The organism is Microbacterium sp. LCT-H2 (assembly GCF_001866135.1).
Taxonomy (GTDB): domain Bacteria; phylum Actinomycetota; class Actinomycetes; order Actinomycetales; family Microbacteriaceae; genus Microbacterium.
Genome location: NZ_MODW01000006.1, coordinates 57261 through 112955 on the forward strand (window position 1 = coordinate 57261; position 55695 = coordinate 112955).

Here is a 55695-nt window from a genome sequence, read left to right on the forward strand (position 1 = left end):
TGCCAGAACGGCGTGGCGAACTTGCCGGCGATGAAGGCGAAGTCGAGGGCGTGGATGCCTTCGCCGAGCATGAGGTTGACGAAGAGGTGGCCGAAGATCAGCACGACGAGCACGACGCCCGAGACGCGCATGAAGACCCAGCCCCACTTCTCGAGGTTGATCCCGCGCTGGCGACGGGCGGGGGCGGCGACGGTCTGGGCGGTCATCAGTGTCCTCCTCCGAAGCCGGCGAACGCGAGCATCAGGTGGCGCGGCACGAAGCCGGCCATGATGATGCCCCACACGAGCAGCACGCCCCAGAAGAGCTGGCGCTGGTACTTGGCGCCCTTCGACCAGAAGTCGACGGCGATGATGCGCAGGCCGTTCATGGCGTGGAACACGATGCCCGCCACGAGCACGACCTCGCCGATCGCCATGACCGGGTTCTTGTATGTGCCGATGACCGCGTCGTACGCCTCCGGCGACACCCTGATCAGCGCCGTGTCGAGCACGTGCACCAACAGGAAGAAGAAGATGGCGACTCCGGTGATGCGGTGAAGCACCCACGACCACATGCCTTCGCGACCCCGGTAGAGGGTGCCGCGGGGGGTCTTGGACGTGGTTTCCGAAATCGACGGTGTCAAGCGAGCGCTTGTGGACACGGTCGTCCTCCCTGGATCGATGTGTTTCGGTCGCGTGCGCTGCTTCGTCCACATCTGGCCTGGAGGAGGGTCAGGCACGCCCGATCGGTGTCCATCCTATTCCCGCGCGGACGCCCCGGGCGACGAAGGCAACCCTAAGTCCGGCGCGTGGTCAGCCGAGCTGCGCGATGCCGTTCCATCCGCTCCCCACCGACCGCGCCGGGAGGAATCCGCCCCGCCCGGTGCCTCCGTACAGCAGGAGCGCGCCCGAGGCGTTCCTGGCGAGGACGTCCTGGGTGCCGTTGCCGTCGAAGTCGCCGGCTCCGGCCAGGGCCGTGAACGATCCCCATCCCTTCCCGATCTGTCGCCCGGCGGCCCAGGTGCCCTTGCCCGTGGTGGCGTAGAGCCAGAGCGTGCCGTCTGCGCGGCGGCCGATGAGGTCGCTGCGGGAGTCGCCGGTGAAGTCGCCGGGGCTGAAGACCGCCGTGAAGTTCTGCCATCCGGAGCCGATGCGCGCGCCGCCGGAGAGCCACCCGCCGCGGCCGTTCCCCCGGTAGAGGAGGAGCTCTCCCGACGTCGTGCGGGCGATCACGTCCGCGAGGCGGTCGCCGTCGAAGTCCATGCCGCCGATGAGCTGGCTGAACCGCGACCACCCGGTGCCGATCGCGACCGGAGCGGCGAAGCCACCGCGCCCGTTGCCGGAGAAGAGCGACAGTCGGCCGTCCGCCTCAACGCGGGCGATGTCGGGGATGCGATCCCCCGTGAAGTCGCCGAGGGGGGTGAAGGCGCGATCGCCCCAGGCGGGGAGGACGGTGGTCGCCGTTCCGAATCGTCCGGTCCCGGTGCCGGGATACAGGCGGAGGTCTCCGGAGGTGGTCCGAGCCAGCACATCGGCCGACCGATCGCCGTTGAGATCGCCGGCGCCCCCGGGCAGGGTCTTCACCGGCGAGCCGACGCCGAAGATCTGCACCCAGTAGGTGCGGTAGCAGGAGCCGGTGGCGTAGCCGACTCCCAGTCCGGTGTAGCGGCGGTCGAGGATGTTGGCCTTGTGACCGGGCGACGCCATCCAGCTCGAGACGACCGCGGCGGCGTCCGGCTGTCCGGCCGCGATGTTCTCCCCGCTCGCCGTCCAGCCGAAGGCGGCGACGCGGGCGCTGCGCCAGGCGGAGGAGCTGTGCTCGAAGGTGCACGACGACGCCAGCTGACGCGCCCACTCCGCGGCGGCAGCATCGAGGCCGGGATCGGACACCAGTGCGGGCAGCCCGGCAGCGGTCCGCTGGGCGTTCGTCCGCGCGAACACGTCACCTGCGGGTCCGCCGGCCGCGGAGGCGACGGCGGGAGTGAGGACGAGGACGGCCAGGACGCCGGCGACGACGGCGGCGGCGAGGCGGCGGACGTGGGCGATCGGGGGTCTGCGGGACCGGCTCATGGGTCGACGATAGCGCCGCCGGTACGCTGGCCTGCATGAGCGAGCCGATCGAAGACTTCTACGCGGTCATCCCTGCCGGCGGCATCGGCAGTCGGCTGTGGCCGCTGTCCCGGGCGGACGCCCCGAAATTCCTGCACGACCTCACCGGCTCCGGCCATTCGCTGCTGCGCGACACATGGGACCGCCTGGAGCCGCTCGCCGGGCCGGACCGGATCGCGGTGGTGACCGGGCGCGCCCATCGTGCGGCTGTGGAGGCGGAGCTGCCCGGTATCGCCGACCTCAACGTCTTCCTGGAGTCGGAGCCCCGCGAATCCGCGGCGGCGATCGGGCTGGCGGCGGCCGTGCTGCACCGGCGCAACCCGGACGTGATCATCGGCTCGTTCAGTGCCGATCACGTCATCCGGGGTACGCGGGTCTTCGAGTTCGCCGTCCGCGACGCGGTCGAGGTCGCGAGGGAGGGTTACATCTGCACGATCGGCATCGCGCCCACGGAGCCGGCGGTCGGCTTCGGCTACATCAAGAAGGGTCCGGAGCTGGTCGTGGAGCGCGCCCGTGAGGCGGCCCTCGTCGAGAGCTTCGTGGAGAAGCCGGATCTGGAGACGGCCAGGGCCTACCTCGCCGAGCGCACGTACCTGTGGAACGCGGGCATGTTCATCGCGAAGGCGAGCGTCCTGCTGGACGAGCTCGCCGCCAATGAGCCCGCGCTGCACGCCGGCCTGCTCGAGCTCGCCGAGGCCTGGGACGACCGGGAGCTCCGCGGGCCCGCCGTCGACCGCATCTGGCCGCGGCTGAAGAAGATCGCGATCGACTACGCCGTCGCGGAGCCGGCGGCACGGCGCGGACGCCTCGCGGTCGTCCCCGGGCACTTCGACTGGGACGACGTGGGGGACTTCGCGTCGCTGACGAAGCTCATCACGAACGGCCGTAAGAACGACCTCGCCGTCCTCGGACCCCGCGCCCGGGTGCTCACCGACGCGGCCAGCGGCATCCTCGTGAGCCAGACCACCCGCGTGATCAGCCTCGTCGGGGTGCAGGACATCGTCGTGGTCGACACCCCCGACGCGCTCCTGGTCACGACGGTCGAGAACGCGCAGCGAGTCAAGGGCGTGGTGGAGTCGCTGAAACTCAACGGACAGGGTGACGTGCTCTGATGAGCACCGCCCCGTGCTCATCGGCAGGGTTGATTTCAGCTTTGTAACCATTGGCCCGGCCGCCCGGCGGCGACGTGCACGAACGTCGAAACACTAGGTAACTTTGATCGATCCGCGATGGCCGCGGGTTCGTTGAGGGAGGCATCCGTGACCATCTCCACCACCAAGAAGCTGCTCGGCGCGACGGTCGCCGCCGGTGTCGTCTTCGCTCTTGCCGGCTGCGGTCAGGCGCCGACCGACGAGTCCGAGGGCGGATCCGCTCCCGTCGACTCCGACTTCAAGCCCTGCCTCATCTCCGACGCGGGCGGCTGGAACGACAAGTCGTTCAACCAGTCGGCCAAGGAGGGCATGGACAGCGCCGCCGACGAGCTCGGCATCAAGCCGCTGGAGTTCGAGTCCGCCAACGACAACGACTACGCGCCGAACCTCGAGACCGCCGTCTCCGAGGGCTGCTCGCTCATCGTCTCGGTCGGCTTCAAGCTGTCCGCCGCCACGGTCGAGTCCGCGCTCGCGAACCCCGAGATCGACTACGCGATCATCGACGACTGGGCCGACAACGACTTCGACGGCACCACCGACGCGCCGAACATCAAGCCCCTCGTCTTCGACACCGCCCAGGCCGCCTACCTCGGCGGCTACGCGGCGGCCGCCTGGTCCGCAGAGGCTGGCGTGAACAAGGTCGGCACCTTCGGCGGCATGCAGATCCCGTCGGTCGCCGTCTTCATGGACGGCTACCAGCTCGGTGTCGAGAAGTACAACGAGGACAAGTCGGCCGACGTCCAGGTCTTCGGTTGGGACGCCGCGACCCAGAAGGGCTCCTTCACGGGCGGCTTCGACGCCAACGACACGGCCAAGCAGACCGCCCAGGGCGTGCTCGACCAGGGTGTCGACGTCATCCTCCCCGTCGGCGGCCCGGTGTACCAGAGCGCCGCGGCGGCGATCAACGACAGCGGCAAGGACACGCTGATGCTCGGTGTCGACAGCGACCTCGCCGTCGCCGACCCCAGCGTCGCCGACATCACGCTCGTCTCGATCATGAAGGCCATCGACGTGGCCGTCCGCGACGCGACGCTCGCGGCCGCCGCCGGCGAGTTCGACCCGGAGCCCTACATCGGCACGCTCGAGAACGAGGGCGTGAAGCTCTCCGGCTTCGGCGACTTCGAGGCGGACCTGCCCGAGGGCCTCATGGACGAGCTGTCCGCCCTGCAGGAGCAGATCATCTCCGGTGACATCACGGTGGAGTCCGAGAACTCTCCCACCCGCTGAGTCGGAGCCGTACCCAGCACGGGGCGAGTGGCGCAGGCTGCCACTCGCCCCGCACTGTGGGCGGCGACGATTCTCCTCGGTGACTCTTCTGGATAAGGTGCAGATATGAAGCTCGAACTTCGCGGCATCACCAAGCGATTCGGCAGCCTCGTGGCGAACGACCACATCGATCTCGTGGTCGAACCCGGTCAGATCCACGCTCTCCTCGGCGAGAACGGCGCAGGCAAGTCGACGCTGATGAACGTGCTCTACGGCCTGTATCAGGCCGACGAGGGCGAGATCCTCCTCGACGACGCCGTGCAGCACTTCCGCGGCCCCGGCGACGCGATGGCCGCCGGTATCGGCATGGTGCACCAGCACTTCATGCTCGTGCCGGTGTTCACGGTGGCCGAGAACGTCATGCTCGGTCACGAGCAGACCAAGGGCCTCGGCACGCTGGACATCGCGAAGGCACGCGAGCACGTGCGCACGGTCGCCGCGCGGTTCGGGTTCGACATCGATCCGGACGCCGTCGTCGGCGACCTGCCGGTGGGCGTGCAGCAGCGCGTCGAGATCATCAAGGCGCTGTCCCGCGACGCCCGGGTCCTCGTCTTCGACGAGCCCACCGCGGTGCTGACGCCGCAGGAGACCGACGAGCTCATGGCCATCATGCGGCAGCTCCGGGACGAGGGCACCGCGATCGTCTTCATCACGCACAAGCTGCGCGAGGTGCGCGAGGTCGCCGACCGCATCACGATCGTCCGGCTCGGACGAGTGGTGGGGGAGGCCTCGCCGACCGCCACCAACGCCGAGCTGGCATCGCTCATGGTCGGCCGCGCGGTCGAGCTGACCGTGCACAAGGAGGCGCCGCGCCTCGGCGAAGGTGGTCTGGAGGTCCGCAACCTCCGGGTGCTCACCTCCACCGGAGCCATCGTCGTCGACGACGTCGACTTCACCGTGCGACCGGGCGAGGTCCTGGCCGTCGCCGGTGTGCAGGGCAACGGCCAGACCGAGCTCGTCGAGGCCATCGTCGGCCTCGCCGCGCGCGTCGAGGGGAACATCATCCTCGACGGCATCGAGCTCGTGGGCAAGAGCGTCCGCGGCATCCTCGACGCGGGTGTCGGGTTCGTGCCGGAGGACCGTACCGAGGACGGCCTCGTCGCCGGATTCTCGGTCGCCGAGAACCTCATCCTCGACCGCTCAGACGATCCCGCCTTCAGCCGGGCCGGGACGCTGCGCCGCGGCGCCCTGGAGGACTTCGCCAAGGAGCGCATCGCGGAGTACGACATCCGCACGCAGGGCCCGTACACCCCCGCGGGCACCCTCTCCGGAGGCAACCAGCAGAAGGTCGTGATCGCGCGCGAGATGAGCCGGGAGCTGCGGCTCTTCGTGGCGGCGCAGCCGACCCGCGGTGTCGACGTGGGCTCGATCGAGTTCATCCACAAGCGCATCATCGAGACGCGCGACGCGGGCGTCCCCGTGATCGTCGTCTCGACCGAGCTCGACGAGGTCGCCGCCCTCGCCGACCGGATCGCGGTCATGTACCGCGGCACCATCGTCGGCATCGTCCCCGGTGACACGCCTCGGGAGACACTCGGACTCATGATGGCCGGAGCGGCCGATGCGGAGGTGACCGCGTGAGCGGCGCGACACCCGGTGCAGGAGACGTCACGAAGGGCCTGCCCCCCGAGCAGCTCCCGCCCAGCACGGGCCTCGCGGACGAGGTGCCCCCGGCCCCGCGCGGGAACGTCGTGCTCAAGGAGATCCTCCGCGGCAGCGCGGTCACGACGATCCTGGCGATCGTCCTCGCGCTCATCGTCGGCGGCATCCTCATCGCCTTCACCAACGAAGACGTGCAGAAGGCCTCCGGCTACTTCTTCGCCAAGCCGAGCGACACGTTCGTCGCGGCCTGGAACGCGGTCTACAACGGCTACGAGGCGCTGTTCCGCGGAGCGATCTTCAACGCCCGTGGCGCAGACTTCGCCGCGCAGATCCGCCCGCTGACGAACACGCTGGGCTTCGCGGCTCCGCTGATCGCCGCCGGCCTGGGCGTCGCCCTCGCCTTCCGCGTCGGCCTGTTCAACATCGGTGCCCGCGGTCAGATGCTCGTCGGCGTCGCGGTCGCGGCCCTGCTGACGTTCAACCTCGACCTGCCGATCTGGTTCCACCTGCCCGTCACCCTGCTGGCCGGTATCGCCGGCGGGGCGCTCTGGGGCGGTATCGCCGGTCTCATCAAGGCACGCACGGGCGCGCACGAGGTGATCCTCACGATCATGCTCAACTACATCGCGTACTACCTGCTGCTGTGGATGATCCGCACGCCCGGGCTCCTGCAGAAGCCGGGGACCAACCAGGCGCTGGGCTCGGCAACGCCGGAGAGCGCGCAGTTCCCGACCCTGCTCGGCCCGCAGTTCCCGCTCCTCGACCTCGGTTTCGTCATCGTGGTCATCGCGACGGTGTTCGTGTGGTGGCTCATCGAGCGCTCCTCGCTGGGCATGCGCATGCGCGCGGTGGGGGAGAACCCGCACGCCGCGCGCGCCGCGGGCATCAGCGTCACGCGCGTCTACGTCTACGCGATGCTCTTCGCGGGTGCCCTCGCCGGCCTCGCCGGGATGAACCAGCTCCAGGGCGCCGTCACCACCGGAGTCACCGAGACCATCGACGCCGGCATCGGCTTCGACGCCATCACGGTCGCCCTCCTCGGACGCAGCCGCGCGTGGGGGACGTTCGCGGCCGGAATCCTGTTCGGTGCCCTCAAGGCGGGCTCGTTCTCGATGCAGGCGCAGGACATCCCCGTCGACATCGTTCTCGTCGTGCAGTCGCTCGTCGTGCTGTTCATCGCCGCGCCGCCGCTGCTGCGCACGGTGTTCTTCCTCCCCAAGTCCGACGCAGAGAAGGCGGCCAAGGCGAGAGCCAAGGCCGCGAAGAAGGCGGTGACGGCATGATGTCGCTCGTGCAGACCGAAGCCGCCGACGGCACGGTGCAGCTCGCCACCGTCCGGGAGCGCCACCTCAAGGCGCCGATCAGCCTCGCGGTCGTCACCGCGCTGCTGGCAGTGCTCTTCCTCGCCGTGCCGCGCAGCGGTATCAGCACGTTCCGCCTCGGCGACCGCACGTCGGCCTTCGAGCTCCCCGACGTGGAGCTGCCCACCGCGCCGACGTTCTGGGTGGTCTTCGCCGTGCTCGTCGTCCTCACGGTCGGGGCCTTCCTCCGGGCCTGGACGTACCGTGCGCCATCGATCTGGCTCATCGTCGCCTATGGCGTGCTCGCGGTCTTCGCGTTCCTCGTCTGGGCCGCGGCCGGGGGCCTCGTCCCCGTCACGAGTCTCCTGTTCGGCGCCGTGTCGCTCTCGGTGCCGCTGGTGTTCGGCGCGCTCGGCGGTGTCATCGGCGAGCGGGCCGGTGTCGTCAACGTGGCCATCGAGGGGCAGCTGCTCCTCGGCGCGTTCTCGGCGGCGCTGCTGTCCAGCATCACGGGCAACGCCTTCGTGGGCCTCATCGGCGCCATGATCGGTGGCGTGCTCGTCGCGAGCGTGCTGGCGGCGTTCGCGATCAAGTACCTCGTCGAGCAGGTCATCGTCGGTGTCGTCCTCAACGTCCTCGTCACCGGCCTCACCGGATTCCTCTACGGCGCGCTCCTCGCCCCGAACGAGGCCGAGCTGAACACCCCGGTCCGCTTCTCGCGCATCGAGATCCCGGTGCTGAGCGACATCCCGATCATCGGTCCGGTGCTCTTCAACCAGACCTTCATCGTGTACCTCATGTTCATCACCGTGGCCGTCGTCGCGTGGGGCCTGTACCGCACCAAGTGGGGCCTGCGCCTCCGCGCGGTGGGCGAGCACCCGCAGGCGGCCGACACGGTCGGCATCCGGGTGAACCCGACGCGGTTCTGGAACGTGCTGCTGGCGGGCGCGATCGCCGGCATCGGCGGCGCGTACTTCACCCTCGTCTCGGTCCCGCAGTTCGGCAAGGAGATGACGGCCGGACTCGGCTTCATCGCCCTCGCCGCGGTGATCTTCGGACGCTGGGACCCGATCCGCGCGACACTCGCCGCCCTGCTCTTCGGGTTCGCGACGAACCTGCAGAACCTGCTCTCGATCCTGAAGACGCCGATCCCCGGCGAGTTCATGCTCATGCTCCCGTACGTGGTCACGCTGCTCGCGGTCGCCGGGTTCGCCGGACAGATCCGGGGCCCTGCCGCCAGCGGCAAGCCGTACATCAAGTCGTAGAACACGCAGGGAAGAAGGAACCACCACCATGACGGACATCGACTGGGACGAGCTGCGCCAGGTCGCCGCGGAAGCCATGACCAAGGCCTACGCGCCGTACTCGCGCTACCGCGTGGGGGCGGCGGCGCTCGTCAGCGACGGGCGGATCGTCGCCGGCTGCAACGTCGAGAACGCCTCGTACGGCGTCACGCTGTGCGCCGAGTGCGCGCTCGTGGGCGACCTGTTCATGTCCGGCGGCGGCCAGCTCGTCGCCTTCGTGTGCGTGAACAACGACGGCGAGACCATCATGCCCTGCGGCCGATGCCGGCAGCTGCTGTTCGAGCACGCCGTACCCGGCATGCTGCTGGAGACGGTCTCCGGCATCCGCACGATCGACGAGGTGCTGCCCGACGCGTTCGGGCCGCGCGACCTGGAGGAAGCACGATGACCGTGGAGCCGTTCGACGCGGTCGATGTGATCCGTGCGAAGCGCGACGGGGGCGTCGTCCCCGAGCCGGCGCTGCGCTGGATGGTGGACGCCTACACGCGCGGCTACGTGTCCGACGCGCAGATGGCGTCCTTCGCGATGGCGATCTTCCAGCGCGGCATGGAGCGCGACGAGATCCGCGTGCTCACCGATGCGATGATCGCGTCCGGTGAGCGGATGAGCTTCGCGACCCTCGGCAAGAAGACCGTGGACAAGCACTCCACCGGTGGCGTCGGCGACAAGATCACCCTGCCCCTGGCCCCGCTGGTCGCCTCGTTCGGCGTGGCGGTCCCGCAGCTCAGCGGCCGCGGCCTCGGCCACACCGGGGGCACGCTCGACAAGCTGGAATCGATCCCCGGCTGGCGCGCGGCGCTCAGCAACGAGGAGATGTTCGCGCAGATGCAGGGCGACGTCGGGGCCGTGATCTGCGCCGCGGGCTCCGGTCTCGCTCCCGCCGACAAGAAGCTCTACGCGCTCCGTGACGTGACCGGCACTGTGGAGGCGATCCCGCTGATCGCCTCCAGCATCATGTCGAAAAAGATCGCCGAGGGGACCGACGCCCTCGTCCTGGACGTGAAGTTCGGCTCCGGCGCGTTCATGCAGGACATCGATCGTGCCCGCGAGCTCGCCCGCACGATGGTCGCGCTCGGCACCGACTCCGGCGTCGCCACCACGGCACTTCTGACCGACATGAACGTCCCTCTCGGCCGCGCGATCGGCAACGCGAACGAGGTCCGCGAGTCGGTCGAGATCCTCGCCGGCGGAGGACCCGCCGACGTGCGGGAGCTGACCGTCGGGCTCGCCAGGGAGATGCTCGCCCTGGCCGGCCAGCCCGATGCGGACGTGGAGGCGGCGCTGGACGACGGCCGCGCCATGGACACCTGGAAGGCGATGATCCGCGCCCAGGACGGCGACCCCGATGCGGCCCTCCCGGTCGCGCGGGAGACGCACGTCGTCACAGCTCCTGCGGACGGCATCGTCACCCGGATGGACGCGCTCCCCTTTGGGATCGCCGCCTGGCGTCTCGGCGCGGGCCGTGCGCGGGCCGAGGACCCGGTGATCTTCGAGGCAGGCATCGACCTGCACGCGAAGCCCGGTGACCGGGTGTCCGCCGGGCAGCCGCTGTTCACCCTGTCGGCGGCGGATGAGGCGCGCTTTCCCCGAGCCATCGAGGCCCTCGAAGGGGCCTGGGAGCTCGGCGACGACGCGCCGACCCTGGGGCCGATCGTCCGCGAGCGCATCACGGCGTGAGGCCCGGGCGCTAGCCTGGACGAACACCCCGCGACCGAGAGGATCCCCATGTCGATCGATGCGAGCGGCGACGTCGCCGTCCAGGGCGTCTCCCTGCGGAGCCTGCCGAAGGTGTCGCTGCACGACCACCTGGACGGCGCCGTGCGTCCGGCCACGATCATCGAGCTCGCTGACGCGATCGGTCTCGACCTCCCTGCCTCCGACCCGTCGGCGCTCGGCTCCTGGTTCGCGAAGAAGAGCGACTCCGGATCGCTGGTGGAGTACCTGAAGACCTTCGAGCTCACCACCGCCGTCATGCAGACCCGCGAGGGGCTGACCCGTGTCGCGCGCGAGTTCGTCCAGGACCTCGCGGCCGACGGGGTCATCTACGGCGAGGTGCGCTGGGCGCCGGAGCAGCACCAGAGCGGTGGTCTCTCCCTGGAGGACGCCGTCGAAGCCGTCCAGCAGGGGATCGAGGAGGGCGAGGATGCGGCGGACCGCGACGGTCGCAGCATCCGCGTGGGGCAGCTCCTCACTGCCATGCGACACACGGACCGCGCTCGGGAGATCGCCGAGCTCGCAGTGGACTTCCGTGGACGGGGTGCCGTCGGCTTCGACATCGCCGGTCCCGAGGACGGCTTCCCGCCGTCGGACCACCGCGCGGCCTTCGACTACCTCGCCGAGAACTTCTTCCCGGTGACCGTGCACGCGGGGGAGGCCGCGGGTCTCGCGTCGATCCGCTCGGCCCTGCTGGACGGTCGTGCGCTCCGCCTCGGACACGGCGTCCGCATCGCGGAGGACCTCGAGGTCGTCACACAGGAGGGCGACGAGGTGCAGGTGCGCTTCGGCGACCTCGCGCGCTGGGTGCGCGACCGGGAGATCCCGCTGGAGCTCTCCCCGTCGTCGAACCTGCAGACGGGGGCCGTCGCCGCGTGGGGCAAGACGCTCGCCGATCACCCGTTCGACCTGCTCTACCAGCTCGGCTTCGCGGTGACCGTGAACGTGGACAACCGCACCATGAGCGCGACCTCGCTCACGCGCGAGCTGGCCCTGCTCGTGCAGACCTTCGAGTACGACCTCGACGACCTCGAGGCCTTCCAGTTCAACGCCGCCGCCGCGGCCTTCCTCCCCGTCGAGGAGAGGGAGGAGCTCGTGGAGATGATCGCCGAGGGCTTCGACGCCTGACATGCGCTCCGGGGGGAGGCCGTCGCGTTCACGAGCCGGCCTGGTCGGCGCGCTCGTCGCCGTCGTAGTCGTCGGAGGGGGTGTGGCGGCGTTCGCGGGGCTGCATCGCGCGCCGGAGGAGCGGGTCCCGAAGGCCCAGGGCACCGTCACGGGGCCCCCGCTCACGCCGTCGCAGCAGATCCTCGCGGACGCAGACGATCCCCGCGCGTGCGCCGTCACGTTCCGGGGCGAGGGGGCGCCGACGGTGCCGATGCTGCAGTTCCAGGACGAGCCGTACCGGGGGCTGCCCATCCCGCAGCTCGACGGCCGGGTGTTCGCGGGCTGGTACACCAGCGCCGACGCCGCCACCGCCTTCACGGTGGAAGCACGCGTGAACGGCGCGGATCCCGTCGCGTGCGCACAGCAGCAGACGGAGCTCTTCGCGGCCTGGAAGACGCCCGAGGAGAATGCGGCCGACGACGTGCTCGTGCCCATCCTGATGTACCACCAGTTCACGGCCGACCCGGCGGGGGAGAGCGGGTGGCTCCGCGGCAACTACGCGTACATCGGCGACTTCGAGGCGCACATGGCCTACATCGCGAGCACCGGCTTCTATCTGCCGACCTGGGACGAGCTCAGCGCGTTCATCGACGGGCGGCTCTCCCTCCCGGTGCGGAGCGTGATCATCACCGACGACGACGCCGATCAGACGTGGTTCGACCTCGCGGTGCCCGTCGTGGACGCGCACCGGCTCCTCAGCACCTCGTTCATGGTCACGGCCTATCGGCAGGACCCCGCACCGTCGCCGTGGGTCCAGCGACGCTCGCACACCCACGATATGCATCAGGCCGGCGACGACGGCAGGGGACGCATGGTCAACGGGACGCCCGCGCAGATCGCCGCCGATCTCGCCACGTCGGGGGACGTGCTCGGCGTCCGCGAGGTGGTGGCCTACCCGTTCGGCCACTACGACGACACCGCGAAGGAGGGTGTCCGGCAGGCCGGTTACGAACTGGCGCGGACCATCGACCCCGGATACGTGGTGATCGGGACGGACAAGCTCGCCCTCCCCGTCGTGCGCATCGATTACGGGATGGGGTTGGAAGCCCTGGTGTCGCGCATCGGGTGACCACCCGTGGCGCGCGAGGATGAGAGCATGCCCGCTTCCGTCTTCCTCGCCGGTCCCGCCTCCTGGAACCGCATCGCCCTCCTCGACCGGCTCCCCGAGCCCGTGCCGCACATGCAGTTCGCGCAGGCGAGCTGGGAGACGGTCGGCGGCACGAGTGCAGGCAAGGCGCTGAGCCTGACGGCGCTCGGCCGCTCCGTCGTGCTGCATGCCGTCGCCGGGGAGGACGAGGACGGGCTCCGGGTGCGTGCGACACTCGAGGCCGCCGGGGTGGTCGCGCAGTGGACGCACGGAACCACGGAACGGCACCTCAACCTGATGACTCCGCAGGGTGACCGGGTGTCGCTGTACCTCTCCACTCCGGGGGAGACGACGGGGATGGAGGACGCCGCGTACGCCACGGCGATGGCCGCCGCCGACGCCGTCGTGCTCGATCTGGCCGCCGAGCCGCGGCGGCTGCTCCCGCTCGCGGCGGCCAGTGGCACGCCGCTCTGGGTCGACGTGCACGACTACGACGGCATCGACGCGTACCACCGGCCGTTCCTGGCGGGGGCCGCGGCCGTCTTCTGCAACGCGGATCGGCTGGCCGACCCGGTGGAGTTCCTGCGCGCCGTCGTCGCGGGGGGAGCGGCGTTCGCCGTGTGCACCCTCGGCGCCGAGGGAGCGGTCGCGGTGGGGGAGGACGGGGCCGAGCTGCGGGTGCCCGCGCTGCCGACCGCCGTCGTCGACACCAACGGCGCGGGCGACGCATTCCTGGCCGGAGTCCTCGACGCGCGGCTGGCAGGAGCGGACCTGGCGTCGGCGCTCTCGGCGGGTGCGCGGTCGGCCGCGGGGGTTCTCTCCACCCGGCACTTGCATCCGCTGCTCGACCCGATCCTCGGGGATCCGCGGGCGGCCTAGGGCGCGACCTGCTCCAGGAAGCCGCCGACGACCTCGGTGACCTCGGCGTGCATCTCCTCGTCGTCGATGGTCGCGGTGCCGTCACCGGACTGGGGCCCGTAGTCACCGAAGGAGGCGTGGGAGGCGCCGTCGATCTCGATGAACTCGGCGTCTGCGGGGAGCTCAGACCGGGCGTCCGCGATCTTCTCCGGCGTGGAGAGGCCGTCCTCACTCCCGGAGACGCTCAGTACAGGAAGGTCGGTGCCTGCGAGGTCGGTCGCGCAGTAGGAGGCGAAGAGGACGAGGGCGTCGGCGTCCGTCGCGAGCTGGCAGGCGCGCACGCCGCCGAGGGAGTGGCCGCCCACGGCCCAGGTGTCCACGTCGGTCGCGGCGCTCGTGAACGAGTCGAGGCCGCGCGGATCGAAGAACGCGAGGTGGAGCCAGGGCCGGGTGATCACGACCGTGGTGCCCTCTTCCGCGAGCCCCTGGAGGATCGAGGCGTAGGCCCACGGGTCGACCTTCGCTCCCGGGATGAAGACGAGTCCGCGGTCGGAGTCGCCGTCCGCGGGCTCCAGGACGATCCCCTCCTCGGCGTCGGTCACGGTGATCGCAGGATTCTCCCGGACGGCGGCGAGCGGTTCGGGCTCTGCGGCCATGACACCGACCTGGCTCCACACGAGGATTCCGCCGACGGCGAGGAGGAGGACGATCGCCACACTCCACAGGACTCGTCTCAGGACGCGGCGTCGGGGCTTCTGCTGCACAGCAGCAACGCTACTCCCGCCCGGACGCCGCGTCCTCTCAGCCGGCGAGTGCCGCCTGACGGCGCGCTACCGCGTCGCGGACGGCGGAGAAGAGCGGGTGCTCCGGATCGAGTCCCGTGGTGCGGACGGTGAAGCCCGTGGGGTCTTCGGTGCGCAGCAGGGCCTGCAACTCGACCGACTGCTCGTCGGCGGGGTCGTCGAACGCCAGCGCGGCGGCGACGGCTGCCACGAGGGCGTCCGTCGAGAGTCCGTGCTCGGCCGCCATCGCCGCGGGACCGATGAAGCGCTCGTGCCGGGAGATCTTCCGCAGCGGCTGCCGGCCGACGCGCTGCACGGTGTCCACGAGCGCGGGATTGCGGAACCGCTCGAGGATGGTCGCGCGGTACTGCGCCAGCTCCGCGGGGTCGAGACCGTGTTCGACGACCAGCACCGCAGAGGTCTCCTCCAGCGCCGCGGAGACCTGCGCGGCGATCGCCTCGTCCGCGAGGGCGTCCGAGATCCGCTCGATGCCCGCCCGTGCCCCGAAGTACGCGGTGGCGGCATGACCGGTGTTCACCGTGAAGAGCTTGCGCTCGATGTACGGAGCGAGGTCGTCGACGAAATGGGCGCCGGGGATGCGCGGCGGGGTGTCGCCGAACGGCCGGGCCTCGATCGCCCACTCGAAGTACGGCTCCACCGTGACGTCGATGCCGCCGCCCTCCGGCTGCGCGGGCACGATCCGGTCGACGGCGGTGTTCGCGAACACCGCACGCGCGAGGAGGGCGTCGGCGTCCGGCCCCGCCGCGGTGACGATCTCCTGCCGCAGCTGATCGGTGGCGCCGATGGCGTTCTCGCACGCCATCACCTGCAGCGGCGCGGCCTCGGGCGAGCGCAGCGCGAGCCCGGCGACGATCGACGGGGCGACGAACCGCAGCACGGTGGGGCCGACGGCGGTCGTGACGACGTCGGCCGTCGCCACCTCCTCCGCCACCACGGCCGGGTCCGTGCGGCTGTTCACCGCACGGAACCCGGAGACGACGTGGTCGGTCCCTCCGGGGCCGGCTTCGTGCACGGTGTACGAGTCCGCCCGGTCGATCGCCTCCACGAGCGCGTCCGCGACGTCGCTGAACACGACCTCGTAACCGCCCTCGTGCAGGAGCAGGCCGACAAAACCGCGCCCGATGTTGCCCGCCCCGAAGTGGACCGCCTTCATCCCTCGTTCACCTCCGAGAGGAGAGCGAACAGCTCGTCCGGCGTCGCCGCCGCTTCCAGCCGCGCGACGTCGTCCTCTTCCGAGAAGAGGATCGCGATGCGCGACAGGATGTCGAGGTGCTCGTCGCCGACCCCGGCGATGCCGATCACGAATCGCGCCTGCTCGCCGTCCCAGTCGACGCCGCCGTCGTAGCGGACGACGGAGAGGGCCGAGGCGAGGATGGCGTCCTTCGCCTCGTTCGTGCCGTGCGGGATGGCCAGCCCGTTGCCCATGTACGTCGACACGGTCTCCTCGCGCTGGCGCATCGCGTCGACGTACGCCGGGGTCACCGCACCGGCGGCGACGAGGATGTCCGTCGCCTCCTGGAGCGCATCGTCCCGCGACGCGCCTCCCGGGTGGATGCGGACCTGCTCGGCAGTGAGAACGCTCATTCTTCGTCCTTTCGCTGTTCCTTGACCATCTCGACGACCTCGTCGTACTTCGGCGAGTTCATGAAGTTGTCCACCGACACGTGCCGGGAGTCCGGCGACTTCGCCGTGGCCCGGTCGGTGAGCTGCTGCTGCGTGATGACCACGTCGGCGCCGCCGTCGAGGTTGGCGATGGCGGCGTTCGTGACGGTGACGCCCTCGATGCCGGCCTTCTTCAGCTTGTTGCGGAGCACGCTGGCACCCATGGCGGACGAGCCCATGCCGGCGTCGCACGCGAACACGATGGTCTCGATCGGGGCCGCCGCGACCGCGGTGGTGGCGGGAGCCGGCGTGGTCTCCGGAGCCGGCGTCGCGGTCGAGGTGCGCAGGGCGTCCATCGCCGCGGACGACTTGCCCTTGTTCGCCTCGGTCTGCGCGATCGCCGCGCCGAACGCGTCGCCCTCGGCGGCGAGGTCGCGCGTGCGCGAGGCCCGCAGGATGACGCCGGTGATGAGGAACGTCACGGTCGCCGCGATGATGACCGACAGGTAGACGACGAGGAGGTTGGCGACGCCCGGGCCGATGGCCGCGGCGGTCACGGCGATGATGCTGCCCGGGGCCGCCGGGAAGGCGAGCCCGCCGCCGAGGACCATGTTGGTGGTCACACCGGCCGCTCCACCCGCGATGAGCGCGAGGATCGTGGTCGGCTTGCTGAGCGCGTACGGGAAGTAGATCTCGTGGATGCCGCCGAAGAACTGGATGATGGCGGCACCGGGAGCGGAGGCCTTCGCCGCGCCGACCCCGAAGAAGGTGAAGGCGAGCAGCAGACCGAGGCCGGGGCCGGGGTTCGCCTCGATGAGGAAGAGGATCGACTTGCCCGTCTCGGCGGCCTGCTCGATCCCCAGCGGGGTGAACACGCCGTGGTTGATGGCGTTGTTGAGGAACAGCACCTTGGCCGGCTCGACGATGATCGACACGAGCGGCAGCAGGTTGAGCGAGACGAGCCAGTCGACGGCCGCCCCCAGCGCGGCGCTGATGCCGAGCATGACCGGGCCGAAGGCGAAGAACCCGACGATGGCGAGGATCATGCCCAGGATGCCGGCGGAGAAGTTGTTGACGAGCATCTCGAAGCCGGGGCGGATCTTGCCGTCCCACAGCTTGTCGACCTGCTTCATGATCCACGCGGCGATCGGGCCCATGATCATGGCGCCGAGGAACATCGGGATGTTCGTCCCGACGATCACGCCGACGGTCGCGATCGTGGCGACCACGCCACCGCGCTCGCCGTAGACCATGCGTCCGGCCGTGTTCGCGATCAGGAGGGGCAGCAGGTAGGTGACCATCGGGCCGACCAGGCCCACGTAGGCCAGGATGTTGCCGTCCGCGCCCTCGGCGACCGCGGTCATCGCGCCCTGCCAGCCGAGGACGGCGGAGTCGCCGCCGCCGCCGATGATCTCGGCGACGCCGGCCCAGTGCCAGCCGAACGGGCTCTCGGCCCCGAAGAAGCCCTTCGGGATGAAGAGCATCGTGATGAAGCCCCAGGCGATGAAGGCCGCGATGTTCGGCATGATCATGCCGGAGAGGAACGTGCCGAAACGCTGCACGCCCACGCGGAGGCCACCGGGGGCGGTGGCAGCGGGTGACGTCGTCGTCATGATGTGGTCTCTTTCTGATGAGGGGGGAGTGCCGCGGCGAGGGTCGCCGCAGCGGTGCGGGCGGAGGGGGCGTCGTCCGCGCCGAGCGCGGCTTCCGCGAGGCGGAGGGCATCGTCGCGAGTCCGGGCGGCGAGCGCCTGGCGGACGTCCGCGAGGGCCGACGGCGCCATGGAGAGGCTCGTCGCGCCGAGCCCCACGAGGACGACGGCGAGCAGCGGATCGGCCGCGGCCTCGCCGCAGATGCCGACCGGCTTGCCGAGACGGGCGCCGGCCGCGCCGACCTCGCGCACCAGGCGCAGCACTGCGGGGTGCCAGGGGTCCTGGAACGACGCGACGGAGCCGAGCAGCCGGTCCGCGGCCATCGTGTACTGGGTGAGGTCGTTGGTGCCGATGGACGCGAAATCGGCGTGCGCGAGCACCCGATCGGCGAGCAGGGCGCTGGAGGGCACCTCGACCATGACGCCGGCCGTCTTCAGCCCGTACTCGCGGGCGAGGCCGGTGAAGTACACGGTCTCCTCGACGGTGGCCACCATGGGTGCCATGACCCACAGGTCGGCGTCGGTCGCGGCGTCGGCCTCGGCCAGCGCGGTCAGCTGCTCGCGGAGGATGTCCTCGCTCGCGCGGAGTGCCCGCAGGCCGCGCAATCCCAGGGCCGGGTTCTCCTCGTGTGCGTCGTTGAGGAAGGCCAGCGGCTTGTCGGCCCCCGCGTCGAGCATCCGCACGACGACCTTCTTGCCGGGGAAGGCCTCCAGGAGCTCGCGGTAGGCGTCCCGCTGCTGGGCGACCGTCGGCGCCTGCGACGCGGAGAGGAACAGGAACTCCGTCCGGAACAGGCCGACGCCCTCGGCGCCCCGCGCGACCGCGTCGGCGGCATCGGCCGGTTTCCCCAGGTTCGCGAGCAGCGCGACCGATGTGCCGTCGGCGAGCGCGCCGGGTGTGAGCGGGGCGTCGTCGGCGGCGCGGCGGGCGGCGGCGCGCTCGGCGGCGCGGGCGCGCTCGTCATCGGTCGGCTCGCGGGTGATGACACCCGCGGCCGCGTCGACGATCACGGTCTCCCCGGTCGTCAGAGCGTGCCCGTCGCCGACGCCGACCACAGCCACGATGCCCTTCTCCCTGGCGAGGATCGCCGTGTGGGAGGTCGGGCCGCCGTCGGTGGTGACGAGGGCGAGCACCTGGTCGAGGTTCAGCAGCGCGGTGTCGGCGGGCGCGAGGTCGCGCGCCACGAGGACGAACGGGTGCCCAGGGTCGGGCACGCCGGGGGCCTCCACACCGCGCAGTCGGGCGAGCACCCGCTGCGCGATGTCGTCGAGATCGGCGGCACGCTCGCCGAGGTAGCCGCCGACGGCTTCGAGTGTGGCCCGGAAGCCCGCGAAGGCGTCGTGCACAGCCCACTCCGCGGTGGCGCCGGCGTCGATCCTGCTGTCGACCTCGTCCTGCAGGGTGGGGTCCTCGGCGATCATCGCCTGCGCCTCGAGCACCTCCTGCGCCGCACCACCGGCGGCCTCGCCGCGCTGGGTCAGCTCCTGCGCGACGACGGCGACGGCCTCGCGGACCCGCGCACGCTCGGCCTCCGCCCCCGCGGTGCTCGGCGTGTTCTCGGGCGCGGGCAGTGCCTCGGTCATGCGGACGACCGGCCCCTGCGCGACGCCGAGACCGATGCCCACCCCTCGCAGCGCGCTCATCCGGCGGCGTCCTGGTCGTGGTCGGTGGTCAGCAGCTCGGTGAGCGTGTCCAGGACCCCCTCCGCGCCGTCGCCCTCGGCCGTGAGCGTCACGTAGTCGCCGTGCTCGATGGCCAGGGCGATCACCCCGAGGATGCTCGCGGCGTTGACCGGCTTGCCGGAGTCCTTGGCGATCGTGACCGCGAGGCCGGAGTCCTTCGCGGCCTGCGCGAAGATCTTGGCGGGCCGGGCGTGCAGTCCGTGTGAAGAGCCGATGCGGACGGTGCGGGTGGCGGTCATGGTGTTCCTTTCGGGGCCCCGCCGGCGGCGGCGAGGGTCGACTGGGCGAGGAGAAGCGTGCGGCTGCCGTCGCGATCGGCGAACACATCGTCCGGCAGGACCGCGACGGGCGCGCGGGTCAGAACGCGGATGGCGCCGAGGCGCTCGCGGAGGTGCGGGCCCACGAGGACGAGGTCGTGCCCTCCGAGGGAGACGGTGCTCTCGACGCCGGCGTCCGCGTCCCAGTCCAGTCCCGCCGCGGCGGCGGCGGTGCGCAGGCGCTGGGCGACGAACGTGCTCGACGCACCGGCGCCGCAGACCACGAGAATCCTCATCGATGTCACCTTCCTGAGAACAGTCTGGGAAACGCGGGCGCGGCGGCACCAACACGTTCTCTTCCGCCCCTGCGGAACCCTGCTCGCCGCGCCCCTGCCCCCGGAGGCTGTCATCATGGAGAGCAGTCGGACAGTGCCGTCAGCACGGGAACTCGGAGGGATCATGTCGCGCCAGCGTCAGGACCAGCTCCTCGCCGCCCTGCTGCGCGAGGAGGGCTGGGCGACCGCGGGCACGCTGGCCGACCTCCTCGGCGTGACGCCCCGCAGCATCCGTTCCTACGTCGCGGCCCTGAACGCCCGCACGCCCGGTGCCGCGGTCGTCGAGTCCGGCCCGGCGGGCTATCGGGCGGGCCCCGGCGCCCGTGGCGCGCTCCGGGTGCGGCAGGGCGGCGACTCCGCACCCCGGGAACGCCTCCATGCGCTCGTCCGGCTCCTCCTCGACGCGCCGGAGGGCATCGACGTCTTCGACACCGCGGACGCGCTGCACGTGAGCGAGGCGACCCTCGAGGCCGATCTCGTGCGGGTGCGCAGCCTCCTCGACGGCACCGACCTCATGCTGGAGCGGGCGCGCGAACGGGTGCGGCTCCGCGGCGACGAAGCGGCGCAGCGGCGTCTGCTCAGCCGCCTCGCCCATGACGAGATGGACGACGCCTCGTTCCACCCCGAGATCTTCCGGCGGGCCCTCTCCGGGACCGCGGTCGACGCGCGAGCGGTGGGACCCTTCAAGTCCGCCCTGGTGGGAGAACTCGGCGAGCTGGGCTACTACGTCAACGAACTCGCGATCGCCGACGTCCTGCTGCACATCGCGATCGCCGCCGAGCGGGTGGCGGCCGGCCGGGCCCTCGAGGCTCCGCCGTCCGGCGCTCGACCCGAGATCCCGCGGGTCGGTGCCGTCATCGCGCGGCTCGCGGCCGCGCACTTCGACGTGGTGCTCGGGGAGGGGGACAGCGGACACCTGGCCTCCCTCGTCCTGACGCGCATCGTCGCTCCGGGCGGCGAGGCGACACGGGAACTCGCGCGCAGCGGCGTCAGTCCGGACGTGGAGGCGGCGGTCCGCGCGGAGATCGCGCGGGCGGCCGACGACTACCGGGTCGACCTCGTCGACGAGACCTTCGTGCTCCGTCTCGCGCTGCACGTGCAGAACCTCCTGCGCCGTGCCGAGGAGAGCGCGCTCACCCGGAATCCGCTGACCCGCTCGCTGAAGACGACGTACCCGATGATCTTCGAGGTCGCGGTGTCGATCGCAAGCGGCCTGCACGACCGGCTCGGCACGCCCATCCACGACGACGAGATCGCCTACATCGCCATGCACGTCGGGGGGCGGCTGGAGCGGAGTCGCAAAGCGGAGTCCATCCTCACGGCGACCATCGTCTGCCCCGGCTACTACGAACTCCACGAACTCCTGCGGTCGAGCGTGGACCGCTCGCTCGGTTCGGCCATCGAGGTCACCAGCGTCATCACGAACGTTGACCCGGATTGGGCGTCGTTCGACACCGACCTCGTGCTGAGCACGATCGAGCCCGGGGCCTCCGGCGACCGCTTCGTGCGCATCCAGCCGTTCCTCACCGACGCGGACGTCGACCGCATCCAGCAGGCTGCAGGGCGCCTGCGCCGGGGGCGACGGCTCGCCCGGCTCCGGGAGGAGCTCGCGCGCTACTTCCACCCCGACGCCTTCGTGCATCCCCTTCCGGACGAGGGGGAGGAGGCCATCATCCGGCGGCTCGGCGCGCCGCTCGTGCGGGCCGGCCTGATCGGCGACGACTACGTGGAGAACACGATCATCCGGGAGCGCATGTCCTCCACGGCCTTCACCGACGCGCTCGCCGTGCCGCACGCGCTGCAGATGACCGCGGCGCGCACGGCGATCGCGCTCGGCGTGGCCGAGGGGTCGGCGGCCTGGGGCGACGGACGCGTGCAGGTCGTCGCGCTGGCCGCCTTCAGCGAGAGCGACCGCGCCGCCTTCCAGACCGTGTTCGAGCAGCTCGTGGAGGTGTTCAGCGAGCGCGAGAGCGTGCAGCGGATCGTCCGGCGCAGCGCGACCTTCGAGGGCTTCCTCGACGAGCTCGTCGCCGTGATCGACGGCTGAGGCTCAGGCGTCGGGGGCGAGCACGCGGGTGAGCTGGTCGAGGACGCTCTCCGAGGCGGGGCCTGCCGGCGTCTCCAGGGTCACGGCGTCGCCGGGTGCGAGGGCGAGGTCCATCACCGCGAGGACGCTGCGCAGATCCACGGCCGCGCCGTCCGCGGTGCGCAGCGTGACCGGGAGCTCGTGCGCCTGCGCGAGGCGCACGAGCTCCGCGACCGGCCGTGCGTGCACGCCGTTGTGGGCGCTGACGACGACGTGGCGGACGGGCATGGTCAGGAGCGCTCGTCCAGGAGGACCCGGACGCCCGCCTCCAGCTCGGCGACGGCCGCTGCGGCCGCCTCGGCGGAATCCCCCGTGGCGTCGATGTACACCTTGAGCTTCGGCTCCGTGCCGCTCGGCCGGACGATCACCCGGGAGCCGTCCGAGAGCCGGTACCGCAGCACGTCTCCGGAGGGCTGCCCCGGAGCGCTCTGCAGCAGGTCCTCGGCCGACGCGATCGAACGTCCCGCGATCTGCGTGGGCGGAAGCGACCGCAGCGAGAGCATCACCGTGCCGATGAGCGACAGATCCGCCACCCGCACCGACACCTGCGCGCTCGCGAAGTGCCCGTACGCGTCGCCCACCTCGCGGACGAGATCGGCGAGGGTGAGCCCGCGCTCCTGAGCCTCGGCGGCCAGGCCGAGCACGGCGACCGCGGCGGAGATGCCGTCCTTGTCGCGCACGGTCTCGGGGTTGACGAGATAGCCCAGGGCCTCCTCGAAGCCGAAGACGATGCCTGGCGCCCGGGAGATCCACTTGAAGCCGGTGAGCGTCTCATGGAAGTCCAGCCCGTGGTGGGCGGCGATGGCGCCGAGCCCGGGGGAGGAGACGAGCGAGCAGGCGAGCGAGGCGCCGGGAGTGCCCGCCGCCTGCCGCGCGGCACGCGCGCCGAGCAGCAGGCCGACCTCGTTGCCCGTGAGACGGCGCCAGCCGTCCGCGGCGGTCTCGTCCGGGACGGCCACGGCGAGGCGGTCGGCGTCCGGGTCGTTCGCGAGGATGAAGTCCGCCTTCGCCCTCCTGGCGGTGGCGAACGCGAGATCCATGGCCCCCGGCTCCTCGGGGTTCGGGAAGGAGACCGTGCGGAACGTCGCGTCCGGATGCAGCTGCTCGTCGACCACGATCGGCCGCGGGTAGCCGGCGGCATCGACGATGCGGGCGACCGTCTCCCAGCCGACACCGTGCATCGCGGTGTAGACCCAGCGCAGGCGGCGGGCCCCCGCGGGCGCCGGCGCGACCGCGGCGGTGGCGGCGACGTAGGCCTGGACGAGGTCCTCGGCCGCGGTCTCGTAGGCGGTGGACCGCGGCAGGGCCCGGACGTCCCCGCTGTCCGCGATCCGCTGGATGTGGGCGGCGATCTCGGCGTCGGCGGGAGCGACGATCTGCGAGCCGGCATCCGGGCCACCGAGGTACACCTTGTAGCCGTTGTCGTCCGGCGGGTTGTGGCTCGCGGTCACCATCACGCCGGCATCGGCGCCGAGGTGACGCACGGCGAAGGCCAGCACGGGCGTCGGCAGCAGGCGGGGGAGCAGGATCGCGCGCAGGCCGGCCCCGGCGAACAGCTCCGCGGAGTCCTGAGCGAAGACCCGGGAGTTCCGGCGTCCGTCGTAGCCGATCACGACCGTCGGCGTCGCCCCCGCGGCCCGCTCGCGCAGGTACGCCGCGAAGCCCGCGGCGGCCTGGGAGACGAGCACCCGATTCATCCGGTTGCTTCCCGCCCCGAGCGCGCCGCGGAGCCCGGCCGTGCCGAACGCGAGACGACTGCCGAAGCGGTCGTCGAGCTCCGCCGCAGCGGCCTCGTCCCCGGAAGCGGCACGGGTGACGATGCCGGCCAGCTCGTCGCGGGTCTGCGGGTCGGGGTCCTGGCGCAGCCAGGCGCGGGCCTGGGCGAGCCGCTCCTCGCTCACAGGGCCTCGACCACCCGGGCCAGCAGGGCGGAGATCACCGGCTCCGCCTCGCGTCCGGCCTCGATGACCTCGGCATGGCTCAGCGGCGTCTGCTGGATGCCGGCGGCGAGGTTCGTGATGAGCGAGAACCCGAGGATCTCCATGCCGGCCTCGCGCGCGGCGATCGCCTCGAGCGCGGTGGACATGCCGACGATGTGGCCGCCGATGTGCTTCGCCATCTGCACCTCGGCCGGGGTCTCGTAGTGCGGGCCGCGGAACTGCGTATAGATGCCCTCGTCGAGCGTGGGGTCGACCGTCCGGGCGATGTCGCGCAGACGCTTCGCGTACAGGTCGGTGAGGTCGATGAAGGTCGCGCCCTCCAGGGGAGAGTCGGCGGTGAGGTTGATGTGATCGCTGATCAGCACGGGCTGCCCGGGCTTCCACGTCTCGCGGATGCCTCCCGCGCCGTTGGTGAGGACCATGATCTTCGCGCCGGTGGCTGCGGCGGTGCGGACGCTGTGCACGACCCGGCGCACGCCGTGGTTCTCGTAGTAGTGCGTGCGGGCGCCGATGACGAGGACGTTCTTCCCGCCCGGGGTCCGGATGCTGCGCAGGGTGCCGACGTGGCCCTCCAGGGCGGGCTTCGAGAATCCGGTGACCTCGGTCGCGGGGATGGTCGCGACGGTCTCGCCGATGAGGTCGGCCGCCTTGCCCCAGCCGCTGCCGAGCGTGAGGGCGATGTCGTGCTTCTCGACGCCGGTCAGCCGCGCGATGTCGGCGGCGGCTTCGGCTGCGACCTCGAACGGGTTCGCAGTGGGGTCGTCGAGGGGGTTGCTGTGGGTTTCAGGCATGGATCCACTCTAGGAAGTGGCAGGCTCCGGTGCCAGGATTGCGGAAGAATGGAGAGCATGTCTTCCACCACTTTCGAGCGCACTCAGCGCGTCGCCGTCCTCGGCGGCGGACCCGGCGGTTACGAGGCGGCCCTGGCGGCCGCCCAGCTCGGAGCGGAGGTCACCCTCGTCGAGCGCGTCGGTGTCGGCGGTTCGGCCGTGCTCACCGACGTGGTGCCGTCGAAGAGCCTCATCGCGACGGCGGACGCCGCGGTCGCCATCTCCGAGGCCAGCGACCTGGGCGTGAACTTCTACGCCAAGGGCGAGAACGGCAAGCCGCTCAAGCCGGAGATCGCCATCAACCTCGCCGCCGTGAACAAGCGCCTCGTGGCGCTGGCCGGTCAGCAGTCCGAGGACATGCGCACCACCCTCCTCGACGCCGGCGTGCGGATCCTCTCCGGTCACGGCCGGCTGGAGGGTCCGAACGCCATCGTCGTCTCCACGGGCGAGCGGGGCACCGACTTCGACCGCGTCGAGGCCGACACCATCGTCGTCGCGGTCGGCGCCTCGCCGCGCGAGCTCGACTCCGCCAAGCCCGACGGCAAGCGCATCCTCACGTGGACGCAGCTCTACGACATGAAGGCGCTGCCCGAGCACCTCATCGTCGTCGGCTCCGGCGTGACCGGCGCGGAGTTCGCCTCCGCCTACATGAACCTCGGCGCGAAGGTCACGCTCGTCTCCAGCCGGGAGCAGGTTCTCCCCGGCGAGGACCAGGATGCGGCGCGGGTGCTGGAGAAGGTGTTCAAGCGCGGCGGCATGCAGGTGCTGTCCAAGTCGCGGGCCGAGAAGGTCGAGGTCGTCGGTGACGGCGTCACCGTGACCCTGTCGGACGGTCGCACCGTCGAGGGCAGCCACTGCCTCATGGCTGTCGGCTCCATCCCGAACACCGCGGGCATCGGCCTGGAGGAGGCCGGCGTCGAGCTCGACGACTCCGGTCACGTCCGGGTGAACCGCGTCGCGCGCACCTCGGTGCCGAACGTGTACGCGGTCGGGGACTGCACGAACTTCTTCCCGCTGGCCTCGGTGGCCTCGATGCAGGGGCGGACGGCGGTGTTCCACGCGCTGGGGGACATCGTCATCCCGCTCGAGCTCATCAAGATCACCTCCAACATCTTCACGGCGCCGGAGATCGCGACCGTCGGCTACGGCGTCAAGGACGTCGAGGACGGCCTCGCCGACGGCATGGTCTACAAGCTCCCGCTCGCCGCTAACCCGCGCGCGAAGATGATGGGCATCAAGGACGGCTTCGTCAAGCTCATCGCCCGCAAGGGCTCCGGCACGGTGATCGGCGGCGTGATCGTGGCCCCGAAGGCCTCCGAGCTCATCTACCCCATCGCGATCGCGGTCGAGCGTCGCCTCACCGTGGACCAGGTCTCCCGCGTGTTCGCCGCGTACCCCTCGCTGTCGAGCAGCATCACCGACGCGAGCCGCGCGATGCACCTCGTGAACATCTCCTGACCCGAGACCCCCCGCAATCGCCGAGACCCCGGGCTGCAGACATCTGCAGCCCGGGGTCTCGGCGTGAAAGCGGGGTCTCGGGTCAGGAGATCGTGAGGAGCTGGTGACCGGCGGAGACCGTGGTGCCCGCGGCGGCGTCGATGTTGCCCACCACGCCATCCTTGTGCGCCTGCAGCGGCTGCTCCATCTTCATCGCCTCGAGGACGACGACGAGGTCGCCCTTGACGACCTGCTGCCCCTCCTCGACCGCGACCTTGACGACCGTGGCCTGCATCGGCGACTTCACCGCATCACCGGACGCCCCGGCGTTGGCGACCGTGGCATGGCTGCGGCGCGATGGCGGGACGGCGGCCGGGCGGCCGGTGGTGCCGGGGGCGACCGCGACGCGATCGGGCAGGCTGACCTCCAGGCGCTTGCCGCCGACCTCGACGACCACGGTGTGCCGGGCGTTCGCCGGAGCCGGAGCCTCGAGCTCGCCGTCCCACGCGGGGATGTCGTTGTCGAACTCCGTCTCGATCCAGCGCGTGTACACCCCGAACGTCCCGTCCTCGGCCGTGAAGGCGGGATCGCGGACGACCTTGCGGTGGAACGGGATGACGGTGGGCAGACCCGCGACCTCGAACTCGTCCAGAGCCCGACGCGCGCGCTCCAGGGCCTCGGCACGGTCCTTGCCGGTGACGATGATCTTGGCGAGCAGCGAGTCGAACGCGCCGGAGACCGCGTCCCCGGCGGTGACCCCGGAGTCGAGGCGGATGCCGGGGCCGCCGAAGGTCTTGAAGACGTGGATGGGGCCGGGCTGGGGGAGGAACCCGCGACCCGGGTCCTCGCCGTTGATGCGGAACTCGATGGAGTGGCCTTGCGGCTGGGGGTCGTCGTAGTCGATCGTCCCACCGGCGGCGATGCGGAACTGCTCGCGGACGAGGTCGATCCCGGTGACCTCCTCCGACACGGGGTGCTCGACCTGGAGGCGCGTGTTCACCTCGAGGAAGGAGACCGTGCCGTCAGCGCCGATGAGGAACTCGCACGTGCCCGCGCCGACGTAGCCGACCTCCTTGAGGATGGCCTTGGACGCCGAGTAGAGCTTCTCGTTCTGCTCGGGCGTGAGGAACGGGGCCGGCGCCTCCTCGACGAGCTTCTGGTGCCGGCGCTGCAGCGAGCAGTCGCGGGTCGAGATGATGACGACGTTGCCCTCGGCGTCGGCGAGACACTGGGTCTCGACGTGCCGGGGCTTGTCGAGGTACTTCTCCACGAAGCACTCGCCACGACCGAACGCCGCGACGGCCTCACGGGTGGCGGACTCGAACAGCTCCGCGACCTCGTCGAGCTCACGGGCGACCTTGAGGCCGCGTCCGCCGCCGCCGTAGGCCGCCTTGATCGCGATCGGCAGACCATACTCCTGCGCGAAGGCGACGACCTCGTCGGCGCCCGAGACCGGGCCGGGGGTGCCGGGCGCGAGGGGTGCACCGACCTTCTCGGCCACGTGGCGGGCGGTGACCTTGTCGCCGAGCGCCTCGATCGCCTCCGGGGAGGGGCCGATCCAGATCATTCCGGCGTCGATCACCGCGCGCGCGAACTCGGCGTTCTCCGCGAGGAAGCCGTAGCCGGGGTGCACGGCGTCGGCACCGGCGCGGCGGGCGACGGAGAGGATCTTCTCGATCTGGAGGTACGTCTCGGCGCTCGTCGCGCCACCGAGCGCGTACGCCTCGTCGGCCAGGCGCACATGCAGTGCGTCCCTGTCCTGGTCGGCGTAGACGGCGACCGAGGCGATCCCGGAGTCACGAGCGGCACGGACGATGCGGACGGCGATCTCGCCGCGGTTGGCGACGAGCACCTTCGCGATTTCAGGCATGGTTGCCAGCCTAGCGAGTAGCATCCCGATACTTTTGACGACTCTCGACAAGAAAGAGGGAAAAACGTGGAGGGGAGTCTACGACCACAGATCCGTCCACCGGACCCCGAGGTCGGCGGTGAGACGGCGCACGGTGGACAACGACATCCCCACGACGGTGGAGGGATCGCCCTCGACCTTGGTGATGAAGGCGCCGCCGAGGCTGTCCACGGTGAAGGCTCCCGCGACGTGCAGCGGCTCGCCCGACGCCACGTACGCAGCGATCTCCTCCTCGCTGATGTCATCGGCGAACGTCACCGCCGCCTCCGCGACCGCGGTCGCCTCGACGGGCTCGGAACCGGGGGATACGCGGAACACGGAGTGCCCGGAGTGCAGCACCCCCGTGGCGCCGCGCATCTCCTGCCACCGGCGCGTAGCCTCCTCCGGCGTGTAGGGCTTGCCGTACACCCGGTCCCCGAGGGCGAACATCGAGTCCCCTCCGATGACGATGCCGTCGAACGCGCCCTCGGCGGCCAGCCGCTCGGCGACGGCCGCGGACTTCGCACGGGCGAGCAGCAGCACGAGGTCGGCGGGCGCAAGGGGGCCCATGCGCTCCTCTGCGGCGGCGGCCAGGGCGTCCTCGTCCACCTCCGGCGACAGGGTGAGCGGTTCGATGCCGGCCTGACGCAGCAGCATGAGCCGGGCGGGGGAGGTGGAGGCGAGGCAGACGCGCATGGAGACCACCGTATCCTCGAAGGATGACTTCCTCCGCAGCCGACGTGCTCGATCTCGACATCACCGGCATCGCCCACGGAGGCACCTTCATCGCCCGTCACGAGGGACGCGTGGTCTTCGTCTCCGACGCGATCCCGGGGGAGCGCGTCCGTGCCCGGCTGCTCGACCCGTCCGCAGGCGCCGGGGAGCCCGATACCCGGAGCTTCTGGCGCGCCGAGACGATCGAGGTCCTCGACGCCTCCCCGCATCGCCGGCCGCACATCTGGCCGGAGGCGGACGTCGCGCACGACCCCGCCCAGCGGCCGGGGGGTGCCGACCTCGGGCACATCGACCTCGACCACCAGCGTGCGCTCAAGCGACAGGTCCTCTCGGAGGCGTTCGACCGCTTCGCCGGTCCCGGCCTCGAAGCCCCGGAGATCGAGGCCGTGGAGTCCGGGGACGGGACGGGGTGGCGCACCCGGGTGACGCTGCACGTCGACGACGGCGGGCGGATCGGCCCGTTCGCCGCCCGCAGCCACCGGGTCGTTCCGGTCTCGACCTACCCGCTCGCCCGCCCCGCGATCGCCGAGGCCGCCCTGGCCCTGCGGGGCGAGAAGGCCGGACGCATCGAGCTCGTGGAGCCTGCGGACGGCCGCGTGCGCATCATCCGGCACCCCGAGGCCGAGCGCCGGGCTCCCAGGGACCGCCGCCCTCGCCCGAAGCCCGAGGTGGTGCAGGAGCGCGTCGGCGACCGCACGTTCGACGTCGACGCCGGCGGGTTCTGGCAGGTGCATCCGCGTGCCGCCTCCGTCCTCGACGGCGCCGTGTACGGACTGCTGGACGGTCATGTGGAGCCGGACGCGACGCATTACGACCTGTACGGCGGCGTCGGCCTCTTCGCGCGGACTCTCGCCGATCTCGGTGGGACCGACATCGTCACCGTCGAGTCCAGCCGACGCGCGACCGCGCATGCCGCCGCGAACCTCGCGCCGCTCGAGGTGACCGCCGTGACCGCACGCGTCGACCGCTTCCTCCAGCAGCCGCGGCGCGGAGGCGCGACGGGGGCGGTCGTGCTCGACCCGCCCCGTTCCGGCGCCGGCCGGGCGGTCGTGGAGGGCGTGCATGCGCTGGCTCCGTCCGCGATCGCCTACGTCGCCTGCGACCCCGTCGCCCTCGCACGTGACCTCGGCACCTTCCGGGGCCTGGGGTGGCGGGTCGACGCGCTCCGCGGGTTCGACCTCTTCCCGCACTCGCATCACTTCGAGGTCGTCGCCCTGCTCACCCGGTGAGCGCATTCCCGGTCCCGCGTCCGCGACTCACTAGGCTGTGGGCATGAGCACCGTCGCCCTCATCGACGACCACGAGTCCGTCCGCCTCGGCCTCGAGGCCGCGTGCGCCAGGGACGGCCAGACCGTCGTGTTCACCGGGAGCACGGTCGGCTCCTACCTCGTATGGCGGTCTTCGACGGGAGCTCCGCCCGCCGACGTGGTCGTGCTCGACCTCACGCTGGGAGACGGGACGACGGTGACGGAGAACGTCGTGTCCCTCGTCGCCGACGGCGCCAGCGTCGTGATCCACAGCGTCGCCGACCGGCCGGCCGCGGTCCGCGAGGCCCTGGCGGCGGGTGCGGCCGGTGTCGTCAGCAAGTCCTCCGCCCTCGACGACGTGCTGGACGCCATCCGCACCGTGGCGCAGGGCGAGGCGCTGAACAACGTCGAATGGGCGAGTGCGGTCGACGGAGACCGCGCGTTCGCCGATGCCCAGCTGTCCACCCGCGAGCGGGAGGTGCTCCGCCTGTATGCGACCGGCCTGCCGCTGAAGGCCGTGGCCGAGCGTCTCGGCGTCGCGTACTCCACCGCGAAGGAGAACATCACCCGGATCCGGGTGAAGTACGTCGAGGTCGGTCGGCCGGCACCCACCAAGGTCGATCTGCTGCGGCGCGCGATGGAGGACGGCATCGTGACGGCCGACGGGGCGCCGAGTGCCCGCTGAGCCGCTGAGCGTCCGCGACGCCTGGAGCAAGATCCCGTCTCCCGGCAGCGCGGAGAACGGCTTCGAGCGGTTCACCGGCAAGCGGATGGAGCGCATCCTCGCGATCGTGGTCGCCCTGGGCTCCGGCGTGCTCGGCGCGCAGGCGCTGATCGCAGCGGTGAACACGCTCTCCCGTCCGGACACCGCGCACATCGTGATGCTCGTGGCGGTCTTCGTGCCGCTCACCGCGATGCTCGTCGCCTGTCTGGTCGGCCGCGGCGTGCGTCTGGCCGCGGGGACGTTCGCGGTCGTGTATGTCTTGGCGCTCGCGGCATGGCCTCTGGTCGTCGACCCCGCGGACAAGGTGGCGGGCGATCAGCCGTGGATCTTCTTCCTCGTGAACGTCGGCGTGGTGGCGGCGATGCTCGCCTTCCCCGTGCGGCTGCAGTTCGCGTGGGCCGTCGGAGTGCCGTTCGTCTACGGATACGTGCGTCTGGTGCAGGGGGAGTTCTCCCGGGAGTTCTGGGTGACGACGGCGTTCGACGTCTCCTTCACGCTGATCCTCGGCGTCGTGATCGTCTCACTCGGCTGGATGTTCCGCTCGGTCGCCGCGGGCGTCGACGAGGCGCGGGGCACGGCCGTGGCCTCGTATGCGACGGCGGCCGCCGCGGCCGCCGCCGAGGAGGAGAGGGTCGCCATGTCGGCCCTCATGCACGACAGCGTCCTGGCCGCCCTCATCGCGGCAGAGCGCGCGGAGGGCGAGCGGGCACGGGAGCTCGCCGTGGCGATGGCCAGGGAAGCCCTCACGCGGCTCGCGAACACCGAGGTGGCGGTCGCGGAAGAGGGCAGCGACGAGCCGGTGGGGGCCGCGCAGATCGTCGTGGAGCTGCGGCGGGCCCTCTCCGAGCTGGGCGCGGACGCCATCGTGGAGGAGCGCGGCGGCAGCGGCCTCATCCCGGGGCGTGCCGCGCGAGCCCTCGTCCTCGCGGCCCGCCAGGCGATCGGGAACGCGGTCGCGCACGCGCATGGTCGCGGACTGCACATCCTCGTCGTCGGTCACGGTGACGAGGGCATCGCCGTGACGATCTCGGACACCGGCGGCGGCTTCGACGTCGACGCCATCGGTCCCGACCGGCTCGGCATCCGCGCCTCGATCCTCGCCCGCATGGCCGGTGTGGCCGGAACCGCGCACATCGCCTCGGACGCGGAAGGCACCGTCGTGACCCTCGGGTGGGAGCGCTCATGAACCGGACCGTGCGCAGCGTCGCGACCTCGCTCGCGGTCGGGTTCGCGCTGTACTTCGTCGCCCGGGGGATCTGGTGGATCGAGCAGCCGACGGCCCCGCTGCTCATGGTCCTGGCCATCGCCGTGTATCTCGTGGTGGTGAACGTCGCGATCCTCGGGAGTCCGGCCACGGTGCGGATGCCGCTGTGGTCGGCGCTCCTCGCTCTCGGAGCGAGCGCGATCATCCCGGTGCTGGTCACCCTCTCACTGGACCCCGACGATCGAACCGCGCCGTTCGCCACCTGGTACATCGGCGCCCTCGGTCTGCTCGGCATCGTCTGTGTCGTCCGTCGCCGCGCGTGGGCGGGCTGGGCGACGCTGGTCGTGCTCGTGGTCGCCGCATCCCTCGCGCTGGGTCTGGGGGTGGCGCTGAACCTCGGAGTGGTGGGGTCGATCATGTGGGTCGCGGTCGCCCAGCTCCTGGTGATGTTCTGGGACCGCGCCGTGAGCGACACGGAGCGCCTGTCGGAGATCCAGCAGGCGGTCTCGGCCTGGCACGCGACCCAGCGGGTGCGCCAGCGCGAGCGTCGCCTCCGCACCCAGTTCGCCCTCGCCGTCGCAGGCCCCGTGCTCAGCCGGGTGGTGGCGTCGCGCGGACAGCTCGACGACGGTGAGCGGCTGGAAGCCCGGCTCGCGGAGGGGCGTCTTCGCGACGAGCTGCGTGGGGCGGACCTCCTGAACGACGACGTCCGCAACGCGATCGATGCCGCGCGCCGCCGCGGCGCCTCCGTGACGGTGTTCGACGAGGGCGGTCTCGACGGCGTCGACGAGGGCCGGCGCATGGAGATCCGCGACGAGCTCGCGTCGGTGCTGCGCAGCGCCGGCACGGGGCGCATCATCATCCGCTCCGCACGAGACCCTCTCGTCGCCGTCACCGTCGTCGGTCGCGCGGGCCTTCGGGCATCGGACGACGATTCCGTCGACCTCTGGCACGAGATCGCGAGGGAGCGGCGGGGGACGGCGTCCGACGCGCGGAGCTGAGAGTGGGCGAGGGGCGGCGAATCCGCCTGCCCCTCGCCGTGCGGACAGTTACCCGAAAACCGTCCGCTGGTGGCCGATCAGCGTCTGTCTACCCTGGGACAGAGAGACCAGCCGAACGCGAAGCGTCCCCTTCAGTCTGCGGGGTCGCGCAACGGTTGTCTGTAGGTATTTTGGGGGACAAAATCCGCGATCGGCTCAGCCGGCGAAACGTCCCCAGGGAATGTCGCGGCGTAGGGGCCGACGCAGCGGACGCTGCGTGCGGGTCCATGCCGAGACCCGTGGCTCCTCGACCGTCGCCTCCGCCTGCTCGTTCGCGTAGGCGTCCCCGAGCACGGCGATGAGGGCTGCGAGTTCCTCCTCGGTCGCGGTGCCGCGGGTGACCTCCAGCATCACGGGCGCAGGCAGCGCCCCGTCGACGGCGGATTCCTGGCCGCTCACAGCGGGATGTTCCCGTGCTTCTTCGGGGGCAGCTCGGCACGCTTGCCCCGCAGGGCCCGGAGCGCCTTCGCGATCGCCACCCGCGTGTTCGCCGGCTCGATGATCCCGTCGAGCTCGCCGCGCTCGGCCGCGAGGAAGGGCGAGGCCACGTTGTACGTGTACTCGTTCGCGAGGCGGGTGCGGACGGCGGCGACGTCCTCTCCCGCTTCCTCCGCCTTGCGGATCTCCCCGCGGTAGAGGATGTTGACAGCGCCCTGGCCGCCCATCACGGCGATCTCCGCGGTGGGCCAGGCCAGGTTCACGTCGGCACCGAGCTGCTTGGAGCCCATGACGATGTACGCGCCGCCGTAGGCCTTGCGCAGGATCACCGTCACGAGCGGCACGGTGGCCTCGGCGTAGGCGTAGAGGAGCTTGGCTCCGCGGCGGATGACGCCGGTCCACTCCTGGTCGGTGCCGGGCAGGTACCCCGGCACGTCGACGAGGGTCACGATCGGCAGCGAGAACGCGTCGCAGAAGCGCACGAACCGGCTCGCCTTCTCGCCCGCCTCGATGTTGAGCGTGCCCGCCATCTGCGAGGGCTGGTTGGCGATGATGCCGACCGAGCGGCCCTCGATGCGTCCGAAGCCGATGACGATGTTCGGCGCGAACAGCGGCTGGACCTCCAGGAAGTCGCCGTCGTCCACGACGTGCTCGATCACGGTGTGGATGTCGTACGGCTGGTTCGGGGAGTCCGGGATGAGCGTGTTGAGCGTGCGGTCCGCGTCCGTGGTCTCGAACTCGAACGCACTCTCGTAGGACGGCAGTTCCGCCATGTTGTTGTCGGGCAGGAAGCCGAGGAGCGTGCGCGCGTAGTCGATCGCGTCGTCCTCGTCCTCGGCCAGGTAGTGCGCGACGCCAGAGCGCGTGTTGTGGGTGTAGGCGCCGCCGAGCTCCTCCATGCCGACGTCCTCGCCGGTGACGGTCTTGATCACGTCGGGTCCGGTGACGAACATCTGGCTGGTCTTGTCGACCATGATGACGAAGTCGGTGAGGGCGGGGGAGTACACGGCGCCGCCGGCCGCCGGACCCATGATGATCGAGATCTGCGGGATCACGCCGGAGGCTCGGGTGTTCAGGCGGAAGATCTCGCCGTACTTGCCGAGCGCGACGACGCCCTCCTGGATGCGCGCGCCGCCCGAGTCGAGGATGCCGATGCAGGGCATGCCGCCCGCCAGGGCGAACTCCATGATCTTGACGATCTTCTCGCCGGCGACCTCGCCGAGCGATCCGCCGAAGGTGGAGAAGTCCTGCGAGTACACGGCCACGGTGCGGCCGTGGATGGTGCCGACGCCGGTGACGACGGAGTCGCCGTACGGGCGCGAGCGGTCCATGCCGAACGCGGTGGTGCGGTGGCGTACGTACTCGTCGAACTCGACGAAACTGCCGGGATCGACGAGGAGCTCGATGCGCTCGCGGGCGGTCATCTTGCCCTTGGCGTGCTGCTTCTCCTTCGCCTTCGTCTCGGCGTCGACGACGGCCTCGGTGTAGCGAGCGCGCAGATCCGCGATCTTTCCGGCGGTGGTAAAGGGGTCGGGCTTGTCCGTCACGGATTCCACCCTAGCGTCGGGTCCGCGCCGTCCGTTGGATGATCGGCACAACGGGGCGGCGGATCCTTTGGCGAGGTGCGCGCTCCCTCATTCGGTGGTCGTGTCGGAACCGGGTCGCGGTGGCAGCCCGTGATCGCCGTCTCCGGGACCGGCGTCGAGTTCCTCCGTGGGGTGCTCACGTCGGCGACCGGCGATCTCGCCGACCCGGTGCCCGACCCATCCCGCGCCGCGCGCCACGGTGCCCGCGGCTCCTGCGACCGCGTTGCCGGCGTAGCGCGCTCCTCGCAGCATCCGCAGCTCCACCTTCTCGGCGCCGGGGATGGGCTCCAGCTCGGCGGGGAGGGTGAGGGGCGCGGCCCCGAAGGCTCGGTGGGAGGTGGTGAGTACGCGGCGTCCGAGGATGTGGTTGCCCGCCCCGCCGATCGCCGCGCCGATCCCGAAGGGCATCGCCTTGCCGATGAAGGAAGCCCCGCCCTTGGCTGCGAACTGCTTCACGAACATCCCTTTGAGCTGGTCGACGAGCGGCCCCACGGCGGCGCGGGGGAGCGACTTCGTCACCAGCTCGCCCCAGTACGCCGACCGGCTGCTGCCGCGACCGGTGACCTGCCGGGCGAGCTGCCCGACGAGGTCGACGCCCTCCTTGCCGAGCATGAGGGTCATGACGAGAGCGCGGGCACGGTCGGGGTTGCCCACCGCGATGCCGTGCACCTCGGCGACCGACTGCGCGAAGAGGGCCGTGGATTCCACGAACCCCACGGTCTCGACGCCGGAGAGCGCGAGGGTGATCCCCGTGCCGATACCCGGCACGACGGCGGTCGCCCCCACCGCGGCTCCGCCGGTCGTGACGGCCGCGAGGTAGCGGCGCTCCAGGATCCGGATGATCTCGTCGGGGGTCGCGTGCGGGTTGCGGAGCCGGATGCTGCGGATGTGGGCGAGCACCAGCGGGCGCTGGATCGAGAGCACCCGGTCGAGCCCGCGGACCATCATCGGGTGTTCCGGGGAGCCGACCGGCGGCACACCCTTGTCCCACGGGGCGTCGTCCGGCAGGGAGTGGATCTTGTGCACCTTGGGGGCCATGTGCCGATCCTATGAAGCCCGTCCGCGAAAACACCGAGAGCCCCGGTCCATGGCGGAACGGGGCTCTCGGAGGGGAACGTCACACGAAGAGGTTCGCGCGCTCCAGGTCTTCCGCGAAGTCGACCTCGACCGCGTACAGGTCGGAGACGTCCATCGGCTCGAGCAGCAGGCCGTCCTCGGCGATCGCCAGCTCAAGACCCCGCTCGAAGTAGTCCTGGTCCTCGACCCGCTGCAGCTGGCGCATGAACGCCTTCTTGAAGCCGGAGGAGATGTAGTTGATGCCGACCGCCTCACCGAGGCCGCCCTTGACGGACTTCGACAGCTCCTTGATGAAGCCTTCCGCGGTGACGGTGTACTTCACCTCTTCATCGCTGACCTTGGCGGTGTTGACGGTGACGAACGACTGGTCACGCTCGATGTACGCGGCGGCGCGACCGAGGATCATGGGGTCGAAGACGACGTCGCCGTTCATCCACAGCACGCCGCTCTTGCCGGTGGCGCTCAAGGCGCGCAGCAGGCTCTTCGAGGTGTTGGTCTCGTCGTAGCGGTCGTTGTGGACGTAGTTCACGGAGGGGAAGGCCTCGATGATGGTCTCCGCGCGGTAGCCCACCACCGTGGTGATGCGTGCGTCGGATCCGAAAGCGGCCCGGATGTTGTCGTGCTGCTGGCCCATGATCGTGCGGCCGTCGTTGAGCTCGGTGAGCGGCTTGGGCAGCGCACGGCCGAGGCGGGAGCCCATTCCGGCTGCGAGGATGACGGTCTGAAGAGTCACGAATACTCCTAAGGAAGTTGTGTTCACGGTCGGTTCACCGACCAGACACTTCGTCGTGCCGGGAATCATGCTAGCGATTCCCCCTGAGAAGCCCGGGGCCAGGCGGGCCCCGTTGCCATTTCGTGATCGAGTACACACGCAACGCACAGGGACGACAACCCCCTTGCGAAACGCGCAGAGGAGGGGATCGGATTGCGGATTGTCGCGTGGGGCCTTGGCTCTCAGCCACCCGTTGATACCGTAGGACGGTGACTTCCTCCCCTGATGACCCCACCCCCCAGGCAGAGGGAGCCGAGACTCCGACCGAGGCCTCCGCGCCCGCTCGGAAACCGGCCACCAAGAGATCTGCCTCGTCCTCCGCCGGCGCGAAGAAGGCGACCGGAGTGAAGTCTTCCGCGCCGAAGTCGGCAGCGGCGAAGACCGCAGCCTCGAAGAGCACCGCTGCGAAGTCCACCTCAGCGAAGACCGCCGCTACGAAGTCCACGAGCCCGAAGTCCACGGCGGCGAAGGCCGCCGGTACGAAGGCCGCTCCGGCGAAGACGACCGGTGCCAAGGCCGCTCCGGCGAAGTCCACGGCAGCGAAGTCCTCCAGCCCGGCGAAGTCCTCGACGGCGTCGAAGACTCCCGCGGCGAAGACCCCCGCGGCGAAGAAGTCGACCGCCGCGCGGCCCGCACCGACCAAGGCTGCAGCCGAGAAGGCGGCCCCCACGTCTGAGGTCGTGGTCGAGCCGACGCCCGCAGCGAGTGTGGATCCCGCGGCCGCTCGCACGGCGTCCGCCGCCCGGGCGGCCGCGGTGAAGAACACCGCCGCGCGGACCACGACCCCGAAGCGTCCGTCGGCGACGACCACGAAGCCGAGCACGGCTGCCGCCAAGACGACGGCGGCCAAGGCGGCTGCCGCGAAGACGGCCGCCGCGAAGGCATCCGCGGCCAAGACGACGGCCAAGACCGCCGCCGCCAAGACCGCTGCGGCGAAGGCGGCTGCGGCCAAGGCGGCTGCCGCGAAGGCCGCGGAAGCCGCGGCCGCGGAGGCGAAGGCGGCAGAAGCCGAGGCTGCCGCGGAGGCGCAGCCCGACGAGCCCAGCACGACGCCGGCGCCGACCGTGTCCGCACAGGTCGGTGAATCCGACACCGCGTCTGCCGAGGTGGCGACGTCGGACGACGACACTCCCGAGTCGGCGACGCGCGTCGAGGACCCCACCGCCATCGCGGAGTCCCCCTCGACGGAGTCCACGGTCGAGACATCGGACACCGCACTCCCGGTGACGAAGGAGCCTGCGCTGGAGGACAGCCGTGTCGCGGACGTCGAGGTCGTCGAAGTGGTCGAAGGCGTGACCGCCGAGGAGCCGCCGGCCGAGGTCGTCGGGGCGGAGGCGGCGGAGCCCGCCACCGAAGCCATCCGGATCCGCGGTCTCGTGAAGCAGTTCGGCGAGAACCGCGCGGTCGACGGCATCGATCTCACCGTGCCCGCTGCCTCGTTCTACGGAATCGTCGGCCCCAACGGTGCCGGCAAGACGACGACCCTGTCGATCGTCGCCGGCCTCCTGCGCGCGGACGAGGGCAGTGTCCTCATCTGCGGCATCGACCAGGCGAGCGAGCCGCTGGCGGCGAAGCGCGTGATGGGCGTCCTGCCGGACCGGCTGCGCACGTTCGACCGCCTCACCGGCCGGCAGCTGCTCTACTACTACGGGCTGCTCCGCGGCCTCGCCGCCGACGTGATCGAGAAGCGCACCGGCGACCTCGCCCGGGCCTTCGATCTCGGCGACTCCCTTAACCGGGTGGTGTCCGACTATTCGGCGGGTATGACCAAGAAGATCATGCTCGCGGGCGCGATGATCCATTCGCCGCGCGTCCTGGTGCTCGACGAGCCGTTCGAGTCCGTCGATCCGGTCTCTTCCGCCGTGATCCTCGACATCCTGCGCGCCTACGTCTCGCACGGCGGCACCGTGATCCTGTCGAGCCACGGAATGGACCTCGTCGAGCGCGTGTGCTCCCGGGTGGCCATCATCGTCAACGGCGAGGTGCTCGCCGAGGGCACGATCGACGAGGTGCGCGCGGGGCAGACGCTCGAATCGCGCTTCGTGGAGCTCGCGGGTTCCAGCGGAGAGGTGGAGGGACTCGAGTGGCTGCACACGTTCTCCGACTGAGGTTCGCGCTTCTCCTGGGCGCCCTGCGTGGGGAACACCGGGGGCGCACCCTGCTCTCCTTCGGCGCCGTCATCGCGGTCACGGTGGTCGTCTGCGTGGCGGTGTTCAGCCTCGGCGACGCGCCGGTTCCCGTCTCCCAGGCGGTGACAGTGCTCGGCGGTGCGGCCGTCTTGCTCGGCTTCCTCGTGGGGCCGTTGCTCGTGGGGGCCGTCGACCAGCTCGATCCGCGGCGCTTCGCGGTGTTCGGGGTCGACGAGCGGAAGATGCCCGGAGTCCTCGCGATCGCCTCACTGATCAGCGTGCCCAGCCTTGCGCTCCTCGCGGTCTACGTCAGCGTGACGATCGTCGCCGTCCGCGCCGGTGCGCCGTGGGTACCGGCCGTCCTCCTGGCGGCGGTCGGGCTGCTGTCGACCATCCTCCTCTCCCGAGTCGGGATGGCGCTCAACGCGCTGCTGCTGCCGGAGCGTCGATCCCGCGAGCTGACCGCGCTGTTCGCCCTCGCCTTGATCGTCATCGCCTTCCCTGTCGCGGTGTTCCTCGGCTCGCTCCGCTGGGACGGCGAGGTGCCGGCATCGTTGGCGACCCTGACCTCGGTGATCGGTTTCACCCCGCTCGCCGCGTCGCCGGCGGCGATGTTCGCCGCGGCCGCCGGTGAGACGGCTGCGGCCTGGGTCAGCGGACTGATCGCCGTGGCCACCCTGGCGTTGCTGTGGCTCGCCTGGACCTGGTTCGTGCGGCGCCTGCTGACGACGACGGAGCGTCCGGTGGCGGCACGCGAGCGCACCGGACTCGGGTGGTTCGCCCTGCTGCCCTCGAACGCCTTCGGCGCCATCGCCGCGCGAAGCCTCGTGTACTGGCTCCGCGACCGTCGGTACATCATGAACATCATCGTGGTGCCCGTGGCGGGCGTGCTGACCGTGTTCCCGCTGATCGTCGCGGGCGTGCCGGTCGAGATCGCCGCGCTCGTCCCCGTGCCCGTCATGGCCCTCTTCTTCGGATGGCTGCCGCACAACGACGTCGCCTACGACTCGACCGCCCTCTGGGCGCACGTTGCGAGCGGCGTCCGGGGAGTCCCGGATCGTCTCGGGCGCCTGGTGCCGGTGCTCCTGGTCGCCGTGCCGGTGCTGGCGATCGCCGTGCCGCTCTCGCTCGTGCTGGCCGGCCGCTGGGGTCTTCTCCTCCCGCTCGTCGGCCTCGGCGCGAGCCTGCTCTTCTCTGCTCTCGGCATCTCGAGCGTGGTGTCGGTGGTGGCGCCGTATGCGGTGTCCCGCCCCGGGGACAGCCCGTTCCAGCAGCCGCAGCGACCGACCTCCCGGGGGGTCTACGGCCCGGCGGCGGCATTCCTCGGTGCGATCCTCCTGAGCGTGCCGACCATGTGGCTGTTCGGCGCGAGCATCGTCGCCGATCCCGGTTTCGCGCCTGCGGCGTTCTGGGTCGGCATCGTCACCGGAGCGGTCGCGTTCATCGGCGGAGCCGTGATCGGCGGACGCATCTTCGAGCACAGCGGCGAGCGTCTGATGGAGTTCGTCGAGACGGCGTGAGACCCGCCCCGTCGAGGCTCGGACGCGGCTAGAATCACGAGATGAGTACTCCGCTGGACAGCCCCGATCAGGGCGGCGTGGCAACGCTTGATCGCGAACTGGAAGAGCTCCTCCGCGAGGAGAACATCGAACCGGGCGACCACGAGCGCTTCTCGCACTACGTCAAGAAGGACAAGATCCTCGAGTCGGCGATCACGGGCAAGCCCGTCCGCGCGCTCTGCGGCAAGAAGTGGACGCCCGGTCGTGATCCGGAGAAGTTCCCGATCTGCCCGACGTGCAAGGAGATCTACGAGTCGATGGTCGGCTGACCGCCGACCGCCGTCTGCGCCTCAGTCCGCCTCGACGTAGACCGTCGGGATCGCCGGGTCCGACTTGCTGAGTGCGAGCGCGCGCACCGGCAGCTCTTCGCGCACACGCAGGTGATGCGCACGGGCGGCAGCGGTCCCCGCCGCGCCCTCGTAGGCGGAGTCGATCTCGCCGCCGTCGACGAGGGTGACCTGGAGCGGTCGTCCGTCCGGGTGCTCGGCAGGGGTGTCGAGCGCCTCGAACCCGTCGGAGACGACGACGGTCTCCGCTGCGGCGACGCCATCGTCGACGGTGCGGAAGGCCGCCTTTCGCCCGCCGAACGACGCCTTGTCGGCCGAGGCCTTGGCGACCCCGATCCACGCCCCGTCGGCGTCCTGCCGGGCGACGAGCTTGTAGACCATGCTCGCGGTCGGATACCCGGAGCCGGTGACGACCGAGGTGCCGACGCCGTAGGCGTCCACGGGGGAGGCGGCGAGGGCTGCGATCGCGTACTCGTCCAGGTCGCTGGTCAACGTGATGCGGGTCTCGGTGGCGCCGAGCTCGTCGAGCTGTGCGCGGACCTCCGCGGCGACGATCGGGAGGTCGCCGGAGTCGATGCGGACGCCGCCCAGTCCGGTCCCGGCCACGCGGATCGCGGTCTCGACGCCGGTGCGGATGTCGTAGGTGTCCACGAGGAGCGTGGTGTCCACGCCCATGCTCTCGACCTGCGCCCGGAAGGCGTCCTCCTCGCTGTCGTGCAGCAGCGTCCAGGAGTGGGCGGCAGTGCCCATGGTCGGGATGCCCCAGGCGCGCCCGGCCTCGAGGTTGCTCGTGGCGCCGAAGCCGGCGATGTAGGCCGCCCGTGCCGCAGCGACGGCGGAGCGCTCCGCCGCGCGGCGCGAGCCCATCTCCGCGAGCGGTCGCTCTCCGGCGGCGATGCTCATGCGCGCGGCGGCCGTGGCGACGGCGGAGTCGTGGTTGAGCACGCTCAGTGCCAGGGTCTCCAGGACCACCGCATCCGCGAACGAGCCCTCCACCGTGAGGATGGGCGACCCGGGGAAGTAGAGCTCGCCTTCGCGGTAGCCGCGGATGGTCCCGGTGAAGCGGTAGCGCTCGAGGTAGGCGAGGGTTTCGGCGTCGACGACGCGCTCGTCACGGAGGAAGCGCAGCTCGTCATCCCCGAAGCGGAAGTCGCGCAGCAGGGCGAGCAGCCGTCCGGTGCCGGCCACGACGCCGAAGCGGCGCCCGCCGGAGAGCCGTCGCGAGAAGATTTCGAAGACGCTCGGACGGGAGGCGGTGCCGTCCCGGAGCGAGGCGGCGAGCATCGTGAGCTCGTAACGGTCGGTGAGCAGCGCCGTCGACGTGGTCATGCGCTCAGCTTAGTGAGGCCAGGATGCACGCGGCGCCGCGCACGCGGGTAGGCTGGGGAGTCATGAACGACGCGCCCATCGGGATCTTCGACTCCGGTGTCGGCGGGCTCACGGTGGCCAGGGCCATCCGGGCCCAGCTGCCCCGCGAATCGTTCGTCTACATCGGCGACACCGCCCACTCGCCGTACGGCCCCAAGCCCATCGCCGACGTGCGCCGCTACGCACTCGAAGTCCTGGACACGCTGGTCGACCAGGGGGTGAAGATGCTCGTGATCGCCTGCAACACCGCCTCCGCGGCCATGCTGCGCGATGCGCGCGAGCGCTACGACGTGCCCGTCGTCGAGGTGATCGGTCCGGCCGTGCGACGCGCGGTCTCGACGACGCGGAACGGCCGGGTCGGCGTGATCGGCACCGTCGGCACCATCGGCTCCCGGGCGTACCAGGACATGCTCGAGGTGAACGAGCGCCTGCAGGTGTTCACGGCGGCCTGCCCCCGGTTCGTCGAGTTCGTCGAGGCCGGCGTGACCGGGACCCCCGAGGTGCTGGCCGTGGCCGAGGAGTACCTCGCGCCGCTGCGGGAAGCCGACGTGGACACGCTCGTCCTCGGCTGCACGCACTACCCGTTCCTCCGTGGCGCCATCAGCTACGTCATGGGGGAGGGCGTGACCCTGGTCTCCAGCGACGACGAGACCGCGGGTGACGTGTATCGCCAGCTCGTGCGCGGCGACCTGCTGGCGCCGCCCGACGCCACCGCAACGTACGTGTACGAGGCCACAGGCGATTCCGCCGACGACTTCACGGCACTCGCGAACCGGCTCATGGGCCGTGAGGTGCGCGACGTGCAGCTCGTCCAGACCGGCGTCATCACGCTTCCCGATTCCGCCCACGACGCGCGCTGAGCCCGTCGCTCCCACCCCGACCGAGAGAAGCACATGACCGACATCGTCCGCGCCGACGGCCGTTCCACCTCGCAGCTCCGCGAGATCACCATCGAGCGCGGCTGGAGCGCGCAGGCCGAGGGCTCGGCTCTCATCAGCTTCGGTGGGACGAAGGTGCTCTGCACCGCCTCGTTCACCAACGGTGTGCCGCGCTGGCTCACCGGCAAGGGCAAGGGCTGGGTCACGGCGGAGTACGCGATGCTCCCGCGCGCGACGAACAGCCGCAACGACCGGGAGAGCGTGAAGGGGCGCATCGGCGGCCGCACGCATGAGATCTCCCGCCTCATCGGTCGCGCCCTGCGGGCGGTCGTCGATACCAAGGCGCTGGGCGAGAACACCATCGTCATCGACTGCGACGTGCTTCAGGCGGACGGCGGCACCCGCACGGCCGCGATCACCGGTGCCTACGTCGCCCTGGCTGACGCGATCGAGTGGGGACGGGACAAGAAGTTCATCGGCAAGAACTCGACGCCGCTGCTTGACTCCGTCTCCGCGGTCTCGGTCGGCATCGTCGACGGGGAGCCGATGCTCGACCTCGCCTACGTCGAGGACGTCCGCGCCGAGACCGACATGAACGTCGTGGTGACCGGCCGCGGCCTGTTCGTCGAGGTGCAGGGCACGGCCGAGGGGGCGCCGTTCGACAAGCGCGAGCTCGACGCGCTCCTCGACCTCGGCATCGCCGGCTGCGCGGACCTGAAGGAACGGCAGCTCGCCGCTCTGGCAGGAGCCTGAGCATGCGCGTCGTCCTCGCGACCCACAACCCGCACAAGGTCGCGGAGTTCCAGCAGATCGTGCAGCAGACGCGGCCCGACCTGGAGGTCGTCGGCTACGACGGTCCCGAGCCGGTCGAGGACGGGGTGACGTTCGCCGAGAACGCGCTCCTCAAGGCGCGCGCGGCTGCCGCGCACACCGGCCTCGCGGCGCTCGCCGACGACTCCGGCATCTGCGTGGACGTGCTCGGCGGGTCGCCTGGGGTGTTCTCGGCGTACTGGGCCGGGCAGAAGAAGGACGCCACCGCGAATCTGGAGCTGCTGCTCGACCAGCTGCGCGACATCGCCGACCCGCACCGTGCCGCGCACTTCACGTCGACCATCGCGCTCGTCCTCCCGGACGGTCGCGAGCACGTCGTGGAGGGGATCTGGCCCGGACGCCTCGCCCACGAAGCCTCCGGGGGCGGCGGTTTCGGCTACGACCCGATCTTCATCCCGGACGGTCAGCCGGACGGCGCGGAGCGCACCGTGGGGGAGTTCACCGGGGAGGAGAAGCAGTCGCAGTCGCATCGCGCCCGCGCCTTCACGGCGCTCGTGCCGCTGCTCGCCGCGCTCTGAGCGCCGGAGAGAAGAAACCCCTGCTGACGGTGAGAATCGTTACTGTTCCCGACTAGCCGGGAACGGCCTCTCTGCACCTGTCGCCGGGCTAGCCTGGGGGCATGCACGATCACGCGCCCGCCCCCGGCGGTCTCCGTTCGGCGAGCAGCCGCCGCCTGCTCGCGATCTCCCTGACCCTCACGGCCACCGTGATGATCGTGCAGGTCGTCGGAGCTCTGCTCACGGGCTCGCTCGCGCTGCTCGCGGACGCCGCGCACATGTTCACCGACGCCTCGGCGCTCGTGATCGCCCTCATCGCCGCGACCGTGGCGGCGCGTCCTGCGGACGACCGCCGGACGTTCGGCTATCAGCGCGCGGAGGTCTTCGGCGCGCTCATCAACGCGGTCATCCTCATCGCCCTCGCCACGGTCGTCGCCGTGCAGGGGGTGCAGCGGCTGCTGAACCCCGCTGAGGTCGAGGTCGCCGGCGGGCTGATGCTCGTCGTCGCGGTCGTCGGCCTGCTCGCCAACGCCGTGTCGATGTGGCTGCTCAGCCGGGCCCAGCGCACGAACCTGAACGTGCGGGGCGCCTACCTCGAGGTGATGGGCGACCTGCTCGGCTCGCTCATGGTCATCATCGCGGCGGGCGTGATCCTCGTGACGGGCTGGATGCCGGCCGACGCGCTCGCCTCGCTGTTCATCGCGGCGATGATCATCCCGCGGGCGTTCGTGCTGCTCAAGGAGGTGTTCTCCGTGCTCGCCGAGTCGGCCCCGAAGGGCATGGCCGTCGGCGAGATCCGCACCCACCTGCTCGGCTACGACGGCGTCGTCGGGGTCCACGACGTGCATGTGTGGCAGCTCACCCGCGGGGCGCCGGTCTTCACCGCGCACGTCAGCGTGCGACCGGATCTGCTGGCGGACGGCCGCTCGGCGGCGCTGCTGTCGGAGATGCAGGCGTGCCTCGCGGATCACTTCGACGTCGCGCACTCCACGTTCCAGATCGAGCCGGCCGAGCAGAGCGACTGCGAACCGCACCACGCCTGAGCGGCGTGCCGCTCACGCCTCGACGGTGATCTCGTCGACGGTCTTGTCGGGACGCAGACCCCGCCAGCGGGCGTGCCGCAGGATGCCGTCCGGCGTCCAGTTCGCGAACTCCACCTCGCCCACGAGCTCGGGGCGCACCCACAGCGCGTCGGAGGCGTCGGGTCGGGGGACGCCGTCGAGCGGTGCGCGCGGCACCCGCAGCGGCTCCAGGCGGGTCAGGAGGTCGCGGAGGATGCGGTCCGTGAAGCCGGTGCCCACACGTCCGATGTAGCGGAGGTCGCCGTCCTCCGGGACTGCGAGGAGGAGGGAGCCGAGAGTGCCCTCCCGCTCGCCCTTCCCCGGGCGGATGCCGACGATCACCGCCTCCTGCATGCGGGTGTTCTTGAGCTTGAGCCAGGAGGGCGAGCGCTGGCCGGCACGATACCGTGACGCCGGGTCCTTCACGACGACGCCTTCCAGGCCGAACTCCTCGCTCGCGGCCAGCGCCGCGTCCACGTCGTCGAAGACGGGAGGGACCTGGATGGGCGCGTCGACCCCCGCCACGATGTCGCCGAGCAGCGTCCGCCGCTCGCGCAGCGGCATCGCGGTGAGATCATGCCCGTCGAGACGGAGCAGGTCGAACAGGATGTACACGACGGGCGTGCGCACGACCTCGCGCTCGATCTCCCGCGGCCGGGTGAGATGCATGCGGTTCTGGAGCAGCGAGAAGCTCGGCCGGCCGGCGCTGTCGAAGGCGACGATCTCCCCGTCGACGATCGCCTCGTCGACCGGGAGCAACGGGGCACCGTCGGCCGTCAGCTCGGGATAGCGCGCGGTGATGTCGGTGCCGCGACGGGCGTGCAGCGACATCTGCCCGTCGCGCCAGGTGCCGATCGCACGGATGCCGTCCCACTTCACCTCCACCCAGGAGGGGGTGCTGAGGTTCCGAGCGATCGCGGGGGTGCCGTTCTCGGCGAGCATCGGGGCGAGGGAGGGGAGGGTGGCGCCGGCGGGTGACGGTGCGGGCGCGGCGAGGGGCCGTCCGCGGCGGGCGGGGGCGGGAGCCGCCGCCCGGATCGCGGGTGCGGGGGTCGCGGCGGGCGCGTTCGCGGGCAGTGCCGGAGCGTCGGGGCGGAGCGACGAGAGGGGGTCGAATCCCGCAGCCGCGCGCGCGAGCACGTCGTCCAGTTCGAGGTGTGCGAGCCCCGGATCGTCGAGCTCCTCCCACGTGCGCGGCGCCGCGACCCCGGGCCGGGCACGCCCGCGCAGGGAGTAGGGGGAGATCGTCGTCTTCTTGCCGTTGTTCTGGCTCCAGTCGAGGAACACCTTGCCCCCGCGCACGGCCTTGGACATGACGCTCGTCGCGAGGTCCGGGTGCTCGTTCTCGATGACGCGGGCCAGCTCCTTGACCACGGCGGAGACCTCGGCACTGGTCTGCTCCCCGGGCAGGGACGCGTAGAGGTGGATGCCCTTGCTGCCGCTCGTCACGGGAAGCGGGTCGAGACCCATGTCGGTGAGGAGCGTCCGGGCGATCCGGGCGACCTCGGCGCACTGCGCGAGGTCGGCACCCGGTCCGGGGTCGAGGTCGAGCACGAGACGGTCCGGGCGTCCGGGCAGACCTTCCGGGGTGAACCGCCACTGCGGCACGTGCAGCTCGATCGCCGCGACCTGCGCGAGCCACACGAGCGTGGGCACGTCCTCCACCAGCGGGTACGCCTTGGGGCCGTCGGAGTGCTGGATGTCCTGCCGCGGGATCCAGTCCGGAGCCCCGGGCTCGAGCTGCTTCGTGAAGAAGGAGTCTTCGGGGGCGGCGGCGGTGCCGACCCCCTCGACCCAGCGCTTGCGGGTGACCGGGCGGCCGTCGAGGAGTGGCAGGAGCAGGGGCGCGATGGCGGTGTAGTAGGCGATGACCTCGCCTTTGGTCGTGCCCGTCTCCGGATAGACGATCTTGTCGAGGTTGGTCACGCGCAGTCGTCGGCCGTCGACCTGCACGACCTGCGCCTCTCCCACCATGGAGCCAGCGTAGTCAAGGGGTGGTCGTGACGGGTGGGGCTGGTGTCTACTGGTGTGATGAGGACGATCTGGAAGGGCGCCCTGACGTTCGGGCTGGTGAACGTGCCGGTCAAGGTGTACTCCGCGACCGAGGACCACGACGTGCCGCTGCATCAGGTGCATGACAAGGACGGCGGCCGCATCCGCTACCAGCGCACGTGCGAGGTGTGCGGCGAGACGGTCGCCTACTCCGACATCGACCGCGCTTACGTCGACGACGGTCAGACGGTCGTGCTCACCAAGGACGACCTCGCCGCGCTTCCGGCGGAGAAGAGCCGCGAAATCGATGTCGTGGAGTTCGTGCCCTCGGAACAGGTCGATCCGCTCACGCTCGACAAGCCGTACTACCTGGAGCCGGATTCGAAGTCTCCCAAGGCGTACGTGCTGCTGCGCAAGACCCTGGAGCAGACCGACCGCACCGCGATCGTGCGGTTCACGCTGCGCCAGAAGACCCGGCTCGCCGCGTTGCGCGTGCGGGGCAAGGTGCTCGTGCTCCAGACGCTCCTGTGGTCGGACGAGGTCCGAGAGGCGGAGTTCCCGTCCCTCGACGAGGACGTGCGGATCTCGAAGAAGGAGCTGGAGCTGTCGTCTTCGCTCGTGGACAGCTATTCGGCCGACTTCGATCCCGAGGAGTTCGTCGACGAGTACCAGAAGGAGCTGCGCACCCTCATCGACGCGAAGATCGAGGCCGGGGAGACGTTCGACGTGGCCGAGACGTTCGGCGCAGACGCCGAGAAGGCGGCCGACGGCGGCGAGGTCATCGACCTGATGGAGGCGCTGCGCGCGAGCGTGGCACGCTCCAAGGAGAAGCGCTCGAAGAACGCGGGCTGACCCGAGACGGGATCAGTGCTTGCCGTCGCCGTCGAGGTCGGGGGCCCGGTCGAACACGTCGGCGTCGAGGACGAGCTCCTCCGCCTCCGCATGGTCGGTCGCCACGTCTTCGCCCGCGGCCGCGGCCTTCTTCGCCTTGTGGCGCTCGGTGAGGTAATGCCACAGGGTGACGATCGCCGTCCCGCCGACGGCGATGAGCAGGATGATGTCGATGTACTCCACGACGAGGTGCCGGATCCATGGGATGTAGGCGATGAGGTAGCCGACCATGGTTAGGCCGAAGCCCCAGATCATCGCCCCGATGAAGTTGTAGAGCGAGTAGCGCCGCCAGGGCATGTGGCCCACGCCGGCCGCGACCGGGGCGAACGTGCGCACGATCGGCACGAACCGGGCCAGGATCACGGTGAGGCCGCCGAAGCGCTCGAAGAACGCATTGGTGCGCTCGACGTTCTTCCTGCTGAACAGGCCGGATTCCTTGCGTTCGAACACCGCGGGGCCGCCCTTGTGTCCGATGACGTAGCCGACCTCGCCGCCGATGAACGCCGAGAGTGCGATGAGCAGCGAGACGACCCAGATGTTCACGCCGAAGACGTTGCTCGTGTGGGTCAGCAGACCCGCGATGATGAGCAGCGTGTCACCGGGCAGGAGGAAGCCGACCAGCAGACCGGTCTCGGCGAAGATGATGAAGCAGACCACGAGGAGCGCCCACGGACCCGCCGCCCCGATGATCGTCTGCGGATCGAGCCACGGGATGAGCGCGGTGGGGGCGTGCAACATGCTTTCGAGCACTGGCGGGATTCCCGTCGGTCGTGAGGTGTCGGCGGTGGAGCGATGCGGGCGCCGAAGCACCCGTCGTGCGGAAGGTGGGACTTGAACCCACACGCCCTGGGGCACAGGAACCTAAATCCTGCGTGTCTGCCAATTCCACCACTCCCGCGCGGTGGCTTCAGTCTACTGACCCGCGCGCTGTTCGACCCTGGGGATCCTCCCGCAGTTCCGCGCCGTCACGCCGAGCGGCGACGCTCCAGCCGGACGACGGCGACGAGGACTCCCGCCGCGAGCGCACCGAGTCCGCCCATGGCCATGTCGCCGATGGTGTCCTCGTAGGTGACGAAGATCTCGTCGGTGATGAACGTGCGACCCGCCCACTCGATCATCTCCCACACGGCGCTGGCCGCGAGCCCGATCACGGTGCAGAGGACGATCGGCATGCGGGGGCGGAACGTCGGCGACTCCTGCGCGGTGACGATGCCGAGGCGGGTGAGCACGAGGTAGCCGGTGGCGGCGAGGGCGCCCGTGCAGACGAAGTGCACGATGAGGTCCCATCCGGTGAGCGTGCGGTACAGGTCGAACACGTTGCTCGCGGCGGCGATGAGCACGATCAGGCCGATCGCGAGGTCGATGCCGCCGCGCATCCCGAGGACGCGGGGGAGCATGAGGGCGGGGAGGGCGAGCGCGAGGATGCCGGCGTCGGTCGGGGTGGACCAGATCGCCGCGACGAGGACGCTGAGGATGCCGATCACCCGGACGGCGTCGGCACCGTACTCCGCTGCGGAGTGCGGCGGGCGGAGGAAGTCCTCCTTCATGCGTGCTCCTCGGGTGGGACGGCGGCGGGCGAGGCCGGATCGATCAGGGCGTGCACGGGGAGATGATCGGACGGCCAGCCCCCCTCCATACTGCCGCGCGTCGATGCCGGCTCGGCGCACGGGAAGCGCGGGGGAGACGAGGATGCCGTCGATGCGGCGCCCTCGGCGCGGCGTCCGGTAGCCGGCGAACGTGCCCCAGGCCGGGGTGCGGCGGGACACGGCGGCCGTCCACGAATCGCGGAGGACGTCGTCGGCTTCGAGGGCGCGCCATGCTGCTGAGCCGGCGGAGGCGTTGATGTCCCCGAGGAGGATGACGGGGGCCGCAGAGGCGGCGGCGACGTCGTGCACCGCCTGCGCCTGACGGAGCCGTGCCCACGGCGAGAAGGCGTCGAGGTGGGTGTTGAGCACGGTGAGCATGGCGTCCGTGCGGCGGTCGCGGAAGGACGCCTCCACCGCCACCCGCGGCGTGACGCTCAGCCAGGAGCGGGAACCGGAACGATCGGGGGTACGGGAGAGGGCGATCTGTCGCCAGGTGCGAAGCTCCAGCCGCTCGGCGTCGTAGAAGAGCGGGCAGCCCTCGCCGCGGGGCCCGGGGATGCGGCCATGGCCGATGTGACGGAAGGACGGGCCGAGCGCGGCGCAGACGGCGGCAGCCTGCGCGGGGAGGGCCTCCTGCACACCGAGGACGTCCGGCTGCTCCGTGCGCAGGAGCGCGGTGAGCCGGGGGCGTCGGGTCTCCCAGCGGTCGGCGCGCGGCCAGGCGAGGGCACCGAGGTCGCGGCGGATGTTGAGGGTCATGACGTGCAGCTCGGTGGCAGACGGTGTTCCGAGGAGCGCGGCGATCATCGGCGGGCTCCGGGCGCGGGGACGCCGAGCCGGTGCAGTACGCGGCGCAGGGTGAGACGCACCCAGCGCACGGGAGGGAAGTCCTCCGGCCAGTGCACGAGGACCGTGCGGGTGCCGATCCAGGCTCGGCGGGCGAAGGAGCGGCCGCTGCCGAACGGGCGCATGGAGATGCCCATGTCGGTGTGCAGCAGCCAGCGGACGCGGTGGCGCTCGCCGACGTGGAAGGCGAGATCGAGGTCGTCGTGAAGCGCGGCGTCGTCGCGGTGCACGCGGTCCCGGACGGCGAGCCACGTCGAGCGGCGGAGCGCGAGGTTCGACCCGAACAGCGGCACGTGACCGAGAGCCGAGCCGCACACGACGACGTAGGAGAGGAGGTAGGCCGCCGCGAGGGGGCGGCGCAGGAGCCGAGGCCCGTCGATGAAGTGCGCGCCGCCCGTCCAGGCGCCGACCCGCGGATCCCGGATGCACGCGGTCGCCATCGTCTCGATCCATCGGGGCCCCGGGACGCCGTCCGCGTCGAGCCGCAGGATCACGTCTCCCGTCGCCGCGTCGTACCCGGTCGCGCTCGCCGCGGGGATGCCCGGGGTGTCGCACCGCACGACCCGTGCACCGAGCCGGGCAGCCACGGCGGCCGACTCATCGGTCGAGGCGTTGTCCACGACGATGATCTCGTCGGGCGGGAGCGTCTGCCGCGCGAGGGCGCGGAGACACCGCTGCAGTTCCGCCGCGTCGTCCTTGACCGGAATGACCACGCTCAGGGTCGGTTCGGGGGCGGCTGGTGTGGCGCGGTGCACGTCGTCTCCTCGCAGGTCTGCTCCTCAGCCTAGGGAGCACGACGACGGGGGACGTACCGGTTGACACAGGGGCGGGCGGCTCGATACGGCGGCGTCAGGAGGAGCTCTCGATGCAGACGGCTTGTCCCTCGACGAACGTATCGATCGCGGTCCGGCGGAGTTCCTGTTCGCGGTCGGGGTCCGCCGCGTCGCCGTTCTGGACGCCGACGCGGTAGTCGTAGAGAGCGCGCAGGTCGTCGCTCACGGCCGTCGCAGCCTCCTGTACCTCGCCGTCGACGTCGAGATCGGCGTATTCGTCCGCCAACTCCTTCAGGCGCTCGGTCTGCTCCGGACTCGCCGTACCGCCGACCGTGTCTTGGGCGAAGAAGGCCTCGAGTTCGGTGTCGACGGCGGCCACGCTCTGGCACTGCAGGAGATCGGGACCACTGGTGCAGCCGGACAGGAGGAGAACGCCGAGGAGGCCGCTCGAGACAGTGAACCGCTTCATGCCTGCACGGTACCTGGTGCTGGACGGTCTCCGCTTCGGAGGCCGCGCACGGGGTGTGGATAACTCCGCGGGCCGGGAGCGGATCGTTGCGAGGATGCAGGGATGGAGCAGCCCGCGTCGTTCATCGCCGACCTCGTTCGGCGTCGGCTCCGGACGGAGGGGGTGGATCCGGCGACCGACCCGGAGCGGGCGCGGGAGGTCACCCGGGCGGAGGTGCGGCGTCACGATGATCGGGCGCTCGCGCGGGGCGGCGTGCTCGTCGAGGACGAGGCGGCGTGCGTGCGGGACGTGCTGGCGGCGGTGAGTGGCTTCGGTGCTCTGCAGCCGCTGCTCGACGACCCGGGTATCGAGGAGGTGTGGGTCAACGGCGACGGGGCCGTGCACACGGCGCGGGGTGGGGTGGCGGAGCGGACGGGGTTGCGGCTGGACGAGGCGACGGTGCGGGATCTGGTGGAGAGGATGCTGCAGGCGACGGGACGGCGCGTGGACATCGGCCAGCCGTTCGTCGATGCCTCGCTCCCGGACGGCTCGCGGCTGCACGTGGCGATCGCCGACGTCGTGCGCGGGTCGTGGGTGGTCAACATCCGCAAGTTCCTTCCCGGGCACCGCTCGCTCGATGCGCTCACGGCACAGGGCGCGCTGACTCCCGAGGCCGCACGGGCCCTCGGTGAGGCGATGCGGACGGGAGCATCCGTGATCGTGTCAGGGGCGACCCATGCGGGCAAGACGACGATGCTCGGAGCGCTGCTCGCCGCCTGCGCGGCCGAACAGCGCATCATCACGGCGGAGGAGACGTTCGAGCTCGCGGTGGACGGCCCCGATGTTGTGGCGCTGCAGGGGCGTCAGCCGAGCCTGGAAGGCACGGGCGAGATCACGCTGCGGCGGTTGGTGAAGGAGGCCTTGCGAATGCGACCGGACCGGCTCGTGGTGGGGGAGGTGCGGGATGCGGAGGCCCTCGACCTCGTGCTCGCACTGAACACCGGGGTGCCCGGGGCCTGCACGGTCCACGCCAACTCCGCCGCGGAGGCACTCGACAAGCTGTGCCTGCTGCCCCTGCTCGCCGGCCGGAACATCGACCGCGGCTTCGTCGCTCCGGCGATCGCGTCGTCCGTCGATCTCGTCGTGCACTGCACGCGCGATGCGGCAGGGCGTCGATACGTCGAGGAGATCGTCGCCCCGACGGGTGAGGTGGTCGAGGGGCGGGTGCTCAGCACGCCGGTCTTCGGAGCCGGGCGACCCCTCGACCGAGCGGCCGCGGCCGGGACGGGGGTTCTCGCATGACGATCCTCCTCGGGACGACGCTCGCGGCCGGCGTGCTGCTGATCCTGTCACCGTGGCTGTGGCCGGCGGGGGAACGCTCCTCGACTGCTCCGCATCGCGGTCGTCTGGCTCGTCTCGCGGGCGAGGCGGGGTTCCCGGCGGTGCAGACCCGCTCTCTCCTGATCGGCGTCGCCGGTTCCGCGCTCGGCGCCGCCTCCCTCGCCTGGCTCGTCACGGGAAGCGCCGCTCTCGCGATTCTCGCCGGGCTGGCCGGAGGCGCGGCGCCGATCGCCTACCTGCGTGGCCGCCGTCTGCGGCTGCGACGTCTCCGGCGCCAGCTCTGGCCCGACGTCTGCGACCTGCTGATTGCCGCGATCCGCGTCGGCCTGTCGCTCCCCGATGCGGTGGCCACCCTCGCGGAATCGGCTCCACCGCCGCTCCGCCCCGCGTTCGACGCGTTCGCACGGGATCTGCGGAGCAGCGGACGGTTCGACGCCAGCCTGGACCGGCTGAAGGCCATCCTCGCTGATCCTCTCGGCGACCGGATCATCGAGACGTTGCGGATGGCGCGGCAGGTCGGCGGCACCGAGCTCATCGTCGTGTTGCGGGCGCTCTCCTCGTCGGTGCGTGCCGACGCGGCACTCCGCGGCGAGGTCGAGGCGCGGCAGTCCTGGATCCGCGGGGCGGCCGTCCTCGGGGCCGTGGCGCCGTGGGTGATCCTCACTCTCCTGATTCTGCGCCCGGAGGGGGCGAAGGCCTATGGCACGCCGGAAGGGATCGCCGTCATCGTCGTGGGCGCGGTCGTGTCCGTCGTCGCGTTCCGCCTCATGATCCGAATCGGTCGGCTGCCCGAGCCGCGTCGGTGGTTCGGGTGAGCGGGCTCTCCGCGCTCGCGGTGGCCCTGCTCCTCGGCGGGGGATTCGCCGCGGGTGTCCTCTCGCTTCTGGCAGGCCTCCCGCGGTGGCGGGCGGCGTCGCTCGCGTCGCGGATCGCGCCGTACGTGCGGGACGTCGTCGACGACGAGGTGTTGCCGCGGGAGGCCTTCCCTCGGCCCGGCACCCTGTCCGCCGGAGGGTTCCGCCTCGGTGCGCGCGGTGCGCAGGCGCTCGACCGTCTGCTCGGTGGGACGGAAGCTCTCCGACGGCGGCTCGCGCAGGCCGGGTCGACACTCGATCCTGTCGCCTTCCGCGGTCGTCAGCTCGTGGTTATCATGGGCGGAATCGCCGCCGGGGCGCTCGCCGTCATCGTTCTCGTCGTGATCGGTCGGTGGTCGCTTCCGGTCGGGTCGATCCCGCTCCTCGCGGGAGCGGCAGCTGGTGTGGCGTACGACCTGCGACTGTCGGCGCGGGTGCGTGCGCGGAAGGTGCGTCTGACGGAGGAGTTGCCGACGACGCTGGAGTTCCTGGCGCTCTGTCTCTCGGCGGGAGAGGGGTTTCTCGATGCTGTGAAGCGCGTGGCCGGTGTGGGATCCGGGGAGCTCACGGTCGAGCTGCGTCGCGTAGTACTGGAAGTCGGGACGGGGTCGCCGCTGGCGGACGCGCTGAGTGCCATGGCGGCCCGGCTGGAGCTGCCGGGGCTCACGCGGGCCGTGGACCAGATCGTCGCCGCGCTCGAACACGGAGCGCCGCTCGCCGCCGTCCTGCGCGCGCAGGCCGATGACACGCGGGAGGAGGCCAAGCGCACGCTCATCGAGCAGGCCGGACGGAAGGAGATCTTCATGCTCCTGCCGCTGGTGTTCCTGATCCTGCCGTTGTCCGTCGTGTTCGCGATCTACCCCGGGCTGTTCATCCTGCGCCTCGGCATCGGGTGAGTGGTCGGCCGAAGGCGTCCCGGGGGCTTACCGTTTGACTATGGGAAGTCTCGAGTACAACAGCTCTCGTCCGCCGATCGACGTCGAGGACACCCTGCTGGCGCATCTGAAGATCGTGATCTCCACCAAGCTCCGTCGCCAGGAGAGCTTCATGATGACGTGGCCATCGGGGAAGAAGAGCCCCGGCCGGCTCTCCGCGTGGATGCACCCGGCCATCCCGCTGGTGCTCGAGTTCGACGCCGACCCGGTCCCGGCGATCGACCCGGCCCGGGTCAGCCACATGATGGAGCGCTTGAACGCGCGCGGCGAGCTCCTCATCGACGAGTTCACCTCCTGACGCTGCCGCGGCTTCTCGCGCGCTCAGACGTCCCAGTCCGGCAATCCCCCGAGGTCTGCGGCGAGGCTTCCCTCGCCGGATACTTTGACCTGGAAGAGGAACACCCGCGAAGTCGGGTGGACGAGGACGCTCGCGAGGCCGTCCGATGTGGCGAACGAGACGAACGTGGGTTCGACGCGTGCCGCGGCTTCGATCCGCTCCCGGAGGGCGACGACATCCGTGCCGCGAGGCAGGGGATAGGTCAGCCCGT

Annotated in this window: 54 protein-coding genes and 1 tRNA gene (2 of these 55 running past the window's edge); 28 read left to right on the forward strand and 27 right to left on the reverse strand. The window is 71.1% G+C overall.

The window, feature by feature from the left end:
- From BK819_RS13845 to BK819_RS16890, 3 genes are all read right to left on the reverse strand, one after another.
- Window positions 1–206, reverse strand: the start of a protein-coding gene (locus BK819_RS13845; protein ID WP_071329655.1) for a succinate dehydrogenase hydrophobic membrane anchor subunit. The gene continues 235 nt to the left of window position 1, outside the view; 206 of the gene's 441 nt are visible here — the first part of the coding sequence; it begins with the start codon at window positions 204–206; the stop codon falls past the left edge of the window.
- On the reverse strand, window positions 206–640 hold the full coding sequence (gene sdhC, locus BK819_RS13850) for a succinate dehydrogenase, cytochrome b556 subunit (protein ID WP_082758508.1): 435 nt from the start codon (window positions 638–640) through the stop codon (window positions 206–208). The genes BK819_RS13845 and sdhC overlap by 1 nt, the downstream gene beginning before the upstream one ends.
- Before the next feature lie 151 nt (window positions 641–791).
- Complete coding sequence (locus BK819_RS16890; RefSeq protein ID WP_071329656.1) at window positions 792–2048, reverse strand: FG-GAP-like repeat-containing protein; 1257 nt, start codon at window positions 2046–2048, stop codon at window positions 792–794.
- 35 nt (window positions 2049–2083) lie between these two features.
- Here BK819_RS16890 and BK819_RS13860 point away from each other — a divergent pair, with 35 nt between their 5' ends.
- The 10 genes from BK819_RS13860 to BK819_RS13905 all read left to right on the forward strand — a co-directional run bounded on the left by BK819_RS13860 (window position 2084) and on the right by BK819_RS13905 (window position 13557).
- The gene (locus BK819_RS13860) at window positions 2084–3199 is read left to right on the forward strand and encodes a mannose-1-phosphate guanylyltransferase (RefSeq protein ID WP_071329657.1); all 1116 of its coding nucleotides are present in this window, start codon (window positions 2084–2086) and stop codon (window positions 3197–3199) included.
- A 147-nt stretch (window positions 3200–3346) separates the two neighbouring features.
- A complete protein-coding gene (locus BK819_RS13865; protein WP_071329658.1) occupies window positions 3347–4465 on the forward strand; it encodes a BMP family protein in 1119 nt (372 codons plus the stop codon).
- A gap of 105 nt (window positions 4466–4570) precedes the next feature.
- A complete protein-coding gene (locus tag BK819_RS13870) occupies window positions 4571–6085 on the forward strand; it encodes an ABC transporter ATP-binding protein (RefSeq protein WP_071329659.1) in 1515 nt (504 codons plus the stop codon).
- Window positions 6082–7389: an ABC transporter permease gene (locus tag BK819_RS13875; RefSeq protein WP_071329660.1), complete on the forward strand. Its 1308-nt coding sequence runs from the start codon at window positions 6082–6084 to the stop codon at window positions 7387–7389. The genes BK819_RS13870 and BK819_RS13875 overlap by 4 nt, the downstream gene beginning before the upstream one ends.
- Window positions 7389–8672, forward strand: a complete 1284-nt coding sequence (locus tag BK819_RS13880; protein ID WP_082749974.1) for an ABC transporter permease — start codon at window positions 7389–7391, stop codon at window positions 8670–8672. The genes BK819_RS13875 and BK819_RS13880 overlap by 1 nt, the downstream gene beginning before the upstream one ends.
- 28 nt (window positions 8673–8700) lie before the next feature.
- Entirely contained in the window at window positions 8701–9099 is a 399-nt protein-coding gene (locus BK819_RS13885) for a cytidine deaminase (RefSeq protein WP_025105664.1), read from the forward strand.
- On the forward strand, window positions 9096–10388 hold the full coding sequence (locus BK819_RS13890; RefSeq protein ID WP_071329661.1) for a thymidine phosphorylase: 1293 nt from the start codon (window positions 9096–9098) through the stop codon (window positions 10386–10388). Before BK819_RS13885 ends, BK819_RS13890 begins: the two co-directional genes overlap by 4 nt.
- Before the next feature lie 48 nt (window positions 10389–10436).
- The gene (locus tag BK819_RS13895; RefSeq protein WP_071329662.1) at window positions 10437–11552 is read left to right on the forward strand and encodes an adenosine deaminase; all 1116 of its coding nucleotides are present in this window, start codon (window positions 10437–10439) and stop codon (window positions 11550–11552) included.
- Between the two features lie 82 nt (window positions 11553–11634).
- Window positions 11635–12660, forward strand: coding sequence for a polysaccharide deacetylase family protein (locus BK819_RS13900; protein ID WP_256209478.1), 1026 nt, complete (start codon window positions 11635–11637; stop codon window positions 12658–12660).
- A gap of 27 nt (window positions 12661–12687) precedes the next feature.
- The gene (locus BK819_RS13905) at window positions 12688–13557 is read left to right on the forward strand and encodes a carbohydrate kinase family protein (RefSeq protein ID WP_071329664.1); all 870 of its coding nucleotides are present in this window, start codon (window positions 12688–12690) and stop codon (window positions 13555–13557) included.
- Here BK819_RS13905 and BK819_RS13910 read toward each other — a convergent pair.
- The 7 genes from BK819_RS13910 to BK819_RS13940 are packed head-to-tail and all read right to left on the reverse strand — an operon-like array spanning window position 13554 to window position 19828.
- Window positions 13554–14300 carry an alpha/beta hydrolase gene (locus BK819_RS13910; protein ID WP_071329665.1) on the reverse strand — a complete coding sequence of 249 codons (747 nt, stop codon included), beginning with the start codon at window positions 14298–14300 and terminating at the stop codon, window positions 13554–13556. The genes BK819_RS13905 and BK819_RS13910 overlap by 4 nt on opposite strands.
- 37 nt (window positions 14301–14337) lie before the next feature.
- Window positions 14338–15492 (reverse strand): mannitol-1-phosphate 5-dehydrogenase, encoded by a 1155-nt coding sequence (locus BK819_RS13915; RefSeq protein WP_071329666.1) that lies wholly within the window; start codon window positions 15490–15492, stop codon window positions 14338–14340.
- Window positions 15489–15923: a PTS sugar transporter subunit IIA gene (locus BK819_RS13920; RefSeq protein WP_025105671.1), complete on the reverse strand. Its 435-nt coding sequence runs from the start codon at window positions 15921–15923 to the stop codon at window positions 15489–15491. The genes BK819_RS13915 and BK819_RS13920 overlap by 4 nt, the downstream gene beginning before the upstream one ends.
- On the reverse strand, window positions 15920–17554 hold the full coding sequence (locus BK819_RS13925) for a PTS mannitol transporter subunit IICB (RefSeq protein WP_071329667.1): 1635 nt from the start codon (window positions 17552–17554) through the stop codon (window positions 15920–15922). The genes BK819_RS13920 and BK819_RS13925 overlap by 4 nt, the downstream gene beginning before the upstream one ends.
- Entirely contained in the window at window positions 17551–19236 is a 1686-nt protein-coding gene (gene ptsP / locus BK819_RS13930) for a phosphoenolpyruvate--protein phosphotransferase (protein ID WP_083391808.1), read from the reverse strand. Before ptsP ends, BK819_RS13925 begins: the two co-directional genes overlap by 4 nt.
- On the reverse strand, window positions 19233–19514 hold the full coding sequence (locus BK819_RS13935) for an HPr family phosphocarrier protein (RefSeq protein ID WP_071329668.1): 282 nt from the start codon (window positions 19512–19514) through the stop codon (window positions 19233–19235). Before BK819_RS13935 ends, ptsP begins: the two co-directional genes overlap by 4 nt.
- Window positions 19511–19828, reverse strand: coding sequence for a PTS sugar transporter subunit IIB (locus BK819_RS13940; RefSeq protein WP_071329669.1), 318 nt, complete (start codon window positions 19826–19828; stop codon window positions 19511–19513). The genes BK819_RS13935 and BK819_RS13940 overlap by 4 nt, the downstream gene beginning before the upstream one ends.
- A 163-nt stretch (window positions 19829–19991) precedes the next feature.
- On the opposite strand from BK819_RS13940, the gene BK819_RS13945 reads away from it, so the two are divergent.
- Complete coding sequence (locus BK819_RS13945; protein ID WP_071329670.1) at window positions 19992–21914, forward strand: PRD domain-containing protein; 1923 nt, start codon at window positions 19992–19994, stop codon at window positions 21912–21914.
- A 3-nt stretch (window positions 21915–21917) separates the two neighbouring features.
- On the opposite strand, the gene BK819_RS13950 is transcribed toward BK819_RS13945, so the two are convergent.
- From BK819_RS13950 to BK819_RS13960, 3 genes are read right to left on the reverse strand one after another with little or no spacing between them, the layout of a single operon-like run.
- Entirely contained in the window at window positions 21918–22181 is a 264-nt protein-coding gene (locus BK819_RS13950) for an HPr family phosphocarrier protein (RefSeq protein WP_071329671.1), read from the reverse strand.
- Window positions 22182–22183: 2 nt separating this feature from the next.
- Window positions 22184–23854, reverse strand: coding sequence for a phospho-sugar mutase (locus tag BK819_RS13955; protein ID WP_071329672.1), 1671 nt, complete (start codon window positions 23852–23854; stop codon window positions 22184–22186).
- Window positions 23851–24684, reverse strand: coding sequence for a purine-nucleoside phosphorylase (locus BK819_RS13960; RefSeq protein ID WP_071329673.1), 834 nt, complete (start codon window positions 24682–24684; stop codon window positions 23851–23853). The genes BK819_RS13955 and BK819_RS13960 overlap by 4 nt, the downstream gene beginning before the upstream one ends.
- Window positions 24685–24732: 48 nt before the next feature.
- On the opposite strand from BK819_RS13960, the gene BK819_RS13965 reads away from it, so the two are divergent.
- Entirely contained in the window at window positions 24733–26181 is a 1449-nt protein-coding gene (locus tag BK819_RS13965; protein ID WP_060923621.1) for an NAD(P)H-quinone dehydrogenase, read from the forward strand.
- A gap of 82 nt (window positions 26182–26263) precedes the next feature.
- On the opposite strand, the gene BK819_RS13970 is transcribed toward BK819_RS13965, so the two are convergent.
- Both BK819_RS13970 and BK819_RS13975 read right to left on the reverse strand, forming a co-directional pair.
- Complete coding sequence (locus BK819_RS13970; RefSeq protein WP_071329674.1) at window positions 26264–28030, reverse strand: biotin carboxylase N-terminal domain-containing protein; 1767 nt, start codon at window positions 28028–28030, stop codon at window positions 26264–26266.
- A gap of 78 nt (window positions 28031–28108) precedes the next feature.
- On the reverse strand, window positions 28109–28744 hold the full coding sequence (locus BK819_RS13975) for a nucleoside triphosphate pyrophosphatase (protein WP_071329734.1): 636 nt from the start codon (window positions 28742–28744) through the stop codon (window positions 28109–28111).
- Window positions 28745–28767: 23 nt separating this feature from the next.
- On the opposite strand from BK819_RS13975, the gene BK819_RS13980 reads away from it, so the two are divergent.
- The 4 genes from BK819_RS13980 to BK819_RS13995 are packed head-to-tail and all read left to right on the forward strand — an operon-like array spanning window position 28768 to window position 32959.
- Window positions 28768–30012 carry a class I SAM-dependent RNA methyltransferase gene (locus tag BK819_RS13980; protein WP_071329675.1) on the forward strand — a complete coding sequence of 415 codons (1245 nt, stop codon included), beginning with the start codon at window positions 28768–28770 and terminating at the stop codon, window positions 30010–30012.
- Window positions 30013–30055: 43 nt separating this feature from the next.
- On the forward strand, window positions 30056–30715 hold the full coding sequence (locus tag BK819_RS13985; RefSeq protein ID WP_071329676.1) for a response regulator transcription factor: 660 nt from the start codon (window positions 30056–30058) through the stop codon (window positions 30713–30715).
- Window positions 30705–31940: a hypothetical protein gene (locus tag BK819_RS13990; protein WP_083391809.1), complete on the forward strand. Its 1236-nt coding sequence runs from the start codon at window positions 30705–30707 to the stop codon at window positions 31938–31940. Before BK819_RS13985 ends, BK819_RS13990 begins: the two co-directional genes overlap by 11 nt.
- Window positions 31937–32959 carry a hypothetical protein gene (locus BK819_RS13995; RefSeq protein WP_071329677.1) on the forward strand — a complete coding sequence of 341 codons (1023 nt, stop codon included), beginning with the start codon at window positions 31937–31939 and terminating at the stop codon, window positions 32957–32959. The genes BK819_RS13990 and BK819_RS13995 overlap by 4 nt, the downstream gene beginning before the upstream one ends.
- 195 nt (window positions 32960–33154) lie before the next feature.
- Here the strand turns inward: BK819_RS13995 and BK819_RS14000 are convergent, their stop codons facing one another.
- From BK819_RS14000 to BK819_RS14015, 4 genes are all read right to left on the reverse strand, one after another.
- Window positions 33155–33397 carry an acyl-CoA carboxylase subunit epsilon gene (locus BK819_RS14000; RefSeq protein ID WP_371259855.1) on the reverse strand — a complete coding sequence of 81 codons (243 nt, stop codon included), beginning with the start codon at window positions 33395–33397 and terminating at the stop codon, window positions 33155–33157.
- Window positions 33394–34983: an acyl-CoA carboxylase subunit beta gene (locus BK819_RS14005; protein ID WP_371259856.1), complete on the reverse strand. Its 1590-nt coding sequence runs from the start codon at window positions 34981–34983 to the stop codon at window positions 33394–33396. The genes BK819_RS14000 and BK819_RS14005 overlap by 4 nt, the downstream gene beginning before the upstream one ends.
- Window positions 34984–35070: 87 nt before the next feature.
- A complete protein-coding gene (locus tag BK819_RS14010; RefSeq protein ID WP_071329679.1) occupies window positions 35071–36060 on the reverse strand; it encodes a hypothetical protein in 990 nt (329 codons plus the stop codon).
- A gap of 79 nt (window positions 36061–36139) precedes the next feature.
- Window positions 36140–36832 carry an NTP transferase domain-containing protein gene (locus BK819_RS14015; RefSeq protein WP_060923420.1) on the reverse strand — a complete coding sequence of 231 codons (693 nt, stop codon included), beginning with the start codon at window positions 36830–36832 and terminating at the stop codon, window positions 36140–36142.
- A gap of 383 nt (window positions 36833–37215) precedes the next feature.
- Here BK819_RS14015 and BK819_RS17040 point away from each other — a divergent pair, with 383 nt between their 5' ends.
- Genes BK819_RS17040 through BK819_RS14030 form a run of 3 tightly spaced genes read left to right on the forward strand, consistent with a single transcriptional unit; the run spans window position 37216 to window position 40828 of the window.
- Entirely contained in the window at window positions 37216–38979 is a 1764-nt protein-coding gene (locus BK819_RS17040; RefSeq protein WP_256209479.1) for an ABC transporter ATP-binding protein, read from the forward strand.
- Window positions 38955–40520, forward strand: coding sequence for a hypothetical protein (locus BK819_RS14025; RefSeq protein ID WP_071329680.1), 1566 nt, complete (start codon window positions 38955–38957; stop codon window positions 40518–40520). The genes BK819_RS17040 and BK819_RS14025 overlap by 25 nt, the downstream gene beginning before the upstream one ends.
- Before the next feature lie 41 nt (window positions 40521–40561).
- A complete protein-coding gene (locus BK819_RS14030; RefSeq protein ID WP_060923586.1) occupies window positions 40562–40828 on the forward strand; it encodes a DUF3039 domain-containing protein in 267 nt (88 codons plus the stop codon).
- 21 nt (window positions 40829–40849) lie between these two features.
- Here BK819_RS14030 and BK819_RS14035 read toward each other — a convergent pair whose 3' ends face one another.
- A complete protein-coding gene (locus tag BK819_RS14035; RefSeq protein WP_071329681.1) occupies window positions 40850–42175 on the reverse strand; it encodes a nicotinate phosphoribosyltransferase in 1326 nt (441 codons plus the stop codon).
- A gap of 62 nt (window positions 42176–42237) precedes the next feature.
- Here BK819_RS14035 and murI point away from each other — a divergent pair, with 62 nt between their 5' ends.
- From murI to BK819_RS14055, 4 genes are all read left to right on the forward strand, one after another.
- Window positions 42238–43074 (forward strand): glutamate racemase, encoded by an 837-nt coding sequence (gene murI / locus BK819_RS14040; RefSeq protein WP_071329682.1) that lies wholly within the window; start codon window positions 42238–42240, stop codon window positions 43072–43074.
- 33 nt (window positions 43075–43107) lie between these two features.
- Window positions 43108–43845 (forward strand): ribonuclease PH, encoded by a 738-nt coding sequence (gene rph / locus BK819_RS14045; protein WP_071329683.1) that lies wholly within the window; start codon window positions 43108–43110, stop codon window positions 43843–43845.
- Window positions 43846–43847: 2 nt separating this feature from the next.
- Window positions 43848–44441: an RdgB/HAM1 family non-canonical purine NTP pyrophosphatase gene (gene rdgB, locus BK819_RS14050; RefSeq protein ID WP_071329684.1), complete on the forward strand. Its 594-nt coding sequence runs from the start codon at window positions 43848–43850 to the stop codon at window positions 44439–44441.
- Between the two features lie 101 nt (window positions 44442–44542).
- Window positions 44543–45463, forward strand: coding sequence for a cation diffusion facilitator family transporter (locus tag BK819_RS14055; protein WP_071329685.1), 921 nt, complete (start codon window positions 44543–44545; stop codon window positions 45461–45463).
- Between the two features lie 12 nt (window positions 45464–45475).
- Here the strand turns inward: BK819_RS14055 and ligD are convergent, their stop codons facing one another.
- Complete coding sequence (gene ligD, locus BK819_RS14060) at window positions 45476–47455, reverse strand: non-homologous end-joining DNA ligase (RefSeq protein ID WP_071329686.1); 1980 nt, start codon at window positions 47453–47455, stop codon at window positions 45476–45478.
- Between the two features lie 57 nt (window positions 47456–47512).
- Between ligD and BK819_RS14065 the strand changes: the two genes are divergently transcribed.
- Window positions 47513–48325, forward strand: a complete 813-nt coding sequence (locus BK819_RS14065) for a Ku protein (protein ID WP_071329687.1) — start codon at window positions 47513–47515, stop codon at window positions 48323–48325.
- A 12-nt stretch (window positions 48326–48337) separates the two neighbouring features.
- Here the strand turns inward: BK819_RS14065 and BK819_RS14070 are convergent, their stop codons facing one another.
- The 5 genes from BK819_RS14070 to BK819_RS14095 form a co-directional block, all read right to left on the reverse strand.
- Window positions 48338–49102 (reverse strand): DedA family protein, encoded by a 765-nt coding sequence (locus BK819_RS14070; RefSeq protein ID WP_071329688.1) that lies wholly within the window; start codon window positions 49100–49102, stop codon window positions 48338–48340.
- A gap of 78 nt (window positions 49103–49180) precedes the next feature.
- Window positions 49181–49262, reverse strand: a tRNA-Leu gene (locus BK819_RS14075).
- 67 nt (window positions 49263–49329) lie between these two features.
- Complete coding sequence (locus BK819_RS16415) at window positions 49330–50757, reverse strand: endonuclease/exonuclease/phosphatase family protein (RefSeq protein ID WP_083391810.1); 1428 nt, start codon at window positions 50755–50757, stop codon at window positions 49330–49332.
- Complete coding sequence (locus BK819_RS14090; protein WP_071329690.1) at window positions 50754–51551, reverse strand: glycosyltransferase family A protein; 798 nt, start codon at window positions 51549–51551, stop codon at window positions 50754–50756. Before BK819_RS14090 ends, BK819_RS16415 begins: the two co-directional genes overlap by 4 nt.
- A gap of 94 nt (window positions 51552–51645) precedes the next feature.
- Window positions 51646–52038: a hypothetical protein gene (locus BK819_RS14095; protein WP_071329691.1), complete on the reverse strand. Its 393-nt coding sequence runs from the start codon at window positions 52036–52038 to the stop codon at window positions 51646–51648.
- 102 nt (window positions 52039–52140) lie between these two features.
- Here BK819_RS14095 and BK819_RS14100 point away from each other — a divergent pair, with 102 nt between their 5' ends.
- From BK819_RS14100 to BK819_RS14115, 4 genes are read left to right on the forward strand one after another with little or no spacing between them, the layout of a single operon-like run.
- Window positions 52141–53319 carry a CpaF family protein gene (locus BK819_RS14100; protein WP_071329692.1) on the forward strand — a complete coding sequence of 393 codons (1179 nt, stop codon included), beginning with the start codon at window positions 52141–52143 and terminating at the stop codon, window positions 53317–53319.
- A complete protein-coding gene (locus BK819_RS14105; RefSeq protein WP_071329693.1) occupies window positions 53316–54173 on the forward strand; it encodes a type II secretion system F family protein in 858 nt (285 codons plus the stop codon). The genes BK819_RS14100 and BK819_RS14105 overlap by 4 nt, the downstream gene beginning before the upstream one ends.
- Window positions 54170–55108, forward strand: a complete 939-nt coding sequence (locus BK819_RS14110) for a type II secretion system F family protein (RefSeq protein WP_071329737.1) — start codon at window positions 54170–54172, stop codon at window positions 55106–55108. Before BK819_RS14105 ends, BK819_RS14110 begins: the two co-directional genes overlap by 4 nt.
- 40 nt (window positions 55109–55148) lie before the next feature.
- The gene (locus BK819_RS14115; RefSeq protein ID WP_025105304.1) at window positions 55149–55445 is read left to right on the forward strand and encodes a hypothetical protein; all 297 of its coding nucleotides are present in this window, start codon (window positions 55149–55151) and stop codon (window positions 55443–55445) included.
- A 23-nt stretch (window positions 55446–55468) separates the two neighbouring features.
- Here the strand turns inward: BK819_RS14115 and BK819_RS14120 are convergent, their stop codons facing one another.
- Window positions 55469–55695, reverse strand: the 3' portion of a protein-coding gene (locus tag BK819_RS14120; RefSeq protein WP_143049314.1) for a hypothetical protein. It continues 46 nt past the right edge of the window; 227 of the gene's 273 nt are visible here — the last part of the coding sequence; the start codon falls outside the window, past its right edge; it ends in the stop codon at window positions 55469–55471.

Bases quoted from the DNA above. Each gene is read 5' to 3' on its own strand.
- BK819_RS13880 (WP_082749974.1), top strand. From the start codon at position 7,389: ATGTCGCTCGTGCAGACCGAAGCCGCCGACGGCACGGTGCAGCTCGCC.
- BK819_RS13940 (WP_071329669.1), bottom strand. From the start codon at position 19,828: ATGAGGATTCTCGTGGTCTGCGGCGCCGGTGCGTCGAGCACGTTCGTC.
- ptsP (WP_083391808.1), bottom strand. From the start codon at position 19,236: ATGAGCGCGCTGCGAGGGGTGGGCATCGGTCTCGGCGTCGCGCAGGGG.
- BK819_RS13970 (WP_071329674.1), bottom strand. From the start codon at position 28,030: ATGCCTGAAATCGCGAAGGTGCTCGTCGCCAACCGCGGCGAGATCGCC.
- BK819_RS13950 (WP_071329671.1), bottom strand. From the start codon at position 22,181: ATGCCCGTCCGCCACGTCGTCGTCAGCGCCCACAACGGCGTGCACGCA.
- BK819_RS13905 (WP_071329664.1), top strand. From the start codon at position 12,688: ATGCCCGCTTCCGTCTTCCTCGCCGGTCCCGCCTCCTGGAACCGCATC.
- BK819_RS14115 (WP_025105304.1), top strand. From the start codon at position 55,149: ATGGGAAGTCTCGAGTACAACAGCTCTCGTCCGCCGATCGACGTCGAG.
- rdgB (WP_071329684.1), top strand. From the start codon at position 43,848: ATGCGCGTCGTCCTCGCGACCCACAACCCGCACAAGGTCGCGGAGTTC.
- BK819_RS14055 (WP_071329685.1), top strand. From the start codon at position 44,543: ATGCACGATCACGCGCCCGCCCCCGGCGGTCTCCGTTCGGCGAGCAGC.
- BK819_RS13870 (WP_071329659.1), top strand. From the start codon at position 4,571: ATGAAGCTCGAACTTCGCGGCATCACCAAGCGATTCGGCAGCCTCGTG.
- BK819_RS13945 (WP_071329670.1), top strand. From the start codon at position 19,992: ATGTCGCGCCAGCGTCAGGACCAGCTCCTCGCCGCCCTGCTGCGCGAG.
- BK819_RS13975 (WP_071329734.1), bottom strand. From the start codon at position 28,744: ATGCGCGTCTGCCTCGCCTCCACCTCCCCCGCCCGGCTCATGCTGCTG.
- BK819_RS14070 (WP_071329688.1), bottom strand. From the start codon at position 49,102: ATGTTGCACGCCCCCACCGCGCTCATCCCGTGGCTCGATCCGCAGACG.
- BK819_RS13960 (WP_071329673.1), bottom strand. From the start codon at position 24,684: ATGCCTGAAACCCACAGCAACCCCCTCGACGACCCCACTGCGAACCCG.
- BK819_RS13860 (WP_071329657.1), top strand. From the start codon at position 2,084: ATGAGCGAGCCGATCGAAGACTTCTACGCGGTCATCCCTGCCGGCGGC.
- BK819_RS14035 (WP_071329681.1), bottom strand. From the start codon at position 42,175: ATGACCACGTCGACGGCGCTGCTCACCGACCGTTACGAGCTCACGATG.
- BK819_RS13985 (WP_071329676.1), top strand. From the start codon at position 30,056: ATGAGCACCGTCGCCCTCATCGACGACCACGAGTCCGTCCGCCTCGGC.
- BK819_RS13885 (WP_025105664.1), top strand. From the start codon at position 8,701: ATGACGGACATCGACTGGGACGAGCTGCGCCAGGTCGCCGCGGAAGCC.
- ligD (WP_071329686.1), bottom strand. From the start codon at position 47,455: ATGGTGGGAGAGGCGCAGGTCGTGCAGGTCGACGGCCGACGACTGCGC.
- BK819_RS14030 (WP_060923586.1), top strand. From the start codon at position 40,562: ATGAGTACTCCGCTGGACAGCCCCGATCAGGGCGGCGTGGCAACGCTT.
- BK819_RS14095 (WP_071329691.1), bottom strand. From the start codon at position 52,038: ATGAAGCGGTTCACTGTCTCGAGCGGCCTCCTCGGCGTTCTCCTCCTG.
- BK819_RS13935 (WP_071329668.1), bottom strand. From the start codon at position 19,514: ATGACCGCCACCCGCACCGTCCGCATCGGCTCTTCACACGGACTGCAC.
- rph (WP_071329683.1), top strand. From the start codon at position 43,108: ATGACCGACATCGTCCGCGCCGACGGCCGTTCCACCTCGCAGCTCCGC.
- BK819_RS13995 (WP_071329677.1), top strand. From the start codon at position 31,937: ATGAACCGGACCGTGCGCAGCGTCGCGACCTCGCTCGCGGTCGGGTTC.
- BK819_RS13890 (WP_071329661.1), top strand. From the start codon at position 9,096: ATGACCGTGGAGCCGTTCGACGCGGTCGATGTGATCCGTGCGAAGCGC.
- BK819_RS16415 (WP_083391810.1), bottom strand. From the start codon at position 50,757: ATGATCGCCGCGCTCCTCGGAACACCGTCTGCCACCGAGCTGCACGTC.
- BK819_RS13920 (WP_025105671.1), bottom strand. From the start codon at position 15,923: ATGAGCGTTCTCACTGCCGAGCAGGTCCGCATCCACCCGGGAGGCGCG.
- BK819_RS14065 (WP_071329687.1), top strand. From the start codon at position 47,513: ATGAGGACGATCTGGAAGGGCGCCCTGACGTTCGGGCTGGTGAACGTG.
- BK819_RS14100 (WP_071329692.1), top strand. From the start codon at position 52,141: ATGGAGCAGCCCGCGTCGTTCATCGCCGACCTCGTTCGGCGTCGGCTC.
- murI (WP_071329682.1), top strand. From the start codon at position 42,238: ATGAACGACGCGCCCATCGGGATCTTCGACTCCGGTGTCGGCGGGCTC.
- BK819_RS16890 (WP_071329656.1), bottom strand. From the start codon at position 2,048: ATGAGCCGGTCCCGCAGACCCCCGATCGCCCACGTCCGCCGCCTCGCC.
- BK819_RS13895 (WP_071329662.1), top strand. From the start codon at position 10,437: ATGTCGATCGATGCGAGCGGCGACGTCGCCGTCCAGGGCGTCTCCCTG.
- BK819_RS13925 (WP_071329667.1), bottom strand. From the start codon at position 17,554: ATGACGACGACGTCACCCGCTGCCACCGCCCCCGGTGGCCTCCGCGTG.
- BK819_RS13965 (WP_060923621.1), top strand. From the start codon at position 24,733: ATGGAGAGCATGTCTTCCACCACTTTCGAGCGCACTCAGCGCGTCGCC.
- BK819_RS13980 (WP_071329675.1), top strand. From the start codon at position 28,768: ATGACTTCCTCCGCAGCCGACGTGCTCGATCTCGACATCACCGGCATC.
- BK819_RS13915 (WP_071329666.1), bottom strand. From the start codon at position 15,492: ATGAAGGCGGTCCACTTCGGGGCGGGCAACATCGGGCGCGGTTTTGTC.
- BK819_RS14010 (WP_071329679.1), bottom strand. From the start codon at position 36,060: ATGGCCCCCAAGGTGCACAAGATCCACTCCCTGCCGGACGACGCCCCG.
- BK819_RS14105 (WP_071329693.1), top strand. From the start codon at position 53,316: ATGACGATCCTCCTCGGGACGACGCTCGCGGCCGGCGTGCTGCTGATC.